Here is a 57,671-nt window from a genome sequence, read left to right on the forward strand (position 1 = left end):
ACTGAAAACTGAGACTGAAAACTTGAAACCTGAAACTTTAAACCTGAAACAAATCAAAACAAAAACAAATTGAAAAAACTAATCTTCCCTCTTCTCCTTCTGTTGAGTTTAACGGCTTATAAAAGTGTTGAACAGCCGGATTATATTGATGTACAGGAATTACGAAAATTGTATTCCGGCGGAGATGCTGCGAAATGGCCAAAAGCTGAATTACACGAAAGTATCGATAAAACAAAATTTCAGGATATTGGCGTTCTTCCCGCGGTTCCTTATCCTGATTATAATCCGTATTCTAAGGAAAAAGAAAGCTTGGGCAAGATATTATTTTTTGATCCAAGATTGTCAACGAGCGGACAAATTGCCTGTGCTTCGTGCCATAATCCTGAGTTGGGCTGGACAGATAATTTAACGCGTTCTTTTGGGCACAATCGTCAAACAGGGAAACGCAATTCCATGACGATTTTAAACTCGGCGTATGCGACGTCTTTATTTTGGGATGGCCGCGCTTCAAGTCTTGAAGATCAGGCGCAATTCCCGATTGGAGACCCACTTGAAATGAACGAAAAACTGACAATTGCCGTTGATAAAATCGCCAAAATTAAAGGGTATAATGAATTGTTTACAGCAGCTTTTGGAGATAAAAAAGTGAACCTGCAAAGAATTCAATATGCGATTGCCACTTTCGAAAGATCTATAAATAGCCCGAAAAGTAAATTTGATAACTTTATTAGCGGGAAATCTGAGGCTTATACGGACCAACAAGTAAAAGGTCTGCATTTGTTCAGAACCAAAGCGCAATGCATTAATTGCCACAATACGCCTTATTTCAGCGATAATCAGTTTCATAATGACGGACAAACTTTATTTGGAACTAAAAATGAAGATTTCGGACGTTACAATGTCACTAAAGATGTAAAAGATATTGGCAAATTCAGAACGCCAACGCTTCGTGAAGTTGCCAACACAAAACCCTGGATGCATCACGGGCATTTTCCTTCTTTATTAGATGTTGTAGAGTTATACAATTTAGGAAATCCATCACCGGTTCAGAAAAAATATCTGGGAACAGCAAGAGATTCGCTAATTCCTAAAGTAGATCCAATGCTTAAAAAATTAGATTTAAACAAAGAAGAAATCAGTGATTTATTAGCTTTTATAGAAACTTTGAGTACACCAACACGAAGGATTATGACGCCAGCATTACCTAAATAACGATCACATAAAACTGATTTGAAATTGCCCCAAAAATTCCAGATCTGTAAGGCCTGTTTCTTTATGAGACGGGCTTTTTTTATTTTAAGCTCATAAAAAATACTACAATAGAGTGCCTAAGACGTTTTACAAACAATAAATCTCATAGTATAACCTGTAAAAAATATGATTTTCTAAAAATACCTAAATTCTAGTTTGAAATCTATTTACTATGTTTAAAAAAAACTGCGTATTGATAACAGAATTTCTAATCATAATTTACTATCCTATTATTGAAGTATAAAATAGTTTGTCAATCATACTCTTTTAATCATTTCTTAAATTTGTTTGAAACGAAAAGAAGCTTTTTCTTCTTTATAAAAAATATCATCATGAAGTTATCACACATACAAATTCAGACCAACAATATCGAGCAAACAACAGCATTTTATCAAGATATATTAGAATTGCCAATTATAGAGAAACACTCTGATTCAGTTAGTATTCAGGCTGGAAATTCTATTTTAAAATTCGTCGAAAATCCTAATTTAAACTCTATCTATCATTTTGCTTTTAATATTCCTGAAAACAAGCTTAACGAAGCTATTGAATGGTGTAAAAGTAAAGTAGATTTAATTTTTATCGAAGATCAAAAAGTGATTACGAATTTTGAAAACTGGAATGCCAACGCAATTTATTTCTATGATAATAATGGCAACTTGTTAGAATTTATTGCCAGACACGATCTTAACAACAGTGAGACAGAAAAGTTCAATTCTAAAGCTATTCTAAATATCAGCGAAATAGGAATCGTGAATGAAAATCCACTTGAATTAGGAAAACAATTAATTGTAGAACATGACTTGAAATTCTTTTCTAAAAATAACAATACCGAACTTTTTGCTGCCGTTGGTGATGACGAAGGTTTATTAATTATGGTACAACCAAATAGAAACTGGTATCCAACTCAAACACCTTCTGAAAGCAATAAAACAGAAGTTAGAATCGAAAATAACGGAACTCTAATTGAATTATCTTTTTAAATATTCAAACCCGACAGGTTTTTAAAACCTGTCGGGTTTACTAGTACAAAAATATCCGACTCCTTTTTTTTAGAGTTTCTTTTAAAATTTTCTCTTCTTCTTAAATTGCGTATTATCTTTGTTAGTACATCATTAAATTATAATAAAAATGCCATTCGTTAGAATCAGTCTTCCTAAAAAACTATCCTTAGAAACAAAAAATACTATTTCAGAATCGATTCATCAATCTTTAATAGCCGAATTTCATATCCCTTCAGCTGATTATTTTCATGTGATTGAAGAATTAGAACCTCATCAGATAAAATATCCTGAAAGTTACCTTGGCATTTCACATTCTGAGGATATTATTTATGTGCAGATTACAGCAGGACAAGGAAGATCTTTAGAACAAAAAAAGCAATTGTATCATCAAATTGCGACCAGAATTGCTGCATCGACACAAATTTTAATCAATAATGTGATCATCGTTTTATTAGAAAATAATGGTTTGGAGAATTGGTCTTTTGGCAATGGAGAAATTCAGGAACCAACGCATTTAAAAAAGTAATTTTATCAAACAGAAAATCCCAATTCAAACAAATGAATTGGGATTTTCTATTTAAGTGAAATAATTTTAGAACTTCATCTTCTGGATTCTCACTGCATTTAGTATGGCTAATAATGCCACTCCAACATCAGCAAAAACAGCTTCCCACATTGTCGCGAGTCCGCCCGCGCCCAAAATCAGCACAAAAGCTTTTACTACGAAAGCCAACGTAATATTCTGCCACACAATTTTTTTAGTTTGTTTCCCAATATTTATTGCCATTGCAATTTTACTTGGTTTATCATCCTGAATTACAACATCGGCAGTTTCAATTGTCGCGTCGCTTCCTAAACCTCCCATTGCGATTCCTACGGTACTTAAAGCTATTACAGGAGCATCATTTACACCATCGCCCACAAAAGCTACGGTTTCGTTTTTAGATTTAATTTCGTTTAGTTTATTCACTTTATCTTCCGGAAGTAAATCGCCGAAAGCATTTATGATTCCAAGTTTATCAGCAACAAATTGCACAACATTCGCTTTATCACCACTTAACATGGTTACTTTAACGCCCAATGCTTTTAGTTTACTCACTGCTTCTTGTGCATCTTCTTTAATTTCATCTGCAATGGTTAGATATCCTGCAAATTTATTATCATAAGCAATTGCAATTGTAGTATAAACGACTTCATTAGGATTAAGATCGTACTTAATATTAAATTTATCCATTAATTTGAAATTCCCTACGTGCAGCTCTTTTCCGTTTATAATGGCTTTTAAACCATGTCCGGAAATTTCTTCTACATTTTTCAATTGTATTAAAACATCAATTTGACCCACATGATTATGAATTGCAGTTGCAACAGGATGTGTACTTTGGCTTTCCAGGACATTTACCAGTTTCAGAATCTCGTCTTTATCAAAACCTTCCTGAATAATGACTTCCTGAACTTTAAAAACACCTTCGGTCATGGTTCCTGTTTTATCCATAACCACATTCTGAATGGTTGAAATACTATCCAGAAAATTACTTCCTTTAAACAGGATTCCGTTTTTACTTGCAGCGCCAATTCCGCCAAAATATCCTAACGGAATACTAATCACCAAAGCACAAGGACATGAAATCACCAAGAAAACCAAAGCTCTGTACAACCAGTCACTAAAGACATAATTGTTTACAAAAAGCCAAGGTAATACACAAATCGCAATTGCCAGATAGACTACTATTGGCGTGTAGATTTTAGCAAATTTGCGTATAAACAATTCTGCCGGGGCTTTTTTAGTCGTGGCATTTTGTACCATTTCCAGAATCTTAGAAAGTTTACTGTCTTTGTACGCCGTAGTTACTTTTACTAAAGCAATCGTGCTGCCGTTAATCATTCCTGCCAGAACCGTTTCTCCTTTTATCTTGGTATTAGGTTTGCTTTCGCCCGTTAATGCAGCGGTATTAAACGAAGCAGTATCTGACAATAATTCACCATCTAAACCTAATTTTTCTCCGGCTTTAAGCTGAATGATAGATCCTATAGTAACATCAGCAGCTTTGACTTTCGTGGCAACGTTATTTTCTATAATATTCACCTCATCAGGACGCTGATCGAGTAAACTTTTAATATTCGATTTTGCTCTGCTGACAGCCAATCCCTGAAAGTTTTCTCCAATGGTATAAAATAACATAACCGCAACACCTTCAGGATATTCACCAATCGCAAAGGCTCCGATTGTAGCGATACACATCAGGAAAAATTCGGAGAAAACATCACCTTTCATAATGCTTTCGTATGCTTCTCTCAAAACCGGTAATCCCACAGGAAAATAAGCCACAATATACCAGGCGATCCTAACATAACCCGTAAACCAGGTTTGTGGAAAATAGTTGTCAAGCCCAATACCTATAAGCAATAAAATAAAGGAGATAATCGCCGGCAAAAACATTTTGAATAATCCGCCTTCGGCATTATGTTCGTGATCGTGTCCGTCTCCGTGATCATGTCCGTCATTTTCAGAATGAACAGGTTCGTCATGTGAACAACAGCAAGTAGATTGTTTTGGTTTCTTTTTTATTATTTTTTCTTCTGTATGTATATGTTCCATAAAAAAATTTGTTTCAGGTTTCAGGTTTTCTTTGTTTCAAGTTTGCCTGTAATAGTTGTGTTAACAGCCATTAAAACACTTTCTAAATTTACAACTTTTGTAGCAATTGCCTCTACACAAAATTTTATTTTGGTTTTATTTATTTCAGGTTTCAAATTTCAGATTTTTTAACTTGTGAACCTTTCTTTCTAAAAACCTGAAACAAAACAAACCTGAAACAAAATTTTTAGTGCCCATGCTCTCCCCCGCCTTTCATTGCCGAAAGCAGATAAAAAGCACCTTTTGTAACAATTTTTGCATCTGAATCAATCTTATCTACAAATTTTACTTCTGTAAATCCTAAATCTGTTGTTCCCGGGATAACTTCAATCGCTTTAAAATGAGTTTCTTTTTCATGGGTTTTTTCCTCATCTGATTTTTTTTCTGCGTGTTCTGCGTGTTCTTCTTCCTGAACAAAAACAAAATATTTATCTGCGTTTCGAACCACGGCATCTTTTGGCAACGCAGGAACGGTAGCATTTGTTATGTTGATGTTTGCCGAAACGTACATTCCGGGAATCAGTCCTTTTGCATCATCAGATTCAATTTTGGCATGAACAGCAACCGTTTTACTTTCGTTAGAAAATGATTTATTGATTCCGAATATTTTCCCTTTTATCGATTTGTTTGATTGGTTTGTCAATACAAAATCAATTACTTGTCCGATAGAGATTGAACCCAAGTCTTTCTCATATACATTTAAATCTAAGTGCATTTGCGTATTATCAACCACTTCAAACAATGTTACTCCGCTTTGTGCGAATGCTCCTTTGGCAATTTTTATATTCCCCACATAACCGCTAATTGGCGCTACAATTGGAACTAACGAAGTACTGCCTTTTGTACTTACATGCAAGGCATCTAATTTGTTTTTTGCGGCTTGCGCTCTGGCTCTTTCTGCTGCCAGTTTTGATTTTACTTCCTGAAAAACTTTTCTGGGATTTACATTTTCATCGCTTAACGTTTTCTGACGGTTGTATTCTAATTGCAAATATTCGATATTGGCTGTAGCCGAATGATAATCTTCCTGCATTTCGATGACTTCCAGGTTCTGGATCGTTGCTAAAACTTTTCCTTTGTTCACAAAAGTCCCTTCAAGAACAAATATATCCTTCACCGTTCCTCCTATTAAAGTCGAAACTTCGGCAGAATTTTGTGGCGGAACTGTCGTATAACCATTTGCTTTTATGACTTTGTTCAGGTTTCTGTTTTCAACAAATCCCGTTTCGATCCCAACTGTTTTGTATTGAGATTCGTTTAGAGCTACTTCTGTTTGTGATTTTTCTTCTTCTTGTGGTTCTTCTGTTTTCTTTTCATTGCAACTTACTAAGATAACCGCAAATAGTATAAAATAAAGAAAACGCACATTTTTTACCACAAAGTTCACAAAGAAAGAACGACGCAAAGTAATCAAAGAGTTTAAACTCTGTGACCTTTGTGAAAACTCCTTCGTGTTCTCTGCGGTTAAATTAAGTTCCTTTGTGGTTATATTTTCAAATATATTTTTCATTTTAATTGTTTTTGATGGTTGGGAATTGAAGTTCAATAGCACTTTGATTGTAATTATGAGTCGCCTCTGTATATTGTTTTTTAATATCAATTGCCTGATTCAAAAAACTGATGTACGACCAATAACTCATATCTCCATTCGCATAACTTTTTTGTGCCGTATTGATGATCTGATCAGCATATTGAAGTCCTTCTTTCTGGAAATAATCCAAAGCTTTCTGCTGTTTTTGAAAGTTATTTTGCAATTCCTGCTTTTGAAGATTCAGCGTTAGTTTATTTTTATCCAAAGCCAATTGCGATTGCGAAATACTAATTGCCGAAGCCTGTGCTTTTGCTGTATTTACACCACCAAACAACGGAATTTGCAATCCGGCAGTAAAGCCCTGAAACAAAGATTCAGTATTGATTGTCTGAGCAAAATATCCTAATCCTAATTTAGGCGTTCGCATGGCTTTATAGGTATTAGCTTCTTTTTGATAAACCGAAATTTGCTGCTGATAATAATCGTTCATTAAACCTTCTGCTTTCAAATTTCCTTCTTCTTTTAGAATCGAATATTGCAGGGATATTGTCTCATCAGGAATTATATTTTCATCTGTCTGGACAAAAAATTGCAGTTGTTTTTGGTAAATCGCCAAATCATATTCTAATTGTGCTTTTTGGGTTTCAATCTCTTTTACTTTTGCTTTGGCACTAATCACTTCAATATTCCCGCTTTCTCCGGTTTGAAAACGCAGTTCTGCATTCTTTAGGAATTTGGTATAAATAGTATTGAGTTCTGAGTTCAGTTTCTGAATCGAAATGCCATATAAATATTGGTAATACGCGAGTGTCACTGCTTTTTCTATTTCATAAGAAGATAACGCTTTTCGTTTTTCGGCCAGTTTTACTAACTCTTCCTGCAATTGACGATTGGCTTTTGTGATATTTCCTATTGGAAAAAACTGCTGAACAGAAACGTTATGATCAAAATCGACGCTATTAAATTGTCCGCCCTGATATTGCACCTGAAGCGGTTCCGGCTGAAATGCCATTTGCTTTAGAACCGTTTGCTTTTCTATTTCTTTATCAGCAATTTTTAAATCGATATTGTTTGATTTGGCAAGTTCGATTGCTTTTTCAAGACTGATTTTTTCTTGTGCTTGCGAAATTGTTACAGTCAATAGAAATGCAATTAACCACAATCCCGATAACCATCTTGAGGAAAACTTTTTTAATTGATTATTATATATTGGATGTTTCATTTTTATATTTTTTGTCTCTCGCAGATTAAGCAGATTAAGCAGATTTTTTTCGATTCTTTTGAATTAATCTGCCAGATCTGCAGAATCTGCGAGAGAAATTATTTTATGCCCAGTAATAAATTTTCTAATTATCTCATTTTCTAATTATCTCATTTCGGTTAAACTTCTTCTCTAACAGCAAATACAAAATAGGTAAAACGATCAACGTTAATAATGTTGCAGAGAATAAACCGCCAATAACTACAGTTGCCAAAGGTTTCTGTACCTCTGCTCCTCCGCTGGTTGATAATGCCATGGGTAAAAATCCTAAAGAAGCTACGGCTGCGGTCATTAAAACCGGACGTAATCTGGTTTTTGTTCCGATTAAAACTCTTTGCAGCGGATCCAGAATTCCTTCGGTTTTTAATTGATTGAAATACGATATCAATACGATTCCGTTTAGAACCGCGATTCCGAATAAAGCAATAAAACCAATTCCTGCCGAAATACTAAATGGCATTCCGCGCATCCAGAGTGCAAAAACACCACCAATTGCCGATAACGGAATTGCTGTAAAAATTAATCCTGCTTGTTTAAAGCTTTTAAAAGTAAAATAAAGCAGCACTAATATTAATCCTAAAGCGATTGGCAATGCGATCGAAAGTCGTTTCGTTGCTTCGATTAAATTCTCAAACTGTCCGCCGTAAGTCACAAAATAACCGGCAGGAAGTTTAAAGTTTTTATCTAATTTTTGTTGAATTTCCTCAACTACACTTTTTATATCACGTCCGCGAACATTTAATCCAACCGTAATTCTGCGTTTTCCATCTTCACGAACTACTTGTACGGGACCTTGCTCATAATCTACTGTTGCGACTTGCGAAAGTGGCACTTGCTGACCATTTGGCAACGGAATAAACAAATTGCTTACGTCTGTAATATCAGCGCGATTGTCCTGGTTCATTCTCACTACAACATCAAATCTCTTGCTTTCGTCGTAGATTTTTCCGGCACTTTCTCCCGCAAATGACGAACGGATAATTCTATTGATATCTGAAATATTCAATCCGTACAAAGCAATTTTATTATAATCGTATTTAATAGTAATTTGAGGCAATCCGGTTACTTTATCGGCTTTTAAATCTCCAATTCCTTCAATGCTTTTAATTTTCGAAATTAACTCGGTTGCTTTTGCATCTAAAATTTCTAAGTCATCACCAAAAATTTTGATCGCAATATCGCTTCGGCTTCCGGTCATTAATTCGTTAAAACGCATTTGTATGGGTTGCGAAATCTCAATATTGGCTCCGGGAATTACTTCCATTTCTTCTTTCATGGCATTGGCCAATTCTTCCCAATTGTGATATTTTCGTCCCCATTCTTTTTTATCTTTCAAAACAATAATCAAATCACCACTTTCAATAGGCATAGGATCTGTAGGGATTTCTCCACTTCCTATTTTGGTTACGATAGTTTTTATCTCGGGAAATTTCGCTTTTAAAATCTGTTCATATTTTGTGGTTGTTTCTACCATTTGGGTAAGTGAACTTCCGGTCATAATGGTAGCATTTATGGCTAAATCTCCTTCTTCAATTGTTGGGATAAACTCTCCTCCCATATTATTAAAAACGATTAATCCCAGCGCAAATAAACCAAGTGATATCCCCAGAACGATCTTTTTAAACTGTAATGCTTTTTCTAATAAAGGTGTATAAAGTGATTCTAACCAAGCCATCATTCTGTCACTAAAGTTTTTTTTGTGCTCCGTATTTTTGGATAAAAATAAAGCACTCATCATGGGTACATAAGTCAGCGAAAGGATAAATGCTCCGGCTACGGCAAAACCAACGGTCATGGCCATGGGTTTGAACATTTTTCCTTCGGTACCAACCAAAGCTAAAATTGGCAGATAAACAATCAGGATAATAATTTCTCCAAAAGCCGCACTATTCCTGATTTTCGAAGCCGAATTGTAGACTTCGGCATCCATTTCGCTTTGCGATAATTCTTTTTTTCGTTTAAGCTGCTGTAAATGATGCATTGTAGCTTCGACGATAATTACGGCTCCATCGACAATGATTCCAAAGTCGATTGCGCCTAAACTCATTAAATTTCCGCTTACACCAAAGGCATTCATTAATATAACAGCAAAAAGCATCGCTAACGGAATTACTGAGGCAACGATTAATCCTGCCCGAAGATTCCCAAGGAATAAAATCAGGACAAAAATCACGATTAAAGCGCCTTCTAATAAATTTTTCGTAACCGTTCCGATCGCATTATCGACTAGTTTCCCTCTATCAATAAAAGCTTCGGCGACAACGCCTTCGGGTAAACTTTTATTAATCTGAACCATTCTTTCTTTGATTCTTTCAACCACTGCGCTGGAGTTTTCTCCTTTAAGCATCAAAACCATTCCAGAAACAATTTCACCTTTTCCGTCTTTGGTTGATGCTCCGTAACGCAAGGCAACTCCTTCACGGACTTCGGCGACATCACGGACTAAAACGGGAGAACCATTTCGGTTTTTCACCACTACATTTCCTAAGTCGTTGGTTCCTTTTGCCATTCCGACACCTCGAATAAAATAGGCCAATTGATCTTTTTCGATATATGCACCTCCCGTATTTTGATTGTTTTTTTCCAGCGCATCAAAAATCTCCGTAATCGTAACGCCCAGACTATTCAGGGTATTTGGGTTTACGGCAATTTCGTATTGTTTCAGTTTTCCGCCCCAAGTACTTACATCTGCAACACCTTTAACGCCTTGCAATTGCGGAATAATAATCCAATCCTGAATGGTTCTTAATTTTATGGCGTCATATTTTTTTTCATAGCCTTTTTGGGCATAAACATCATATTGGTAAATTTCTCCTAAACCTGTAGTAATCGGTGCTAATTCAGGCGATCCGGCATAAGCAGGAATGTTTTCTTCGGCTTGTTTTAGGCGTTGAAATATTTGTTCCCTAGCCCAGTAAATATCTACGTCGTCCTCAAAAACAACGGTAACGACTGATAAGCCGAAACGGGAAATACTGCGAAGTTCTATAATATCAGGAACGGTTTTTACAGCTTGTTCCAGCGGATAGGTTATTAATTGCTCGACTTCCTGACTGGCCAAAGTGGGCGCTGTCGTAATAATTTGTACCTGATTATTGGTAATATCCGGCAAGGCATCAAGTGGTAATTGTTTGAGCGAATAGCTTCCCCAAGCTATTAATACAAGGGTAAGTAATAGTATAACGAACTTATTCTTTATACTAAACTGTATGATTTTATCTAACATTTTAATGGTATAATGACGTGAGAAATTAGACAAAGTTTGTCTATTACTTCTGTGGAAAATCCACAACTCTCTAACCTGAACTTAATCAGGAATCATTATGCTATTTGAGGGGGCTGCCAAATGCTTCCGTAGAAATTTGAAGCAAAAACAGAATTATAGTTTGGTAATGGTATTGAAATAATAGTATATGCTGCAGGAAAATCAAAACTTAAAGAGGTTTGATAACTTAAAACCTGTGCTCCACAGCAATTACAGGTGCAAAACGGAGAACATAAATCATTATCCTTATCGTGAGAATGGTTTGTTTCTAATGAAAACTGAGCTGTTTTATGAACAGCACTATCTACTTCCATATCTGCACAAGGCATATTTGAAAGTGCCATTAAATAAACCGACAATATGATGGTTATCCATTTCACGAAACAAAAATAGTATTTATTTCTAATACAAAATCTAAATAATTGAAAATGATGTAAATGAAAAAGATAAACTTCTTTCTGATTTTGATAAAATATATTTTATTCGAAAATGTATTTTCTTAAAAAAAAAGTATAACTGGTAAGAAAATTTAGTTAACTTTAACAATAATTAACACATAAATTCAGTTCCTCGTTGTAAGCCAAAATCTCTAATTGATTCTAATACAAAAGCTTAAACAATAATTGCTTTCAGCATACATTAGTCCCTATTTATTTTACGCATTTCTATTAATTAACCATTATAAACACGAAAGTCAATGAAATATAATACACTACTATCAGCCTTTTTTTTATTTTTTTGCATGCAGATTTTTGGACAGGTTTACACTGAAAAAATCGTAGGAGCAAAAAATCAGGAATTAAAAGACAGTCTTAAAGTCGAGGAATATCCATATGCTTTACCCATTTGGGGACAAAAAGTAGCTCAAAAAGGATATAAATTACCTTATTCTGCAGGACTCTCAGTAAATTATTTCTGGCAGGACTCTGAAATAAACATCAAGAATCTGCAAGTTGGTTTTAATAACGGGCCATTATATAATCTGGACGAAATTGTACGTTTTGATAAATCTTCTGTCGAGGTTGGAGCGATTACTATCCGACCAGATATTTGGCTTCTTCCGTTTTTAAATGTATATGGAATTTTTGGAAAAGCAAAACCCACAACTAAGATAAATGCGGGAATCTGGATTCCTGACGCTGATAATAACTGGTCTCAAGTTGCCAGTTTTAGTACTAAAGCTAATTTTGATGCCACTACTTTTGGTTTTGGATTAACACCTACAATTGGTATTGGCGGAGGCTGGCTGGCACTGGATATGAATATGTCCTGGAGTGATGTTAGTGCCCTGGATAAACCTGCTTTCTCGTATATTTTTGGTCCAAGATTAGGTAAAACGTTCAAACTGCGTAAACCTGAACGAAATATTGCAGTCTGGGTTGGTGGTTTTCGAGTTCATATTGAAGGAAACACGCAGGGAAACATCGCTTTGTCTGATGTTTTGAATCTGGATAACGCTCAGGAAAAAGTAGATAACGGATTGACAAAAGTGTCTGAAAACCAAACAAAAGTAGATAACTGGTGGGACGGATTAACGGCTTCTCAGCAAAAAAATCCTGCCAATATTGCGAAACATAATACCGCAAACAGAGCTTTAGAATCTGCTGGAACTTTTTTAACAACTCTTGACGGCGCTTTGAGTACTGCAGGATCATCAACGGTACAATATTCATTACAAAAATCACCTAAAGATATGTGGAACTTTATTGTTGGGTCTCAATTTCAATACAGCAAACATATCATGTTTAGAGTTGAGGCTGGATTTTTGGGCTCTCGTACACAATATTTAGCCGGACTGCAATATCGTTTTGGACTTTAATTCTCATGATATGAAAAAAGGTTTATTATTACTTATCGCATTATTTTGCATGTCTCCGGCACGGTCACAAGTTTTAATTTCCTTAATTTTTGGAGACAAACTAAATTCTCCTTTTCTTGAATTTGGTCTTGATGGCGGGGTAAATTTCTCTACTATTTCAGGTCTTGAATCTTCAGGAACGAATGTAGGTTTTAATCTGGGTTTTTATTTTGATATTCGTTCTAAAAAAAATCCTGCCTGGATGATTAATACTGGAGTAATTGTAAAATCTCCTATGGGTGCGCACGGAATCCCGGTTTATTCTCTAAACGATACGAATCTGGATAATACATTTGCGGGAGGAAGTGTAAATCGTGAAATACGTTATTTTAATGTGCCTATTTTAATTAAGTATCAGTTTAAGAATAATATTTATCTTAAAACCGGACCTCAGTTGGGTTTGCTTGCTAAAGCTTTTGATGAATTCAAGCAAGAATACGATAAGGATGATGTTATTTATAAAAAGAATATCCGCGATCAAATTCGTGTTATAGATGCCGGAGTTGCTCTTGGCGTGGGGTATCATATGAATGTTGGGAACGGATTGAATGTAACGGTTCAATATTATTACGGACTGGTTCCTGTCATGAAAGGTGACGGACCTGATGTATATAACAGATCGTTGTATGTAACGGCTGGTTTACCTATTGGAAAAGGGAAAGCTGCACAAAGAAGAGCCCAAAAAGAAGCAGAATTAAACAAAGTGATTCTTCCTGAAGATGAAGAACCCAAAAAATAAATCTTAAGTATTGATCTCACTAATGAACGTTAAAATCTCTTCATTTGTTAAAACAAAATCAGGATCAGCATTCAAAATTGCGTTGTTGGGCATAAAAGGCATATCTGCAGAAAGAGGATTTTGAACTGCAATTTTTCCTCCTGCTGTTTTAATAGCTTTCAACCCATATGTTCCATCTGTATTGGAACCTGATAATAAAATGCCTACTAGAGAATTCCCGTAAATTTCTGCTGCAGACTCAAATGAAACATCTATACTAGGACGGCTATAATTAATTTTTTCTGAGGTATCTAAAGAAAGTGTCTCGTTTTTCTCGAATAACAAATGATAATTAGACGGAGCTATATATATAAATCCTGCCAAAAGTGGTGCTTTATCTTCTACGGTTTTAACTTCGATATTCGATTTTAATACAATAAGCTCTTCCAGTGTCTGATCATCTGTGCTTTTGCGATGCAATACAATTACAATGGCAAAACCTTTTACATTTTGCAAATCAGGAAGGATTTGCATTAAAGCATTAAGGCTTCCAGCAGATCCTCCTATAATAAGTACTTTACAGTTTGATATTGTTACTTTATTTTCCTCCATATTTTCTCTTTACCCAACTGTTTGTATTTATGCATTCCAATAGAATATTTTATGGTTTCTTTAGTTCCAAGTGCTAAGAAACCTAAAAGTGCTAAACTTTCATCGAATAAATTAATAACTCTTTTTTGAAGGTTATTATCAAAATATATTAAAACATTACGGCATAATATCATATCAAACTCATTGAATGATGTATCTGAAACTAAATTATGCTGTGAGAAAACCATTTTTTCAGCCAGTTCATCGTTAAATTTGGCAATGCCATAATTGGCAATATAATAACTTGAAAAATCTTCGAGTCCGCCTGCATCACGATAATTTTCTGAATATTCTTTCATCATTCGCAAAGGAAAAATTCCTTTTTTGGCTGTTTCTAAAACGGTTGTATTGATATCTGTTGCATAAATTAAGGATTTATGCAGCAAACCGGCTTCTTTAAGCATAATAGCCATAGAATAGACTTCTTCGCCAGTAGAACATCCTGCATGCCACAATCTGATAAAGGGTTTTGTGCCTAATAAGGGCAAAATTTCATTTCTAACGATATTATAAAACGAAGGATCGCGAAACATTTCCGTGACATTTACGGTAATCTCATCGACCATTCTTTTATAATATTCCTGATCATAACGAACTTTAGAAAGAAATTCATGAAAATGAGTAAATCCATCTAAATGCATTACTCTGTTTACACGTCTTTTTAATGAAGCACGGGAGTAACTGCTAAAGTCAAAGCCATAATATTCATATACATCATTAATAAGTGTTTCTAATTCGATATCCTCAATCATAATCTCATCAAATTTTGCTCAAAATAGCAAGTAATTTATCTACATCTACCGGTTTTGAGATATACGCATCTGCTCCGGCTTCCAGACATTTTTCTTTATCGCCTATCATTGCCTGCGCAGTTACGGCAACAATAAAAGCTGATCTCCTGTCAGGAAGTGCCTTAATTATCGGAATTGCATCATAACCATCCATTTCCGGCATCATCATATCGATCAAAATAGCATCGACATGCTCGTTTGTACTTAATATTTTCAAAGCTTCCTCAGCACTTAAACAAGACAAACAATCATAGGATTTTGCACGCAGAGTGTGTTCTAAAGCAAAAATATTCCTAGAATCATCATCAATAATTAAGAGTCTTTTTTTATTCATTTCGTCCACCTTTTATTTTTTTTACGCCACGAATTCCACGAATTTGCACGCATTATTTTTTTAATGTTTGTGTAACTTATTTTTTGCCAAAGATTAAAAAGATTAAAAATAATTTTCAATTAATCAACAACAACTTCTCTACTCTTTATTCTTTCTTCTTTCCTCTATATTCTATATTCTCTACTCTTTCCTCTAAATCTTATCATACAACCACACGCGCAATAACGAAAGTAACTGATCTATATCTACTGGTTTTGTAATATAATCAGATGCTCCGGCTTTGATGCATTTTTCTCTGTCGCCTGTCATTGCTTTTGCTGTAACTGCGATTAATGGCAAACTTAAAAACTTAGGCATGCTTCGTATTTTTTCAGCTGTTTCATAACCGTCCATATTTGGCATCATCATATCCAGTAAAACAATATCAGTATCAGGATGTTCGCCTAAAATTTTAATAGCCTCTTTACCATCAAAAGCGGTAATGACATTCATTTTAAAGACTTCGAGTGCTTTTGTCAAAGAATAAATATTACGAACATCGTCATCTACAATCAATACCTTTTTTTCGTGCAGGATATTATTTAGTAAATTTAGCTTTTTATGTCCTTCTTTTTTGTCTTTTCCATCTTTTTTATCTTCTACTAAATGAAGGAAAAGTGAAACCTCATCCAACATTCTTTGATATGAATGCGCTGTTTTTACAATAATTGAATCGGCATATTTTTTAATTTTAACCTCTTCTTTCATCGATAAACTTTTTCCTGTAAAAACGATTACCGGAAGGTTTTCTAATCCAGGACTTTTCTTTACTCCATCTAAAATTTGGTAAGCGTGTTTGTCCGGAATTCCCATATCAAGAATAACACAATCTACTTCTGTTTTATTCAATGCCTCTAATCCTTGCGAAACTTCACTTTTTATTTCAGAATTAATGTTATAGGTTTCCAGGAAATAAGCTAGTGCTTTAGCATGTTTTGGATTGTCCTCGATGATAAGCACTTTTTGTGCATCTTTATTAATAATGTGTTCAATTCTTAAAAACACATCCGGAATTTTATCAAAAGCAACTGGTTTATCTAAGAAATCAACTGCCCCTTTTAGTAAACTTTCCTGTTTTAATTTATGCGATGACATAATATGAACCGGAATATGTTTGGTCGCTGAATGATTTTTTAATTCTTCTAAAACTTCCCAGCCACTTTTTATCGGTAATTCAATATCTAATAAAACACCAACTGGATTATATAGCAATGCAAAGTTCAGCGCATAATCGCCACGTACAGAAACAACACCTTTATATCCTTTTTTTCTGGTGAAAGTCAAAAGTGATTTTGCAAAGTTAATATCGTCTTCTACAATCAAAATTACTTTATCACTCTCTTCAATTGAATCTCTGTCATCTTCAATTTCAGCAGGAATAGTCTCGCTTATATATTTTTTCTTAACCGGTGCTTTTTCTTCTTCAGGTACCTCAGTAAATTCTGTTGGAGGAATTTTCTCTACATTTATCTTATTTATTGCAGACCCAAAAACCGGAAGGCATAAAGTAAAAGTACTACCTTCATTTTCTTTACTGTGCAGGATTATTTCACCACGAAGCAGTTTTGCCAGCTCTCTACTAATTGATAATCCTAATCCTGTTCCGCCATATTTACGTTTAGTAGAGCCATCGGCTTGTTGAAAAGCTTCAAAAATTAAAGGCTGTTTCTCTAATGGAATTCCTATTCCGGTATCTTTTACAATAAAGCAGATCACTTTATCATCATCAGTATTTATTTTTATTTCGATACTAACTGTTCCTTTTTCTGTAAATTTAATAGCATTAGAAATCAGGTTTTTCAAAATTTGTTCTAAACGCATTTTGTCTGTTTTAATGACAATTGGCGCATCTTTAGAAATAATTTCAAACTTAATTCCTTTTTCTTTCGCAACCTGATTAAACAAGTTCCATAAAGTATCCGTGATTTCTTTGGTTGAAACATCTAAAAATTCAAGTTCCATTTTACCGGCTTCGATTTTAGACAAATCCAATATTTCATCGATCAAGCCCAATAAACTGTTTCCTGAACTCTGAATTACTTTTGCAAACTCAATTTCTTCGGCAACCATGCTTTTGTTATTATTTTCAGAAAGCAATCGGCTCAAAAGTAAGATTGAGTTTAGAGGCGTTCTTAATTCGTGCGACATATTCGCTAAAAATTCTGATTTATAACGTGTTGTAAGCTCTAATGCTTCTGATTTTTTCTGGATTTCATTGTTTTTTTCTTCCAGTAAAACACTTCTTTCAGACAATTCTTCATTAGTTTGTTCCAATTCTTCCTGCTGTACTCTTAGTTCTTCTTCAGATGCTTGTAATTTCTCTGTTTGAGCTTCCAGTTCAGCATTAATAGCTTCTAATTCGCTGTGTTGCACCTGAAGTTCTTCAGACTGGGATTTGGTTTCTTCTAACAATTCCATCACTCTTTTTCTATTTTGAGTTGATTTAATTGCGATTCCAATATTATTAGAAACTGTATTTAAAAATTCTAACTGTAGATCTGAGAATCCGTAAATACTTGCCAATTCAATAGCACCTTCTATTTTGGTATCTAATAAAGGTACTGCTACTATATGAGTGGGTTTAATTTGCCCTAATGCATAATTTATATGAATATCATCCGGTGACAACGTTTTTAATTCCAGCAGTTTTCCTGAAATAATAGCCTGCCCTATTAAACCTTCACCTTTTTGAATACGTTCACGGTTTTTACTTGGTATGTAACTATATCCTCCTGCAACAAAAAGTTCGTTATCTTCAAGAACATATAAAACTCCAGCGCTGCTGTTAGTGTATTGACAAACAAATTCAATAACATCTTTAGATAATTTGTGCAGCGTTTTATCTCCCAGCATTACATTATTAAGATTGGCAACACCGGTTTGCATCCATTCTTTTTGCGATAATAAATCAAAAGAAGTTTTTAGGGAAATTCCCATATTATTCAGAGATTCTCCCACACTGCCTAATGCATCAGCTTTTGTATCGTCTACGCGAATGTCATAATTACCGCTCGAGATGTTACTTGCGATAGTACTAATTGCCTCAATTCTTTGGGCTGTTTCTTTATCTTTTCTCTCTAATTCGTTTTGAAGTAAGGCACGCTCATTAAAATCTTTTAAAATCCGAATTAAAAATACAATCGAAATCAAAAAAGCGACTATAAAAGCAACAATAATCAAAATGATACTATACATCCCGTATCTTTCTGAGTTTTGGTTGCGTTCTTTTAGTAGATTTTGTTCTGTATTTTCTACTATTTTAATTTGAGCACGCAAGTCGTTCATCATACTTCTCCCTTCATTGAGATCAAATGTTACGTTGCTTTTTCCTAATCGTTTTTTTACAATCTGATTATTCAAATATTTAAAAAAATTACTTCTTTGAGGTTTTAATTCTTTTAATTGCTTTTGTTGCAGCACATTATCAACAGTAAGTTCTTCTACTTTATCAAAATACGAGTTTGATTTTATCTCCGCATCATTATATCGCTGCACAAATTGCTCATCGCCGGTAATCAAATATCCCCGCATACTGGTTTGTGCCTCTGTAATTATAGCGGAACCTTCGTTCAGGTTATAAATTACATCCTGAGTATGATTTACCCAAAAATTGCTGCTTAACAAGTTTTTTATACTTAGATAAGAAGCTGTAGAACTGATCATTAAAACCAGTAATGACACGCTAGAACTTATTAGTAAATTTCTTCTAAAATTGCTCTTCATACTTTTAAATTATAATTATTCGTATTTTAAAGGGAGTATAATAATAAAACTGGCACCATGGCCAACCTGACTTTTTGCGGTGATTAATCCGTTGTGTTTTTCGATAATTTTTTTAGCGATTGCTAATCCAATTCCGGTTCCTTCATAAGATTGACGATCGTTTAAACTTTGAAAAATAATGAATATTCGATCAAGGTAAATTTCATCAAAACCTATTCCGTTATCTTTTACCGTGATTCTGCAAAATTTACCATCACGTGAAGCTGAACTCTCAAAAGATTTTTCTGAAATTAATTCAGAAGTAATTTCGATTAAAGGATGTTGAGAATTTCCGGAGAACTTTAGTGCATTTCCTATCAAATTCTGAAAAACCTGCCTTAGCTGACTCGGGATACTATCTATCGTAGGAAGTTCACTTGTTTTTATAGTAGCATTTTTTCTTTCGATCAGGTAATCAAAATCCGAAAGTACTTCTTGTAATACAACATTTAAGTCTGTAGATTCTGGTTTTACCTGAGATGATAATCTCGAATAGGCTAACAAATCGGTAATTAAAGTCTGCATTCTTTCAGCTGATTTAATCGTACGATCTACATAATCGATTGCTTTGGCATCATCAGCGAGATAAAGCTCTTTAATGATTTTTATAAAAATCTGTATTTTCCGGATGGGTTCATTTAAATCATGCGAAACGACCCAGGAAAATTGTTGCAGTTCGTGATTTTTCATCTCTAATTCTTCGTTTTTCGAAACCAGTTCTTTGGTTCTTTCAGCGATTTTAATTTCGAGATTATCCTGTGCTTCTTTTCTGATTTTTATCTCTTTAGAAAGCAGCTCTTTTATGCCTTTTAATTCATTTTGCTGCTCGTAAATTTTAATGAAAGTTTTTACTTTTAATATCAGCAAATCTGTATCTACAGGTTTGGTAATATATTCTACAGCACCGGTTTCATATCCTTTAAAAATATATTTTTTCTCAATATTTAATGCTGATAAAAATATAACCGGAATGTCTTTTGTTCGTTTATTGCCTGAAAGTATTTTGACTACTTCAAAACCGTCAAGTCCCGGCATTTGAACGTCCATGATAATAAGACAGTAACTTGTTTTCAGGATTTTCTTCAGGGCTTCTTCTCCAGACTCAGCAGTATCTACTTCAATATTATGCAGCTCTAATGTTTTTTTAAGGGCAATAATATTTGCCTTTATATCGTCTACGATTAATACCATACTGTTGTGGGGGAGTAAAAGTGTTATGTATAAAACTTGTTTTTTTAGTTTGAAATCTTTTTAGAGAATGATATTTAATACTATCTGATCCTAATATTAGTGTCATTGGCAAAACTTTCAAATTTATAAAAAAAAAGAAGAAACCACTTTTATAGGATATGAAATTAGTTACATAATTCCCATGTTGAATCCCCGCTATAAATGATAATTCTATAAGTTTTATTGAGACAATTTTAGATTTATTTCAGTTAATGTTTTCAGCATACAATCCTTATTTTTAAACTAATGATTAACTCTAAAGTAAGTATTATGAAAACGATAAAAACATTTCCGGAGCAAAAGCAAAATCTTCCGGGTAACGAACATCAAATGAATCCTGAGCCTGAAATCATTAGAGAAAATTATGTTGGAAGCGGAAAACTATTGGGCAAAGTTGCCTTTATAACCGGCGGAGACAGCGGTATTGGCCGTAGTGTTGCTGTACATTTTGCGAGAGAAGGTGCTAATATTGCCATTGTTTACCTTAAAGAAGATAAAGATGCGAAAGATACCAAAGCACTTATTGAGAAAGAAGGCAGGGAATGCCTAATTATAAGCGGAGATCTAAAGGATGAGAAATTCTGTAAAAGTGCCGTAAAAAAATGTTATACCACATTTAAAAAAATAAATATTATAGTTAATAATGCAGCTGTACAATTTCCTCAAACTGAATTCGAAAGCATTACTACTGCACAGCTTCATAAAACATTTGAAACTAATATTTATCCGTATTTTTATATTACAAAAGCAGCGTTGCCATTTCTTACAGAAGGTGATACTATTATTAACACAAGTTCTGTCACAGCATATCGCGGCAGTGAGCATCTGGCTGATTATGCCAGCACAAAAGGCGCAATCGTAAGCTTTACCAGATCATTATCTACAATGCTTGCCAAAAAGAAAATAAGAGTAAATGGCGTTGCCCCCGGTCCTATCTGGACACCATTGATCGTTGCCAGTTTTGATAATTTATCTGATTTTGGAAAAGATAATCCGATGGAAAGAGCCGGTCAACCCTCAGAAGTTGCTCCTGCTTATGTATTCCTGGCGTGTCAGGACAGCAGTTATATCACCGGACAATTTATTCATATTAATGGAGGCGAAATGATTGGCGGATAAGTTTTTTTTAGAGTTACTAAGGTTCTGAGGTACTAAGTTGCTAAGTTTTTTCATCTTACTAACTCTTAAAATAAACTCCTACAATTAAAAAGACAACTTTGCTCCTGAATAACCATCTGAATTATGCGATTTAAAAAAAAACTTAGTCACTTAGTCACTCAGTCACTTAGAAACTAAAAACTAAAAAAATGAATTTAATCGATGCTGTTGGGCTTTTTGCCGGAACTTGTGTTACGATATCTGTAATTCCGCAAATTATAAAAGTTTGGAAAACAAAAAAGGTAAAGCAAATTTCGCTTAAAACCTTTGGTATCCTTACTTTTGGAATACTGGTCTGGATTATCTACGGCATCTTAAAAGAAGATTTGCCCATTATACTCACCAACAGTGTTTCATTATGTCTGAACTTAATCATGGTTTATTTTATTATTTATTATGAAAAGGAATGAGTTTCTTAAAAAGGCACTAAGTTACTAAGGTTCTAAGAGGCTAAGGTACTGAAGGATTGTGTTTAAAAAATCCTTTTTTAAATATATTGAATAAAAAAAACAGCTCGGTAAAAGCTGTTTTTTTCGTAAATGCAGAAGTGATATATAATGCTTATTAGCTAGCTAGTTTTTGATTGTATGGCTTATATGATAAATGGTATTTTTCTTTAAAAATACGTGGCAAATAGTGTCGACCGGCTAATCCTGCAGCATTGATTACATCCGAAATATTGATATTCGAAATTCTTTTTATTTCATTAATTTGCTTTGTGGCCAAATTCAAAATAGGTTCAAATGTTTTAATGTAGTTATAACTATGTTGAGCTATCTCCATATCTACAATTTCTTCTAATATTACTTTTTTAAGTAAATTTCTAACGATTCCTTGTTGCGGAAGCGCTTTAAGTTCCTGCCATTTCTCGACAATTTTTAAATTCTCTGCTCCTGTATACACATAGTTTCCGGATTGGTTCATGAATCTTGTCTTTAACTGAGAGATCATTTCAAAATTCTCATCTTCTGTGCTTATAACCGTTGGTACTCCAATTAAGGAGAACTGAATGCGTTTGTGACTTTCAAAATAAAGTACACTATTTATAACCGAAGTATTACTCAAAACCCCCGTTTGATTGTTTTTAAGACTCTTTTTCTCCCCATTTGCACCAAAACTATGTGATAGTTTTCCGTTTTCGCAATACACGAAAAATATTGGCGCTGATTGAAAAGATTCCATACTCAGACTTACATCCTGATTTAATACAAGGTCAAAATTCAAATGCGACATTCTGTTATCCAAACAAACTCCGCTGATAGTTCCTTTTGCCCATTTAGATTTTATGATCAAATTGTATTCGTTATTATTGGTGATCAATTCACCATCAAAACTATCTTTAAGATCATTAAAAATAGTATCAAATCGTCCTGTATTTAAGTATAGTTTTTTCATATTGGTCTGGTTTAATAAAACTGGTTTGTATTTATTTACGTACAAATATTAGTTTTGGTTTTTTATCTTATTTTGATAATTCAAATTTCAGAAATATTGTCAATCAAATCTTTATACAATTTCAGTCAGATATTTCATAATTATTACAACAGTCTTTTTTATAAAAAATGAGATTTTAATGACGAATTGTAAGCTATGAATTATTAAGTGTTTTTGATATCATGTAATTTTCTATAAGAACATCATCATTACCTGCAATCTTGTTTCTATACTCTTTCCTCTATAATCTTGCTTCTATCATCTTTTCTCTATATTCTTTCCTCTATATTCTTTCCTCTATATTCTTTCTTCTTATAAAAAAAAGCAGCTGCCCCAGATAAATCTGAAACAACTGCTCCCCAGCAAAATAAAAAATACTTATCTATGTAAGTTCGTTTATGTCGGCATTTTTAGAATAATTTGCCTTCGGTATATCTTTAAAAAATTCAGCTTCTTCCAGGTCTGCTGTTGGGCCGTATCCTATTAAATGGGTTCCTTTTTTTTGATCCTTTGTTTCTATTATATATAAAATCGACATATCATCAGGATCACTCATACCTTCGTATCGATGATGGGCTACAATAAAAATCTCATCCGGCTTATAGGCATATTTTGACTCTGAATCGATTAGGCAACCATTTTCAAACAAATAATTAGTCATATACCCTTCGTCCTGATATTTCTTTATATAGTCGGTTTCGTGTTTTTGTTCCTTTTTCATGATTTTATTAAATTAAAGATTTTTTACAATCTATTATATATTCAAATTTCATCAATAGTAACAGATAAAATTAACTCAATTGATTTAAAAATTAGCTCATTCAAAAATTCAAAATAAAATCAATAAATATTTCACTAATTTTAACAATTATTCTGAAAGCGTGATATAATAATTCTATCAATTGAATTAGCTTTATTGTTTTAAACCAAAACGAAATACCTTTTTAATGAGTACTACAAATCAAGATTTTCTTGCTAATGGAGGCGAAATGGGCACTTTAATGCGTGCCAAAGACTGGAATAAATCCCCAATTGGTCCTGTTGAAACCTGGCCACAAAGTTTGCGTACAACATTAGGAATTCTTTTAAACTCAAAATTTCCAATGTTTTTGTTTTGGGGTCCGGAACATATTTGTTTTTACAATGATGCTTATCGTCCCAGCTTGGGAAACGACGGGAAACATCCGTTAATATTAGGAGAAAAAGGTTCTGATTTCTGGCCTGAAATCTGGGATTTTATAAAACCACTAATCGATCAGGTTCTTACACAAGGTGAAGCAACCTGGCATGAAAACCAACTATTGCCCATTTACAGAAACGGAAAAATGGAAGATGTTTACTGGACATTTAGTTATAGTCCCGTAAATAATGATCAGGGAAAAATAGATGGTGTACTCGTTATCTGTAATGAAACTACAGATAATGTATCTATACTTAAAAATTTAGAAAACAGTAATGAACGCTACTTAAATAATATTTTACAAACTCCAAATGCTATGTGCATTTTTAGAGGCAAGGATTATGTTGTTGAAATTGCAAACGAACTAATGCTCGAAATTTGGGAGCGAAATATAGATCAGGTTATAAACAAACCCATTTTTGAAGCGTTGCCGGAAGTTACAGGTCAGGGTCTTGAAGAAATTTTACTAAAGGTTTATACTACCGGAGAACGATTTACAGCTTACGAACTTCCGGTTAAAATAAACCGTAAAGGCAAAGTCGAAAACACTTTTATCAATGTAGTTTATGAAGCATTAAAAGAACCTGACGGTACGATTTCAGGAATTGTTGCAATTGCAAATGATGTTACGATACAAGTTGTTGCGAGAACAGCTGTTGAAGAAAGTGATAAACGATTCAGGCATAGCGTAAAGCAGCTTCCGTTGGGAATAGCAATTCTTAAAGGCGCTGATTTAGTTATCGAAATGGCCAATTCTACTTACCTTCAAATAATTGATAAAACTGAAGATGAGATCCTTAATAAACCTGTTTTTTCCTCTGTTCCTGAGGCTAAAGACAGAGTTTTGCCTTTGCTATTAAAGGTTTATGAAGATGGAGTTCCGTATTATACAGATGAATTAGAGGTAACTTTAAACCGATACGGCAAACAGGAACTTTGTTATTTTAATTTAGTTTTCCATCCTTTAAAAGATGAAAACGATAGTATTGAAGGTGTTATTATTGTATCACATGAAGTTACAGAAGCTGTAAAAGCAAGACATCTTTTAACCGAAAGCGAAAAAGCATTTAGAAAATTGGTCACAGATTCTCCTATTGCGATGGCAATTTTTAGAGGGAAAGATCATATTATCGAAATGGCCAATAATGCCATGAGAAAAACCATTTGGCAAAAAAAGAAAAGCGAAACCATTGGAAAACCAATTCTGGAGGTATTTCCGGAATTACTGGAACAAAAATATCCGGAATTACTGGATCAGGTGGTTCAGAATAAAAAAATTGTTCGTGAAAATGAATCACTGGCTTATGTGAATATCAAAGGCGAACTCAAAAAATTTTATCTGGATTATCAATACACTCCGCTTCTTGAAAAAGACGGAGAAGCTTCAGGGGTTATGGTTACAGTAAATGATGTAACTGCAAAAGTAGAAGCCCGCAAAAAAGTAGAAGATGCAGAAGAACGTGCACGCTTAGCTTCAGAAATTGCCCAGATTGCAACTTGGGACTTAAATGTTCCTACTCAGGAATTGATTTATTCTGAAAATCTGGCTATTGTTTTTGGATATGAAAAAACAACAAAACTTACACGCGCACAAATTCAGGGTCAGATACATCCTGATGACAAACCAATATTAGAAGAAGCATATCACAGGGCACTTAGAACTAGTATTTACAAATATGAATCGCGTTTTATTAAACCGGATACTTCTATTGTCTGGATCAGGGCGCATGGCAAGATATTTTTTGACGAAAATAAACATCCTATAAAAATGCTTGGGACGGTCATGGATATTACAGATGAAAAAAATAACCAGGAAACCTTGATAAAAAGCGAAGAAAAATTCAGGCTTCTTGCTGATTCTATGCCACAGCATATCTGGACGAGTGACCCAATGGGAAATCTTAATTATTTTAACCAGTCTGTTTTTACTTACTCCGGAATAACGCAAAAAGATGTCGATAAATATGGATGGCTTCAAATCGTGCATCCTGATGATCGCGAAGATAATGTAAATGCCTGGATGGAATCTATAAAAACTGGAAATGACTTTTTGATAGAACATCGTTTTCGCCGTTATGATGGCGAATACAGGTGGCAATTAAGTCGTGCAATTGCACAAAAAAATACCGAAGGAAAGATAGAAATGTGGGTTGGTACAAGTACTGATATTCAGGACCAGAAGAATTTTACAAATCAACTCGAAAAAGAAGTTTCTGAACGTACTGAAGAACTGGAGAGCAAAAATAGGGACCTGATCAATATGAATATCGAGCTGCAGTCTTTTGCCTATATTTCAAGTCATGATTTGCAGGAACCTCTTAGAAAAATCCAGACTTTTGCAAGCCGATTGTCCGATTTGGATGAACAGAATATTTCGCCGAAAGCCAAAACATATTTAAGCCGAATTGAAGTTTCAGCCAAAAGAATGCAGACTTTAATTCAGGATCTTTTAGCCTATTCAAGAACAAATTCAGCCGATAGAGTTTTTGTAAAATCAAATCTTGATGATATTGCCGAGGAGGTAAAAAGTGATTTTTCTGAACGTATTGAAGAAAAAAATGCCCAGATTCATTTTGACCCTTTAGGCGAAGCAACTATTATTCCGTTTCAGTTTAGACAGTTATTACATAATTTGATTGGAAACGCGCTAAAATTCGCTAAAAATGGCGTTACACCTGTTATCGAAGTAAAAGCAAATTTAGTAAAAGGCTATGAAATAAAAGAAACTGTTGATTTTCCTGATAAATTATATTATCATCTTCAAATTTCTGATAACGGAATTGGCTTTGATCCAGAATACAATGAGCGTATTTTTGAAGTATTCCAACGTTTAAATACAGAAAGTGAATTTGCAGGAACCGGAATTGGACTGGCAATTGTAAAAAAGATTGTAGAAAACCATAAAGGAATCATTACTGCCAGTGGCATAAAAGACAAAGGCGCTACTTTTGATATTTACATTCCGGATTTGTAACAGGTGAATTATGACTTATAGACAAAGTTCTTATCGGTTGGACTAAATTTTTTCCAATCGATTTCAAGTGCATGATCAATAGATTTTATAATATCCTTCATTAAAATTGGCTTTGTGATAAACAAATTCGCACCTAAAGTGCGGCATTTTTCTATTATACTTGGCTCGTTTGATGTAGAAAAAATAATCACAGGAATATCATTTTGTACCTCAGAATTTCGAAGTTCTGTCAGAACATCAAACCCATTTTTGCCGGGCATATTCAAATCTAAAAAAACTACATGAGGTGTTGGCGGTGGATTGTAAATTGCATTCAATAACTTTTCACCTCCGGTATATGTCTGAAGTCTTATTTTTTTAGGCAATGATTCTACTGCATCAGCAAAAATGCTCAAATCATCTTCATCATCATCAGTATAAAAAATAGTAAAATCAGTCATATGGTATTTTATAAATTAGGTTTTTTTTCCTGCTCCAAAGATAACCAAATTAATAGATAAAATCAATTGGTTTTTTTAATATGCCTAAAAATATTAATAATTGAAATCTCATAATTTAAAAATTTAATTATGTAAGCTCAAAAAGTATAAAAATGGCAACTTTACTATTAATAGAATTCTCGTAATATCCTTGATTTTTAATCATCATTAAATGAGAATTTTATAAAAAATATTCTATAAATTTTTAAAATATAAAGCCATGGGAGATCATAAAGACCTTACAAACGAATTTGCTGTAGATAAAATAAAAGATCTTGCAGAAAACATAAAAACGTGCATGTTTTGTACTTATAATGAATACAGACTTCAGTCACGTCCAATGTCTGTTCAGAAAATAGATGATTTGGGCCAGCTTTGGTTTTTATCAGACAGAAACAGCAGTCAAAATGCTGAGATTAGTCTTAATCCGCAAGTTGAATTATTCTTCTCTGAACCACACGATAAATTCCTGACTTTACACGGGACTGCAAGTATCTCGTATGACAGGGAAAAAATAAAAGAATTATGGGATCCAATTGTCAAAGTCTGGATGCCGGGAGGTGAAGATGATCCAAATTTGAGTGTGATAAAAGTGGTTCCGGAAGATGGATATTACTGGAATAATAAAAACGGAAAAATGGTCGCTATTGCAAAAATGGCCGCTGCTTTTGTAAGTGGTAAAACCATGGATGACGGTATTGAAGGAAACTTGAAATTATAGTTTTTTATTAAAAAGATTTTACCACAAAGTTTACTATAATTAACGCAAGGTTGCAAAGAAATAAATCTTTGCAACCTTGCGTTTTTTTTTGCTTGAATGCAGCGTTAGTTTTGTCATCTCGACGAAGGAGATATCACACTAGATGATAAAATATTGTAGAATATCAGATGCGATTTCTCCTTCGTCGAAATGACAAACTGAGTTAAAATTCTTTAAATAATTTACGTTTTTTTGACCTAACTACAACGTTACTTTTGTCATCTCGACGAAGGAGATATCACACTAGTAATTCAAAAAAAGCATGTTTTTATAATAAATAAACTTAAAAGTCAAGAAACTCAAAAGTTGGATTTGATTCTTTAATAAGTTCAATTTTCTTATCTCTTCTCCATTTTTTCACTCTTTTTCTCTTGCAATTGCATCATGAATCCAGATGAATTTTTCGTAGTAAACCAAGAATTCAATGTTGTATTTTGCTGCAAAAGTATTGGCTTTTGTTTCAATATTTTCTTTGTGCTTTTGCAATCTTAATTTTAAATTATTGGTTTTTCCTATATAAAAAGTTAATCGATATTTGTTTGTTAAAATATAAATATAATAAGAATGAAAGCCTTTTGGGAATTTATCACGATTAAATTTTAATACAAATATACTTACAACAATTGTATACTTTATTTTAAAATTGATTCTTTTTTTTATAGTTATTTCGCAATAATTAGGAGTCTTATTTTGTCATCTCGACGAAGGAGAGATCGCACTAGATTATAAAAATTGTGGAATATTGGATGTGATTTTCCTTCGTCGAAATGACAAACCAAAGTTAAAACCCTTAAAATAATTTACTTTTTTACATCGAATACAACGCTAGTTTTGTCATCTATACGAAGGAGAGATCGCACTAGATGATAAAAATATTGTAGAATATTGGATGCGATTTCTCCTTCGTCGAAATGACAAGATTGGGTAAAAACTTAAAGTATTTGCAATTTTTAATGTAAAAATTTAACGCCAGTTTTGTCATCTCAACGAAAGAGAAATTACACGCGGGATTCGGCAAAGATTGTCGATTTTCATTGTGGAATTTCTTCTTCGTCGAAATGACAAACGGAGTTAAAATTAAAAATTTCGCAAAACATGTCATTCCAACATATGTTTTAACTCTAAAGCATTCAGAATCCCTGCTTCGCTTGCTGTATTATTAAAATACACAAATGCTGATTTTGAAGTTATTGCATTCTTTATATAAAGTAATTCTTCAGGTGAATAACTCGAGTAAAACATCTTGGGAGTTCCGTGAAGTCTAATGAAAATCAAGGGGAAATCTGTAAAAATAGTGCTCGGTAATTGCGGATGACTAACGCTGCAGAACGTAATATTGTTAGTTCTGAATGCATCCCAAACTTCTTCGTTCCACCAGCTTTCATGACGAAATTCTATGACATTTTTAAATTTTAAATCCAGATTAGCAATGATTAAATCGAGTTTTTCAGGGCTAAAATGATAACTTGGGGGAAACTGAAACAATATACAGCCCAATTTCTCTCTTAAACCCGTTTTACACACGTTATAAAATTCCGAAATTAGATTTTCGCAATCCACAAATTTTTTAAAATGAGTGATTTCTTTGGGTGCTTTTACAGAAAAAATAAAACTTTCGGGTGTTTTTTTATACCAGTTTTCAAAAATTCTTACGATCGGAAACTTATAAAAGCTTCCGTTGAACTCATACGTGCTAAAGTACTGGCAATAAAACTCAAACCACTTAGAAGATGACAGGTTGTCAGGGTAGAAAATCCCTTTCCAAAATCTATTATTGTAACTCGAGCAGCCTATTAAAATTTGATTTTTCATATGTGTAACTTTTGACAATTGGTACAAAAAAAACTGCTGCGATTTCTCTTTCCTGTGTTCTTCTTGTAAATGGGAAGATTACAGCGAAGACATGTCGTTTTGCTGTAAGCGAGCCAATGTTGTTTTAGTTCAAATTTTTTCTTCCAATAAAGAAATTCAAAACTATAAATAGAACATTCAGAAATGAGTTCATATAATTTTTCAGATGGTATTTTTCCAATCAGCGATTCGGGATGAATTCTGCATCTGTATAAAACTTCATTTTTTATAATATTCCCCACTCCTGAAAATATATTCTGGTCTAAAATGGCATCGCAAATCATTTCATTGGGAGTTTTATCAAGGCTGTCTTTTGCTTTTTTGGGATCCCACATTTCGCTCATCACATCCTCATTCCATTTATAATAATCATTAATATCGCCTTCGAGGATTTTTACAGAACAGGTATAAAAATTAAGTTCCCCATTAGAAAAAACCATGCTTAATCTTGGCTTGGTTTCTTTGCGCTCATTAATGCGATAGGTTCCAAACATGAGCAAATGAATCTTGACGGTAAAACCATCAAAACAAATTAAGAAATGTTTTCCCCAGGTTTTAAATTCACGAATGGTTTTGTTTTTAAGACGCGGAATGTCTATAGCACTATTTCCGGAAGCAGCAATTACTTTTTGCCCTTCAAATTGCTGTACTTCTTCTTTTAAAATTAATATCGACGGTCCTTCTGGCATACTATACTATTTTTATTCTTAAGCTAAAAAAAGTGCAACATAAGCTGCACTTTTTTTATTTGTATATTTTATAAATTAATCTGCTTCTGCAGCTTCAAGATTTACGGCATTTACAGCAACTTCAGTCAATTTTTTATCGGCTCCTTTTTCTTCGTCAAGAGTTTCCTCTAATAGTGCTGCAGCTTCTGTTAAACCTAAAGTTTCTGCAAATTGTCTCAAGGTACCATAAGTGGCAATTTCGTAATGTTCGATTTTTTGGCTTGCGGCAATAATTCCGGCATCGCGTACTACTCCAACTTCAGTTTCTTCAAGAATTCCTTTTCCTTCTTCAATTAAGCCTTCCATTGCATCGCATTTTTTTGCCGATGCCTTTTTACCTATAAGTTCAAAAACTTTCTCTAAACGCTCGATTTGACCCTCTGTTTCGGTTAGATGATTGTTTATCGCATCGATCAGTTCCGGAGAGGTTGCATTTTTTGCCATTAAGGGCAGTGCTTTTGTCAAAGCTTTCTCTGCCCAATAAATGTCTTTCAGCCCATCTTCAAACAATTCTGTTAGTCCGGATGCGGCATTTGATTTTGGTTTTGTAACTCCTTTTTTTACTTCTTGTTTAGGAGTTGTTTCTTTTGTACTATCTGTAGTTTTCATGGTAATAGTTTTTTGATAATTAATACAGGATAAAATTACTATCTTGATTATCAGGTGAGTTATATCATTATTCGTATAAATTTCATTCTAAGCACCTGTATATTATGCAACTAGAATTTAGAATTCTATAAAAGATTTTTTTCTATTGGAGATAGCTTTGTAGTATCGAAATTTAAATACATTATAATGGAAACTTACACAGACTATACATACGAAGAAGCAGAAATTTATTTTCAACAAAAATACCAAAGAGGTCATCTTGATATCGACACTGCAATGTTAATTGACAATGCGATCGATACGCTTCTTAAAAGAGACAATATTGCCAGAAATGAAAATATCCCAAATGAGGAACAAGTGGTAAATGAAGACGATTATATCACGAATACCGATGAGGAATTTGAAATCATTGATGTTGATAATCTTGACGAAGAGGAACATATCGAAGACGAAGATCATTTTGATGATGACGATTTAGAACGAAATGACAATTAATGCTTCTCACTATCTGAGTTAAAAATTAAAATACCGTTATGAGTCATGACGGTTTTTTTATGCCCGGAAATCAATATTTAAGCCAAGTTTTAAATTAATATAATCATCTGTTAATTATACAATTACGCTTTAAAATTCTATAATGCAATTGGTTCATTTCGTGATTAGATTTGTATAATAACTATTAAAACTAATTATCATGAATACTACAGATCAAAAAGACAGCATGATTAAAGGAAACAGAGTTTCTGGAAATCAGAATCAAGATACGACCGATAAAAACAATCTTATGAATGAGGAATTGTATGATATCGATGATATGAAAGAAAGCGATAATGACAATAGAGAAATCGCAGAACGTGGTTATACTGTTAGAAATGGTTTTGATCCTAATAAACCAAATCCGGACGAACTTACTGATGATGAAGACGACTTAACAGATGATTTTCATAGTGAGAATGATCTAAAGTCCAACAGCGATGATTTGTATGAGGAAGAGTTAGACATGAACGGCAAAAATGTCGATGATGTAGACGACGAACTCGACAATCCGTCTGATATTCTGGATATCGAGGACGACTTTAATGAAACCGAAGATGATCTGGAAGATATCGATGATGAAGAGGAAGAAGACGAATATATCGAAGACGATGTTCAGGAAGAAGAAGATGTAGAATATCCGGATAATGATCCTAGGAAATTTTAAGAAAGACTGAAGAAAGAAGAAAGAATAAAGATGAAAGAATAAAGAGTAAAGAATTAAAGAATAAAGGTTCAAAGCAGCTTGCAGCTTTGAACCTTTTTTTATGAATTTAAAAATCATTTCCTAATCTTTCTTTGAACCTTTTTTTAAACCTTTTTAAAATTAATCTCCAATAATTTCAAGAACTGGGATATCGTCCATTTTTTCGAGGCGTTCTGCGAGTCCTGCTCTTGCTTCTTTTAGTTCTTCTTCGGCTTTTATGAGGTCTTCTAGTAATTTGTCTTTTCCTGTGGTTACTTTTTCTATTTTACGCATGATTTCATAGATTTCGCCTTCTGCTTCCATTACTTTTAGTCTTTTGTAATATGTCAGGGTTTCGGTCATATGCGCCAATGCGATCATAGCAGTTAGAAACGGATGATTATTGGTGACATTAACATCTTTAATTTTTCCGTGTTCCAATTCTACTTTTAAGGCAAAAGCAAATTCTTCCATATTAAAAGCCTCGTATTTGCTTTCAGGATTTAGATATGCTTTTATAGATTCGACATTATTCATGGTCGAAAGATCTACATCTGTTTCTTTTTTATCGCTTAAATCTTTAAAAACCACGTTTCCTATGGCTCTTGCTTCAGCAACTGTTGGGTCATTATCCGGATTTTCGAAATCACGTGTCGACCAGTCCCAATTTTCAGGATGAACAGGTTTTATATATTTTTCACAGAAATCTGTTACATCGTTTTTTAAGCTCACCATTGCATCTTCTCTCTTGATGTAAACATCCTGATAAGCACCGCTTTTAGTTCCCATAATCTATTTTTTTTAATTTTAATTATAAATGCAAACGACACATCTACCTGGATATATGTGTCGTTTTTGTTGTTATTTTATTTACTGAGTGTGTTCTAAATACTTTTTCTTCCGCTAATTAGAGATATAACGAATAAGACTAAGAATATGAAGAATAAAACTTTAGCGATACTTGCGGCTCCGGCGGCAATTCCTCCAAAACCAAATATTCCGGCAATGATAGCAAGAATAATAAAAATGACTGTATAACGTAACATAAGCTTGTGATTTTAGTTAATAATGATTGTTGTTTGTTACTCAAATTTCATACTTTTTAAAGAGATGTATTAACTCTAAACATTATATTGTTAGCACTATAAAACCTTATTATGATAAATTGATCTGATAGTTCTGAATTAATTCTGAAAATGCAATTTCGCTATGCGAAAAATGCTCTTTGGTGCTTCGGCATTTTTTTGCCCTGTCAAAATACTGCTGGATCGAACCATCTTCATAAGTCGAAACCAATAAAGGATGTACGTAATAATTCTTGCATACATTTCTAGTATTTCCAAGTGCTTCTGCAGTGGTATCAAAAGCGGTCAAAATATTTTTTTTAATTTCTTTTTCATCGGTCGTTGTTCCTATTTCCATCAGGGTTTCAAAAAACACAATCGATGCTGCCCAGGTTCTAAAATCTTTGGCACTAAAATATTCTCCTGAAATTTCATGTAAATATTCGTTTACCATATGACTGTCCAACACTTTTCGTTCGCCATTTTTATCATAATATTTAAAAACTTCCCAACCCGGAATTTCCTCGCAGCGGCTTACCAATTTTACCAGTTGTTTGTTTCTGGTTGTAATGGTGTGCTTTACTCCTTTTTTTCCCGTAAATTCAAATTTCAGAGAATTTTTGTTGATATTGATATGGCGTTTTCTCAAAGTCGAAAGTCCGTAAGACTTATTGTCTTTGGCATATTTTTCGTTCCCAATCCTGATATGGGTTTCTTCCATTAGCCTAATTACAAGAGCGACTACTTTTTCTTTAGACCATTCTTTATTTTCCAGGTCTTCGTCGACTTTTTTTCGAATCAAAGGTAATTTTGTTCCAAACTCTGCTATTTTATAGAATTTTGTCTGATTTCTGATCAAATTCCATTTAGGATGATATCTGTATTGTTTTCTGTTTTTATCGTCTAAACCTACCGCTTGTAAATGTCCGTTTGGTAAATCTGATATCTGAACGTTTACCCAAGCCGGCGGAAGCACCAAACTGCTAATGCGTTTCAATTCGCTTTTTCGTTTTATGCAGCGTCCGTTTTTTTTATAAACAAAACCATCCTCACATTTACATCTTTCTATTGGCAGCCTTTGATTATTGATATAAACTAAATCTAATTTTTCGATCACCAAATGAGGCGTTTTGATCAATTGATTCATTAGTTTTTCGGTTTTTGCTGCTGCATTCATGATAGTTTGTTTATTATATGCCACTCCCGATAACTATCGGGATAGAGATTTAAAAAAGATATTTCCGATATATTCTATTGATCTCCTTTGTGGCATTTTTTATTTTTAAATTCAACTTTAGTTATTGCTATTAGATTTTTCTCTCGCATTAGCAATTTTCTCTCGCAGATTATGCAGATTAAGCAGATTTTCTTTTTTAATCTTTATATTTTATATCCTTGTTTTCACATAAAAATCTATGTTTTTATGTGTTTACGTTTGCGCGAGGATTCTAGTTATTGCGTAATGAATCGATAAGATTTTTTTTACTCATATACGAACGTCCAGAGATTCCAACTTTTCGTGCCTGTTGGTACAATTCTTCCTTTGTCCATTCATTATATGGTTTTGCATTTCCGCCTTTTTCGCCTGCATCAGGCGTATTGGCAATTCGGGCTGCTTTTTCTTTACTATATCCTATTTCTAAAAGAGCTTGATATTGCTTTTCGTTTTTAATTCTTGCATCTGGCATGACTGAAAAATTTTGAGGTTAGTGATTCAGAAATTTATTAAATCAAAGTTCCTCAAAAAGTAAGAATTGGTCGTTATACAATTTTTTGATTTATTTTCATAATTAACTCTATGTTAATAGATTTCTTAAGAATAAGATTTTAACCATGCTTTTTAGGAGCTATTCCTGCTTTCTTCCAAATCTTTTCCTTGCTAAAGAAGCAAGAAAAAGGATTTTCCCTCCAATCAGGGCTAAAAATCAAAATTTATAAGAAAAAAGCCATGTTTAAATGATGTTTTTACTACATTTGCGGTTCTTAAATCTTCACATTAAAAATTAATAAACTTTGCCTTTGTAGCATGATAACAGTATTAGATGATTATAATGCTGAATCTTAGCAACAAAGGTTTTATATTCACTAATAATGTAAGATATGAGTACAAACACCCTTTCAAAAGAAGCCGAAACAAGGCTAATGAATTTCTTCAACACCACAATCGACCCAAAAGGAATGGCCAAAGCATTAAGACAAGTAAATTATGTACTTGCCCTAAGTGTTATGAGACAACACGAAACGCCACAAAACGAATTAGCCAGCTTAGAAAGCAGTTTTTACTGGCTCAACGAATTAGCCGAAATTTTAAATCCTTATCTAGATGTAGAATAAGTTTTATGATTTTATAATAAACAAAAAACCTCGAATTTTTTAAGTTCGAGGTTTTTTTATAGATTAATTTTCTGAGATTTCTTGTTTTGCCAGAATAGCATTATTCACTTTTGTAATGAATTTTTCTTTTATCAAATTAAACTCATGATCTTTTTCTGATGCATATAAATACAATAGCAATCTGGCATTACTATCTAAAGCATTACTAATATCAGGGAAACTACTATTGATAAATTGCGTACTATGCGAACTATACGTATTATAAGATCTTTCTATAAATAATTCCTGAGATTTTAGGGTCCAGTCTTCTATATTAATAAGTTCTATTTCGTTTTGATAATCGCTTAAAGCTTTGCTTATTATTTTATCAATTTTAATCTTTACATTTTTAAAATCTATATTAATCATCCCTCGTTAATTTAGTTTATTGTAGTTATGTAAGAATCTATTTTTTTAAAAACCATCTCATTAACAAACAGTTATAAATGATGTAAAAATGTACCCCGCAATTCCGGAAATTTTTTCCGTGACCGCAAAGTACATCAAAAATAAAAAAAACAATGTTTCTATGATAACTTTCTTAAACTATAGTATTTATGTTTTTTTTATGCTCGTGCGTGCGGAATAACAATAAGTATTCGAAACCTTTAAAAATGGGCTGAAAGCCCTATAAGAAATAGCGTAGTGCAAAACACTACGAATTAAATCAAAATTGGAAATTGCACTGAAAGGGCAAAAGAAAAAGGTGTTTTCCAGAAGAACATCATGTAAAATATGGTAAATACACTTTTTGAAATTAGGCTTCTGCCCTTACAGGGCTAAAAATTATAATCGTTTTTCATTCATAGTGCTTCGCACCATGCTATTGCTAAGGCTCTTTCAGAGCAATAGGTTTGTAAAGCATGCTGGTGCGAGCGTCCCGCTCGTACGCACAAAAATGAACAAAATCTAAAATGTAAATCTATTTTAGGATTAAATAATTATGTCAGCTTTTTTCAGCATATACAAGAGTGCGTTCACGAGCGAGACGCTCGCGCGAGCCTGTGACGAAATAGAAATATATGACTTATTTTTTCTTTATAACCTTTCCTAATTTTGTTGGAATTTCAATACTTAATGGTGCATCTTTATTATCTAATTTATGACCATTAACTACAAGGGATTTTATATTATTCATTATAGTAAAATCTCCAGGGCGTCCCCGGGAGAAAATAGTATCTATTTCATTAATAATATTGGTTATATTATAATGAATACTATCATCGATAATCAATCGTATATCATAATTTATTGGTCCTACTAAGACAACATTCGGTCTAAGTATTCTTTGATTAAATTTTAAATGTATTAAATCACAATCTTTAACCTCAAAATCAGAATATTGATTAATTAAATTTTTAAAATTGGAGTTTTTCACATACTTCTCAAATACTATTTTTTTTGGGCATATTGATGAGTTCCATTCTCTTAAGTAAATATCATAGAAAGATTTATCTACTTTAGTATATTCGACTCTTTTACAATTTAAAAGAATAATGAAAAGTGATAAACTAATAAACTTCAATGTATCCATAATAATTACTTTAGATATTAGTTAGAAATTGCTTTTTTATTTCTTTATGAACTTTGCTATTTTGGTTGAAACCCTTATGTTATTTTTAGCATCTTTATTGTCTAATTTATGACCATTGATTATCATTGAGTAGATTCTATTATCAATATAATATTTTTTCCCTAGTGCAAATGTAAAATGCGTAGTATCCAATTTACTTTTGATATCAGTTATTTCATATTCCAGACTATCATCAATAATTAATTTTATATCATAATTGATTTGACCTGAGTAGAGGTTGAAAGGGGTAAATATCCTTTGATTAAATTTAGAATTTGTTCTATCACATCCTTCAATATTAAAGCTAGAATCTTTTTGAATCAATTTTTTAAAGTTTGATTTTTTTACATATTTCTCCAAAACTATTTTTTTAGGACATATAGACGAATTCCATTCTCTTAAATATATTCCATCAAACGAATAATCATTTTTATAGTACTCATTACAACTTGTAAATAAATAAAATAAACTTATTACACTAATAAACCTCAATGTATCCATAATAATTACTTTTAAATGATTCACTAGAAATATAGGTTTTATCTTTTCATAACCTTTCCTAGTTTTGTTGGAATATCAATATTAAGAGCTGCTTTTGTATTATCTAATTTTTGACCGTTTACGACTAGTGATTTGATATTGTTCATTATCATCCATGTACCAGGTCCTGAATTTACTGAAACTGTATCTATTCCATCTTTAATGTCAGTTATTTTATATACAATACTATCATCAATAATCAATTTTATATCATAATTTATTTGACTGATATAAGAAACATTAGGCTTTAATATTCTTTGATTAAATTGTGATTCTGTTAATTCACAACCTCTAATTTCAAAATTGGAATCCCTTTCGATGATATTTTTAAAATTGGAATTTTTTACATACTTTTCAAATATGATCTTTTGTGGACATATAGACGAATTCCATTGTCTAAGATAAATTCCTTGAAATGATTCATCACTTTTCCTATATTCAGTTTTATAACAATTCGTGAATAAAAAAATAAAACTTATTGAAATAATGTATCTCAATGTATCCATATTAGTTACTTTAAAAGATTCGATAGAAATACGTCTTTATTTTTTCTTTATAACCTTTCCTAATTTTGTTGGAATTTTAATATTTAGCGGTGTTTTTTTGTTGTCTAACTCATAATTATTAACAATTAAAGAATTAATACAATTCATTATTACCCATTTTTTTGGACCAGTCCTTTCTGGAATTGTATCTAATTTATTTTGAATATTTGTTATTTTGAATTCCAGACTATCATCTATAATTAATCTTATATCATAATTTATTTGCCCAGTGTAAGAAACAACAGGCGAAAATATTCTTTGGTTAAATTGTGATTCAGTTTTTTCACAGCCTTTAATTTCAAAATCAGAATTTCTTTCAATTAATTTTTTAAAATTGGAGTTTTTTACATATTTCTCAAATAACATTTTTTTAGGGCAGATTGGCGAATTCCATTGCTTAAGATAGATTGAAAAAAACGACTCATCATATTTTTCATATTCATTTCTATAACAACTTGTTGTAAAAAAAATAACAAACAATAAACTATAAAATCTCAATGTATCCATAATAATTACTTTTAAATGATTCAATAGAAATATAGGTTTTATCTTTTCTTTATAACCTTCCCAAGTTTTGTTGGAATATCAACATTGAGAGGTGCTTTTGTATTATCTAATTTTTGACCGTTTACGACTAGTGATTTGATATTGTTCATTATTACCCATTTCTTTCTACCTATATCGGAAATGGTATCTATCTTATCTTGAATGTCTGTTATTTTATATTCAAGACTGTCATCAATAATTAATTTTATATCATAATTTAATTGTCCATTAATAGGAAGATATGGTGTTAATACCATTTGGTCGTTATATGGTGATGTTGGTATGATTTTATTAAATTTATCATATTTTGGTAAACAGTTAATATTTATATCAAAACCAGAAGTACTATCAATTAGTTTTTTAAAATTTGAATTTTTCACATATTTTTTGTAGACTACCTTTTGAGGGCAAATTATTGAATTCCATCCTCGCAAATAGATTGAAAAAAAAGAGTCTTCGTATTTTGTATATTCGTCACTATAACAACTTGTGAATAAACAAATAAACCCTATTAAACTAATACACTTCAATGTATCCATAATAATTACTTTTAAAAAGATTCTATATAAAATACTTCTTTATTTTTTCTTTATAATCTTTCCTATTTTTGTTGGAATATAAATACTAACTTTTCTTGGAATATGAATAACAGATTGTTTAACTATTGAATTATCTAATTGATGTTCATTAATATTTAATGATTTTATACTATTCATAATAGTATAATCTCCAGGTCGCCCACCTAAGAAAACAGTATCGATTTTACTTTGTATTTCTGTTATTTTATATTCAATACTGTCATCAATAATTAGTCTAATATCATAATCAACTTTTCCAATATAATTTTTATTAGGAAATATTATTCTTTGATTATTATTAGCAGATTCATCATCACAATTAATGGTAAAGTCAGAATCACTTTTAATTTTATTTTTAAAATTTGAATTCTTAACATATCGCTCATAGACAATTTTTTTAGGACATTTTGATGAATTCCACTTTTCTAAAACAATATAATAAAAAGACTCATCGCTTTTTTCATAAGTAATTTGTCTGCAATTAATTAAAAAAAAACTTATGACAATAGCACTAATAAACTTCAATGTATCCATAATAATTACTTTTAAAAGATTCGATAGAAATACGTCTTTATTTTTTCTTTATAACCTTCCCAAGTTTTGTTGGAATATTAAAACTAAGAGGTGTTTTAGAATTATCTAATTTATGCCCGTTAATGACAAGCGATTTTATATTATTCATTATTATCCATTTTCCTGGACCCGACCTTCCTGAAACTGTATCTATTCCATCTTTTATATCAGTTATTCTATACACAAGACTATCATCAATGACTAATTTGATATCGTAGTTTATTTGACCTATATAAGTAACATTAGGAGAAATTATTCTTTGGTTTAGTGAAGCATAAATAGAATCACAATTCCTAATATCAAAGTCTGAATCACTACTAAGTAATTTCTTAAAATCTGTATTTTTCATATATTTCTCCAAAACAACTTTTTTAGGACATACAGAAGTTTTCCAATCTCGCATATAAATGCTGTGAAATGATTCGTCACTTATCATATACTCAGTTTTATAACAATTCGTGAATAAAAAAACAAAACTTATTAAACTAATAAACCTCAATGTATCCATAATAATTACTTTTAAATGATTCTATACTAATTCGTTCTTTTCTATAAATAAGAGGTTTTTTTTCACGATTTTCTTCTTCTTTTTCATCAAGTTGTGTTATTGGATTATATCCCCAAGTATAAATACTAAAACCTACATACTTGCTTTCTCCTACATCAATAAAACTCAAACCTCCTTCATACACCACCCAATGTACGTTTGTTGTTAAGGCTTTCAGGTCATAATTTACTTTGTTACTAATCATGTCACTATCGATCATCATTAAAATAGTATGTCCTTGTTTGTACTTTCTATCTATGATTTTAAGGTTCATAATATCAAAATCACCAATAGCATCGTTTAATTTTCCGGATAATCCTTTTTTGTTTGAAATTTGAAGCATTCCTAAATCAATCGCTTCAGCAGAGGTAAATCCGGCAACTTCTTTACACATTCTGGTCAGCATTTCTGGCCAGTTTGCCCCTTTTAGCATATCAATTTCGTCATTTTCAAATCCGTTATACACAAACTGGCTGTTCAAACTTTCCTTACTTCGGGTTGTGGCAAGTACGATCCAGTCTATTTCGGCCATTTCTAAGGCAATATAATTATCATAACTGGTTCTGACTTCATACATACTTAAAGCTTTTTCATGAGGTTTTATAACATAATCAGCTATTGCATACTCTCCTGTTCTAAACAATTCTTTTGACAGTTTCTCATAAGCTTTTGCATCTCTTTTTATCATGGCATAATACAATGCCGCCATGCCGCAAAGCGAGGTTTGTGCCTGATTGATTTTCCAGGGATCCTTGACACGATTCTTTATTTGTTCATGCACTTTCATTCTGTCAAACCATCTAAACCTGTTGTGTTTCCAGACTTTAAGTTCTCCTTCGTTTTCGGGATCTTTTATGTAGGCACGCATATGTATAATACGTCCGCACATGTCTTTTTCGTTTAGCGTAAACTTTAGCGTATCGCCAGTTACGTCAAGCTTTTTCTCGATCCATCTATTCTCAGACAAACTATGGTATTTATACTTCCATTTTATTACCGTTTTATCTGCGGGAGTTTCCTCTGTAAAGGCTACTACTTTAAATTCATATGTTTTGCCATACAACATACCCAGTTGGGTTTCTGTGCCTGAATTGTCATTTGCAGAACCCCAATCCAGGGCTGTTATTAATTCTATGGTTTTTACTTTGGTTTGTTTTTTCTCTTCTGTAGGAAAATAATAAACAGGCGCTATATCAACTCTGGAAACTTGCCAGTATTTTACGAGATCATACGTATAACCATAATTTTGAATCGCAGGCGAAAGTACCACAACGGTCTGCATATTGCCTTCGCCATTAGCTTCAAATGTTTCTGAATAATATACTACATAAGCATCGCTGAATTTATATATTCTTATAGCAATATCTTCCTGACCTTTACTGTAAAAACGAATTTCTCCTTTTTCCATTCGGTCAGTATAGTGTCCAATGGGTTTTGTCATATTGTGCCAGAATACATCATCACTTTCCTGCGATGTAAAACCAAAAGTAAGAAAACCTCCTTCAATATCAGTGGTTGGTAAACCATTTGCCCATATATGTCTGTAATAATTAGTATTAACCCACAGTAATTCTCGCTCTTCTCCGAACATAAATAGCTTAGCTGATGTCATAATTTTATCGTTTATAGAATCACAGTTCAATAAAATTACTCGGAAGATTATTTTACAATGAGACCTAAACGTCATTAAACTATCAGATTAAGACAAATCTTTAAAAATTAACAGTTTTAGGATAAAATCTAATACAAATAAGAGATGTTTTAATAAATACAAACAACGATATGAGGGAAATATTTTCTTTTTTAGTCAAAAAAGCGTCTCGCCCACTCGTGTAAAAAAGGGCAAGAATCTAAGATGCAAATCTATTTTTAGGATTAAGTGTAAACTATCATTGAAAATGCTAATTTCATTTATCCCTTCAATATTTTTCCGTCTAATTAAATCTTGGGGATTTTTGAATTCAGGTTCTGTTTTTTTTAAATCCAAATATTTCAATATTTTCTTCATCAAAATCATATTCTGATAAATTATTAATAGTTATCCAATCAGCTTTTTCATTTATAAATATTATCTCAAATTTATCTTTTTGGTAATAACCTTTTTGACAAGGTTTATTTTTACAAGGAGTACTGCTTTCTAAAAAAGGTTCAATTTTATCTGGCTTTCCAAGTATACTTTCAACCTCAATTATATTTTACCAGCAATACTTTTAAGATCAATTGCAACTTCTATTTTTCTTTGTTTTTCTACTTTTGCTTGATTACAAGAAATTAATGTCACAACTATTAATGACAATATAAGATTCTTCATATGTATATTTTTTGATTAGATAAAACAAATATTATATTTAAATAATAAGATTAGTTACGGAAAACCATATTGATAAAAATTAATTATACCCATTACTAAAATCTTGAGCATTATTAATATTTAAATAATACTAATCGCATTTTACCTTTTTTAATTCTCCAGATTTAATGTCCAGTTCAAGACAGCTTTTCTTTATTAAAACCATCTTATTATTTACGACTTTATATTCGGCATTCATCTGGCTTGCTCCGGCGCAACATTGATTGTATTCATGAATTCTTTTGTTTTTAGTGTCGAACTCTAATGAAGTGCCGCTAAAACTGCTTTCAAAATATTTCTCTGTCTTTGGGTTGTATAAAAAATACAAACTGGTCGTATTAGGTCCTGCAGTACCTCCTTCAAAAACAGAAAAATCTTCGATTCCGTCAAAATTATAATCGTCCGTACTTATATTGTTTAAACCCCAAAGCTGGCATTCCAGATCTATTTGCTGAAGCAATTTATCAGTCTTTTTCTCCAGAATTTTAACGCCAGTTACTCTTGCATAAAAATCGCCTTTAGATTTTGAAACGACCAACTTAAAATATTTGCCTTTTAGAGAAACTGCCTGTAAAATTTCTCTATTTTTCCATTCGATATTATCTCCATAATCAATATCAAATACTTTTGTCAGACTAATTTTAAGTTCTTTTTTGGTATTCAGGTCTGTCCAGGTTCCTTCTAGCTTCTTGCTTTTAGAATTGAAGTTTTCAAAAACCATTTTACCCGTTTTCTTGTCTGCTTTATCTTTTTCGAAAAAGGTTAGTATTTTATTTTTTAGTGTACCGCTTATTTCGATTGGCGTATCATAATTTGAATAAGTATAAATACCCCTCCCGGAACCATCAGAATCTAAATCGGTCACAAATTCAATAGGATATTTATCTATAAATCCAGTATAGGTTGTTTGGGCTGCTAAATGAATTGAAGCTAAGAATAATAATGCTATCAAAATTTTCTGTTGCATTGTAAAGTTTGAGAGAGCATTCATAAAATATTTGGGTTCGGTTATATGTTTGTTATTTTTTTACAATTACAATATTCTTTAAGCTTAATGCTTTTTATTCTATCTTATTTCAAGATCCAATATCATCAATAGAATCTTCCAACACAGTTTGTGATTTGATTAATTTCAAACCAAATCTTATCATATATATTATGGCTACTGTGAGAAAAAAAACTATTATCACGAAAGTTATCAGATACCATAAATCTTTATTCGTCGATGCTTTTATATAGTTTATCACTGCCTGTAACAAAGTTCCATATGTCACAATGAATAATATCCCTCCAATAAAAATCACAAACAAACCTATAATCTTTTTTAGTACTATCATGAAACCGAAGTATTATCAATTTTATCAATTATCCATTTTTTATTTAGTTTTTTAATATAAATCCTCACACCAATTCCGCAATGTCTGCCACAAGAAAAACCACCCTCTAAGACTCCAAATTTTCTTTCTTTATCAAATTGGATTCCTGTAAAATAAACTGCACCCGAAAAAACAAAATCATATTTTTTTCTCCAAAACTCACGTCGATCTTTTGGAAACTCAGACATGTCTTTAAGTTTAAATTTTCCTTTAAGCGAAATATTTTTAAATTCTACAATAAAGGTAGAATCTCCTTCTATCTTTGGATAAAAAACTTCCGTAACTTTAAAATGCTGTCCTAAATATTCTTTTAAATCCTTCCTATTTCTTTCTATTTTAGGATTGAATGCTACAATTAATTTTGAAGTATCTTTTTCAATTGCTTCCTGATTAAGTTTCCACCGTACTATTTCTTGTTCTTGTTTTTCAGTTCCCTTTGTAGAGTCAACACCAATATAATTACCCTCTTTATCATAAATAAATTCACCATAAATGGGAGGTGGAACAAGAACTGTTCTGTAATCAATACAAATAGAATCAATCAAATCTGGAAAAATTTCTGTCATTACATTTTTTTCAAATTCCAGATCGCTAATATTTTTTTGACAACTCATAAAGAGAAGTGTCATATAAAGTAAAGGCAATTGCAATGCTTTTATCATAATCTTAATTAATAATTCGTTCAAAAAGCGATTTTCTTGTGCTAATATAAAACTATTTATATTACAAAATAACTTACAATTAAATCCAATATCCAAATCATATAACATTATCGAAAAATACTGTAAGACATTCTTGACACAATCTGAATAATTTTACATTATAACATTTAAACTATAAAATCATGAAAAAAATACTATTAGCCGGAAAAGCAATTTTAGGAGCAGGATTATTAATCATTTCCCTTAACTCTTGTAAAAATGAAACAAAACAAGAAGATCCAAAAGAAGTTGCTGAAGATAGTAATGAAGCCAAATTTGACTCTATAGATGATAAAAAAGATGATTCGGAATTTTTAGTTGATATCGCCGAAGTGAATCTTGCTGAAATCGAAATTGGAAAATTGGCTCAAATAAAAAGTACCAATCCTGAGGTTAAGAAATTTGGAAAAATGCTTGTTGATGAGCATACCAAATCGGCTTCTGAAGTAAGTGCTTTGGCTAAAGCTAAAAACTTCACTTTACCTACTTCGCTTACCGAAGATGGTCAGGAGGAATATAAAAAACTGAATGAGAAATCAGGTCTTGACTTTGATAAAAAGTTCGCTGATATGATGATCGACGGTCACCAAAAAGCGATTGATAAATTGCAAAAAGCTACAGAAGATGCAAAAGACCAAGATGTTAAACTTTGGGCATCTAATAATATAGCACCGCTAACAGCTCATTTGGAGCATGCAAAATTGCTAAAACAAGACTTAGATAAAAAATAAATTTAATTGGTTATTATTTATTTTTCAAAAACCCCTTAAGAGTTGAATTGCTTAAGGGGTTTGTTGTTTTTTTGAGGTACAAAGGTTCTGAGGTGCAAAGGGACTAAGGTTTTCAATTAAAATGTAGACGCACTGCTGTGCGTCTCTACGGAAAAACCTTTGTCCCTTTGCACCTTTGGTATCTATAAACCTATTGTTCCGGCAATCATTTTTCCTTTATAAAAAACTCCTTCTCTTTTTGGCAAACGTGCTACGGCTTCGGCAGAACAGCTTGCTTTTACTAAAATAAAATTTGCTTCATTGTCTACTGCGGGCCAAACTCTTGTTCCGGAATCGTTAAGAGGCAGTATTTCATCTTTTGTTGCAATGTGCAAAGCGCGGCTTAAATTATATTCATCTGTCCATCCATAAAGCTGGGCACATAATTTTGCTTTTTCGAGCATATCACAAGTACCAAAAGGCTGCCAGTGATCGACAATGCTATCTGTTCCGGTCATTAGTTTTACGCCATATTTTTTTAAAGTCGGGATTGGCATTATAGTTTTCCCAATCGGGATTGTAGAGACTACTCCTATTCCCAGATTTCCCATTTGCTCTGCTATTTTTTCAACGTCTTTAGGGTCCATTTTTGCAAGGGCAAAACCATGGCTTATATAAGTTTTGCCTTGTAGCTGCTTATTTTCTTCTGTCTTTTTAATGATATATTCAATTGCAGCTTTACCTGATGGCGGCGATTCATGCAAATGTATATCGATTCCTTTATTTGTGTCTAAAGCAATCTGAAACATCGTATCAAGAGATTTCTCCATATTACCATCAACATTTGTTGGGTCAAGTCCGCCAATAAAATCAATTCCCATACTTGCTGCTTCGCGTAATAAAGGTTCTGATTGGGAATATAAAATTCCGTGTTGCGGAAAAGCCACAATTTCCCATCCAAAACTATCTTTATTTTTATCTAAAGCTGCCTGTAAATGTTCCAGACTTTTTAACCCGCTCACCGGATCAATATTACATTGGCAACGGGCAAAATAACTCCCCTGACTTTGCATTAGTTTAATTGCTTCTTCGGCTTTGTGCTGAGAATCCGGTAGTAATTGCGGAATTAATTTTTGCTCCAGCGTAATCATATCTTTTACCGTATATCCTTTTCTTGGTGCTGCATTCCAGGTTCCGCTGCCATAATAGGTTTTATCAATATGAATGTGCATATCGCGTAATCCGGGAAGCATCAAAAGTCCTTTGGCATCAATAGTTTTCAATTTTACAGCAGGCTTTCCTGAAGTGATGCTTTTAATCTTACCATCTAAAATATGTATGTTGTATAAAGCTGTTTTGGTTGCAATGACTTCGTTCTTTTCGTTGTATTCAAAACCGTCCTCTAATCGCACATTAATTAAAATATATTCTTTTAATGCAGTCGCTTTATCATCTGATAATACTTGCGCAACAGCATTACCACCAATTCCTGAAAATAAAGCTGCACCGGTTGCTGCAGCTCCTAATCCTAAGAACTTTTTTCGGCTTATTGTATTGTCTTCCATAAATTATATTTTACTTGCTTTGAGTTTGTTGTAGCTTTTTACAATAACACTCTTCTAAAATTAGAAGGTATTGCATTGCAAAAATCGTTATAAACTAAAACCTATAACGGTAATATTACGGATAAGGATGGTAAAAATTATAACTTTCTTTAAAATCGCCCGGAGTTTTACCGGCATATTTTTTAAATACTTTTGTAAAATAACCATTATCATTAAACCCAAGCTGATAGGCAATCTCTTTTATAGATAAATCTGTACTGGTCAGCAATCGTTTTGCTTCCAGAATGGTTCTCTCTTTGATGACATCGCCCGCAGGCATTTTTAAATATCTCTGAGAAAGGATATTAAGATAATTAGGCGTAATATTTAATTTATCAGCATAAAAATTTACTGATGACTCGTGGTTAAAATGTTCATCTATAAATGCAGTAAAATTTTTAATTATTTTCTCCGGTTTGGTAGCAGAATCGTGTTCCGGAAATTGCAGTAAATAATCCTTTTGCAATAGTTTCAGGAGCAAATGCAAACGCAATAAAAGGATTTCTCTGGTTAGTATATCATTACCTGACAATAGAAATTCTATTTCATGCAAATGATTTTTGAATTCCATAAAATCCTGTTTGGTTAAAGAAAGACAAGACGGAACATTTTGTCCAAAAAAAGGAAATTGTCCCAGATTCTGGAAAATAGTAACTACTTCCGGCGAAAGCATCAATTGAAAACCTGTTGTATCAACATCAAGAAACCAGTTATGCACCTGACCGGAACTGATAAAATAAACCTGATAATTGTTTACTTTATATTGCGTAAAATCGACATGGTGAATTCCTGAGCCTTTTTCGACAAAAAAAACCATATAAAAATCATGTTTATGTGGTTGTTCGAATTCATTTCTGCCTTTTACGCTATGCCGAAACAAAGTAATACCCAAAGTTTCTTCTCCAAGTATATTGCCAACAGATAAAATGGGAATCGAATGTTTTTGCAAGGGGAAAAGTGCTTTAATGTTCTCCTTTCAAAATTATAGAATTAAATGATATAAGTTTTAACCAAAAGTATTTTTTCTACTTTACTAAGCTTTCAAAAATAAAAAAGGCCGGACTTGAAGTAAGCCAGACCTTTTTAAAATAGTACTATTTATAGTGAAGAAACAGCAGTAATTTTTACAATTATCTCATTTTCTAATTGACTAATTATCTAATTATCTAATTACTTACCAAAACTATTATATTCTTCATCTGTAACGCTTTCCAGCCATATTCCGGTTCCTTTATCGATTTCTGTAATGATCGATATATGCGAAAATTTACTAAACGGTGTTGCGCCATACCAATGTTCTATACCAGGCAAAATGGTCACAACCTCATCTTTATGAAGTAATCGTATAGAAGAACCTTTTTCCTGAAAATAACCTATTCCGTCTGTTGCGATAAATAATTGTAATGTTGCATTTACGTGCCATTTGCATCTTGATCCCGGCTCAAAAGAAACTTCTTTAATAACCGTATTATCAGGATGAATGTTGCTGGTTTGTTTTTTATATGAAACATTACCAGTCATATAAGTGTTCGGGATTTTTCCCTCTTCAATAACAGAAGTATAAAGTGTTGACATAAAAATTATTTTTTGAGATTGATTTTTTATTTAAAAATGACCTGAGAAAAAAACCGTACTTAATTTATCAGATCGACAAACAACACCTTTACTTTAATTATTTAAAGCTATTGTATTGCTCATCTGTTACTGGTTCAAGCCAGTCTACAATACCTTTTTCAGTATTGGTACTAATTGCGATATGGGTAAATTCGTTATCAGGTGAAGCTCCGTGCCAGTGTTTTATCTCGGGCTGAATGTTTACCACATCGCCTTCCTGAAGTAACTGAATGGGTTTTCCTTCTTCCTGATAAAATCCTGTTCCTTGTGTTACGATCAAAATTTGTCCTCCCGGATGTGTATGCCAATTGTTTCTTGCACCAGCCTCGAAAACGACATTACCAACCGCAGTATTTAAAATTGGATCGTTAGGAACCAGCATTTTTACCCACGCTTTTCCTGTAAAGTAATCTGAAGAAGCTAAATCACCTTTAGGGAAAATGGTTTCTTTTAATTGATTTTGAGTTGCTTTCATAATTATTTGTTTTAATATCAGTGCCGGAAACTAAATTAGAAAGCTGGAATGCGCTTTATAGAAGTTATATTTAGTCAGCAAAAAACCTATAGGGATTAATACTAATTATTTGAAGGCAAAATTACTTTACGAATTGCAATCAGAAATAACAATAATCAAACAAAAAATTAAGAATATGAAACAATTTACATTCTTAACGATTTCGGAATCGTTCCTGTAAGTCTTTTAAAGTAATTATTAAAATAGCTTGGATATTCAAATCCAAGGGAATATCCAATATCAGATATACTCCAATCCGTATGTTGCAATAATGCTTTTGCTTCACCAATAATCCTTTCGGTAATATGTGCAGTTGTAGATTTTCCTGTTATTTCTTTTACTGAACGATTTAAGTGATTAACATGTACAGCAAGGCTTTGCGCATAATCCTGAGGCGTTTTTAATGCCAATGGTTCATTTTTTGTCTCTATAGGAAATTGTCTTTCTAATAGTTCCAGAAACAATGACGTAATTCTTGAAGAAGCATTTTTGTGTTTAAAGAAATTTTCTGAAGGCTGCATTTTCATCGATTCATGCAAAATCAAATTGATATAATTGCGTATTAAATCATCTTTAAAAACATAATCAGTATCTTGTTCTTCGATCATTTTTTTAAACAATGAATCGATAAAAACCTTTTGTTCAGCTGATAATGAAAAAATAGGTGTTCCGCCAATTTTAAACAAAGGCGATTCATGAAGGCTTTCAGAACGATCGTTTACTTTTAGAAATTCTTCGGTAAATACGCAGGCATATCCTTCGTAGACGGGTGAAATAATTTCCCATGAATAAGGAATATGAGGATTACCAAAGAATAATATAGTGCCATTGGTTTCTATACCTCTGTCTGCGTAGTGAATTAAACTCTCGCTTGTATTGATACAAATCTTATAAAAATCCCTGCGATTATAGGTCGGGATTTTACTCACATCACCATTAACCTCATATACTTTAAAACCTTTTAGCTTTAAATCGTTTATACCAAGTTCCGAAGCCTGAAATTCTAATTGATCCTTCATAATGCAAAGTTATGAAAATCAAATATAAAAAATAGTTTCAAGTTTTAGATTTTTTTGTTTCAAGTTTCAACGTTTCAGGTTTCAGGTTTCAGGTTTGAAATGAGAAAGTTGGAATATGGAATTTTACCGCAAAGTGCGCAAAGATTTTATTATGTAAGGTTTAAAAAACACAATCTATTATAAAATCTTTGCGCACTTTGAGGTAAAAATTTTGCGCACTTTGTGGTAAAATTTTTATCCTCAAAACTTTAATTCAGCTTTAAGCTATTTCCGACGCGTAAACCTTTGGCAGAAGCCGATAAAATTACTTCGACTGCGTTTTCATCTTTCTGAACAATTATCTGTGCATATCCGTTAAACAATTTTCGTTTCCAGGGTTCTGATGGCGTTACAACTTTAATAATTCCGGGATCTGTATTCATCACATCCCAATCTTTTACTTTTTGCAAAGGCGAAGCTCTAATAGTAATAAAATTGGCTCCTTCTTTTAAAACAGCTTTGTCAAGATGGTATTTTTGAGGATCATCTGTGCTTGCATTAATTAAATTTCCGTTTACAAAAACAGATTCGTTTACACCAATTTTTTTATAATAGAAATCAACGATATTGGATTGTAAGTTGTTTTTTAACTCAAATTTTCCTCTGTAAATATATCCCGACGCCTGATTTTTATAATCTCTATCTTTAAAAGCGGTTGTCCAGCCACTGTTTTCTTCTAAAGCTGATTGATTTACATTGTCAACAAATGCCTGCTTTTTTTCTTCAAAATTAGTAATGGGTACAAGATTTATATCATCGATAAACTGATCTTTTTCTAATGATGTTGGATCTCCATTTCCTACGCCTAAAATCTTTCCGCCTTTGATAGAAAATGTAATTTCGTTATTAGCTGTAGGAACGTGCAAACCATTTTTATCTGTAACCTCAACAGTTATCACAGCAACAGTAGCTTTTGATGGGTTTTCTTTATCTACAGAAAGTTTTATCGCTTCAGGACTTCCCGTTGTTTTTTGAACTTCTGTCAGGATTTTTTTTCCGTTTTTATATCCAATTGCTTCAAGAGTTCCGGGTTCATATTTCACTTTCCATTCTAAATGACCATATTGCTCTATTTTCTTTTTTCCTAAACTCTTTTTATTCAGGAAAAGTTCTACTTCATCACAATTAGAATACACCCAGACATCGATTTCTTTTCCTTCCATGCCACTCCAGTTCCAATGTGGCAGAAGATGCAAAACAGGTTCATTTTGCCACCATGATTTTAAATAAAAAACATTGTCTTTAGGGAAACCGCAAACATCCATCATTCCAAAATAAGACGTAACCGATGGCCAACCATAAGGCGTTGGTTCTCCGCGATAATCGAAACCTGTCCAGATAAACATTCCCGCCAAATACGGACGTGACGCATAAAATTTCCAGCCTTCTTCGATACTATAAAAAGTTGGTCTTGGCTTTTTGTCATAAGCACTTTGATAATGTTTGGTGTCATCTGTAAAATAGATTCCCCGTGTTGCAAAAGTAGAACCTTCCTCTGTTCCCATTCCGGATTGGTTTTTAAAAGCATTTCTATGCGCATCGATATCGCCATTACCCATATAATTATAGCCCATAATTTCGACAACAGATGATATTCCGCTTTTAAAACCGCTGCTTATCCCAACCGTTACAGGTCTTGTAGGATCTATACTTTTACTAAATTCCTGCATAATATTGGTAATTCGTTCGCCAACAATTCCGCCTTCAATATTCCATTCTTCATTTCCTACAGACCAGCAAAATATACTGGGATGATTGCGATCACGTTCGATTAATCGTTTTAAATCATTAAGATGATAATCGTTAATGCCCATTAAACGGGTTTCATCAATTACCAGCATTCCTAACTTATCACAAGCATCGAGCAATTCCGGAGTTGGCGGATTATGTGAACAACGATACGCGTTTGAACCCATTTCCTTGAGTTTTTTTATGCGGTAGTATTGCAATTCATCCGGTAAAGCAGTTCCTATTCCCGCATGATCCTGATGATTGTTTGTGCCTTTTAGCTTTATAGATTTTCCGTTAAGAAAAAAACCATTTTCGGCATCGAATTTTATGGTTCTTATCCCAAAATTTGTTTCATAACTGTCTATAATTTTGCCTTCTTGTTTTATTTGAGTTCGTAAACGGTATAAATTTGGATTATCAAGATCCCACAATAAAGGGTTGTTTACTTTTATTTTTGAAGTGTATTTTGCTGTTTTATAAAAATCCGGTGCAAATGCATTTTCTACAGTATTCGAAATATCTTTTCCTGAAGCATCAAAAATGGTTTGTACTATTTCAATCTTTCCTTTATAATTTCCTTTATTTTCTATTGTAACCTCGGCAGTAACTTCTGCTGTGTCATTTTTAATTTCAGAAGTTACATAAGTTCCGTTTTGTATCACATACAGCGGATTCGTTTTCTGAAGATAAACATGTCTGTAAATCCCCGCACCTTCATAAAACCAGCCTTCTTCCATCGAAGCATCAGCGCGAACAACGATCGTATTTTCTCCACCGTAATTTACATATGCCGTTACATCATATTCAAAACCATTATAACCGCTTTCTTCTGTTCCGAGGAAATGACCATTAAAAAACACTTTAGAATTTCTAAAAACTCCATCAAATTTTAAGGAAATAATTTTTCCCTGATCGCTTTCTGCAATCGTAATTTTTTTTAGGTACCAGCCAATACTTTTTTCAGGAAAACCTTTTCCGGCTGCTTTAAATCCGTGACTAAAACTTGCCTTTTCGCTAAAAGATTGTTCAACAGCCCAATCGTGCGGAAGATCCAGTTTTCTCCAGGCACGATCATCAAATCCCGGTGCTGCAGGACCATCGCCAAAACCAGTTTTTGCCAAATAAGAAAAATAACCTTCGGCATAGCCAAAATCCTTTTGGGTATCATACAAATGACCCAACGAAAAACGCCAGTCTTTGTCTATTGAAATCAGTTCCCTATCTGATTTGTTTTGGGCAAATGAGGCCATTGATATCAAAAAAATAAAACACAACAGGATTTCTTTAAGAGAAATAGTTTTCATAAAAATGTGGTTAACAAAAATGGTTAGCAAGTAACGATAAAAATATTGTTTTTATCCGGGTTAAAATAATAGTATTTTATCAAATTATGATCGTTTATACTTTCATAACAATCATTAAAAATTGATGGATAAAAAATTTAGAATCATTCTACGGGCTTTACTGTGTTAAATTATTCTCTTTTAATGTAATTTTATCTTTAATTCAACTAAAAAGTACAATCATGAGTGTTATTAAAGACGAAAACACACTTCTTAACACTATTAAGCGCATTGATCAAAAAATTGACAAACTAAATGATCAAAAAATAATTGCTTTTTTTGAATCACTTGGCTTAACAGAAAGAGAAGACATCCCACCGGCAGCAGATTTCTTAAAATGGGAAACCATACTTGTTGTCGTGCCCAACAGACATATATCGCATGAATTAAAATATTATAAGTATTCGATTGCACGGCTTTCGTTTGTTACAAATCCGAATGCAAAAGAAATACATATTTTTGATTTTAAGGAATGGAATAATATCACTCGAAATAAAACACAATTTCAGGTTAGAGAATTGCTAAAGAATAATTTTGGAGGTGTGAGAAATCATGAAGAAAGATTAAATTAAGTTTTTATACTATAACAGACTTAAATAAACTTACATGAAATGGATTACCAGAGAAAGACCTAAAATTGACCGGATTGCAAGTCCTTGGCTAATTAAGAAATTTGTTGACTCTGAAGCTGAATTCATATATGTTCCTTTTGATGAAGTCTTAGATAAAGCGCAGGAATTAGGCGCGATTCCTTTTGATATTCCAGATGTTGAATTTACACATTATAATGACGAATGTACTTTTGACTACATTATAAAGAAATATCAAATTACTGATCCTGCGGTTTTAATAATTTCCAAAATTGTTCGAGGCGCTGATACAGACAGGCACGATCTTGCAAAAGAAGCAGCCGGACTTTGGGCAATTTCAGCGGGACTTTCTCATAATATCACAGATGATACTGAGTTACTAAAAAAAGGAATGCTTATCTATGAAGCGCTTTATAGCTGGGCTACACACCTTTACAAGCAAAAACATTTACAAAATAGTCCCTTTGAAAATTTGCTTCATGAGGTTTATAATAAATTTCTAAAAAAAAAAAATCAAATAAAAAAACACCTTCATGGGTTCAGGACTTAAAAGAGATCATTCAGGATCAAATAGATGCTCAATTTAGTTTTGACCTGAAAAAAATATCCAGCAACTTAGAACTTAATCCGTCCTATTTATCGCGTGAATTTTCTAAATATTTTGAAGATTTAAACTTTGGTGAATATGTTCGTAAACTACGTATTGAAAAAGCCATAAACCTTATTCAGAATTCCAATTATACTCTTACCGAAATTGCCTATATGACGGGATTTTCAGATCAAAGTCACTTTACGAGAATCTTCAAATTACATACAGGAAAAAATCCTTCTTCATATAGAAAAAATGCTTTAAAAAGTAACTTAGATACAAAAGGTAAATAGGATTCTATTACTAATGATAACGGGAGAATAGTTTTGTCTTTTCTAAAACAAACTATCATGACTTCCTTGAAACACTTTTTTTCTATTGTTTTATTTTTATTAATTTCAACTGCATTTGCGCAAACTGCTTATCCTAAAATTACGGGGTATTTTGGTATTCTGCATCCAATTGTGACTGTTAGTAATGAACAGACAAACTTAAATTTCAGAGATTATTATGCCGTTGGTTTCCCAACCGGAATCAACATCTGGAAAAGCTCCAAAATAGGTTTTTCTTTTGAAATTGTTCCAAATATCAAAGCAGAAGACGGACACGATAAAGTAACCAATATATTATTTCATCCGGGTATTTTGGTCGCTTTAGGAAACGGTTATACTTTTGCCGGAAGAGCAGCGTTTGAAAGCAGCGGAAGATACGGCATAACTCCTGTTATTAATAAAACGATTCTAAAAAATGAAAATTGCAGCTATTTTGCTGCGATTCCGCTTCCTGTGAGATTTGGAAATGATCACCCTGCCACTTTTACCGTAGGTTTTCAATTTGGAATTGCTTTCTAGAAAATATTATTTCAATATATTACCTCACAAAGAACCTTAAATTACTTTAAGAAACAATGAATCATTTATTTTAAAATTTCGAAAATACGGACAAACTTTCGCTCTAATGTTTTTCTCTTTCGCTCTTCTTTCCATCTGGAATAGAAAATGATAATAAGCAGAAACAAACTAACAATTGTTGTGGCTCTTCTAAGTCCTCTTCCAAAAAAAAGAAAGAATACATTAATTACAATCAAAAATACTACGGGAGAAAATCGTGTCCAGAGTAACTGAAATTTACTGTTGGGTTCAACGATGTAACTTACTTTAACTATATTATTGACATTCTTGTAGTTTCCTCTTATAATAAAATAAGTTGGCGATGTTCTTGAGTTTATAGTTAATCGGAAACTTTTCTCATCAAAAAGTCCATAAAAAGGCTTTGTTCCTCCAAAAAGAGGAAATATTCTAAAAAGACTTAAGTTTACTTTTAGAGAACCAATTTCTGTGTTGTTTTCTAATCTTCTGCGAAATTCAGATAAACTGAGTTTTGATTCCATTTAAGTAATTATTTCGGGCAAACTATATTCTTTTAATAAGTTCTTTGACTCTCGCAAAAACATAATTTGCTTTTTCATCAAAAACTACCATATCAAAATCGCTGCTTCCTTCTATAAAATGACCTTCTTTTTTAGTGTCTGAATATACTTTTTCAAAATAGGCATCACGTTTTTTTAGCCAGTCCAGTTGTTCTTTTTTTAGTTTGGATTGCTCTTTAGAACTCAATTTTAATTTTAAATTCTTGTATGATACATTCAATAAACTATCAGATTGATTGTAATACTCAATCGAACAATCTTTCATACCACTTCCACCGTCTAAGCAACGATGATAAGTGTTTTTTAATTTATTAATTGTTTCTATAGTCTGTGCATTACAATTGAATGAAAACACAAGAACAAATAATAGTATCGATTTTTGTATCATAATTAATTTGATTTTTTGTTATTGACGGCTTAATTTCACAATAGCAATATAATCAAACTTTTATAAGTTACAAATTTTACTGCGCCGGCAACAAACTTTTCAGCATTTCATTCAATGCATTTCCGTGAATATTTTTCGCCAGAATAATTCCGTTTTTGTCTATCAAAAAATTCAATGGAACAGATTGAAGCATATAATCGCCAATAACCGGAGATTGCCAGTATTTTAAATCGCTCACTTGTGTCCAAGGTAACTTTTGTTTTGCTATTGCTGCTAACCAAAGTGGTTTTTTAGTATCCATAGAAACGCTATAGATAGAAAATTTACCAGCGTAGGTATTGTATAATTTTATTAATTCCGGATGTTCTTTAGTACAAGGTCCGCACCACGAGGCCCAAAAATCAACCAAAACTATTTCTCCCCTTAAAGATGATAATACAACGTTATTTCCTTTTGGATCCGGAAGATCAATTTCAGGCGCAATATCGCCAACATCAGTTCCTACAACCTGAGCTTTTGTATTTGTTATTACACAACATAAGAATCCTAAAATAAGTAAAGTTTTTTTCATAGTTTGATTACGTTTATTTAGATAAAATTGAGGCTATCC

Annotated in this window: 60 protein-coding genes; 17 read left to right on the forward strand and 43 right to left on the reverse strand. The window is 32.6% G+C overall.

Annotation, left to right across the window (positions count from 1 at the left end):
- Positions 1-69: 69 nt before the first annotated feature.
- The 3 genes from BXU01_RS01305 to BXU01_RS01315 all read left to right on the forward strand — a co-directional run bounded on the left by BXU01_RS01305 (position 70) and on the right by BXU01_RS01315 (position 2,781).
- Positions 70-1,212 carry a cytochrome-c peroxidase gene (locus BXU01_RS01305; protein WP_083691356.1) on the forward strand — a complete coding sequence of 381 codons (1,143 nt, stop codon included), beginning with the start codon at positions 70-72 and terminating at the stop codon, positions 1,210-1,212.
- A 371-nt stretch (positions 1,213-1,583) separates the two neighbouring features.
- A complete protein-coding gene (locus BXU01_RS01310) occupies positions 1,584-2,234 on the forward strand; it encodes a VOC family protein (RefSeq protein ID WP_083691357.1) in 651 nt (216 codons plus the stop codon).
- 148 nt (positions 2,235-2,382) lie between these two features.
- Positions 2,383-2,781 (forward strand): tautomerase family protein, encoded by a 399-nt coding sequence (locus BXU01_RS01315; protein WP_083691358.1) that lies wholly within the window; start codon positions 2,383-2,385, stop codon positions 2,779-2,781.
- Between the two features lie 66 nt (positions 2,782-2,847).
- On the opposite strand, the gene BXU01_RS01320 is transcribed toward BXU01_RS01315, so the two are convergent.
- From BXU01_RS01320 to BXU01_RS01345, 6 genes are all read right to left on the reverse strand, one after another.
- A complete protein-coding gene (locus BXU01_RS01320) occupies positions 2,848-4,854 on the reverse strand; it encodes a heavy metal translocating P-type ATPase (RefSeq protein ID WP_083691359.1) in 2,007 nt (668 codons plus the stop codon).
- Positions 4,855-4,874: 20 nt separating this feature from the next.
- Positions 4,875-5,009, reverse strand: coding sequence for a hypothetical protein (locus BXU01_RS23800; RefSeq protein WP_255373683.1), 135 nt, complete (start codon positions 5,007-5,009; stop codon positions 4,875-4,877).
- A gap of 71 nt (positions 5,010-5,080) precedes the next feature.
- The gene (locus tag BXU01_RS01330; RefSeq protein ID WP_083691361.1) at positions 5,081-6,403 is read right to left on the reverse strand and encodes an efflux RND transporter periplasmic adaptor subunit; all 1,323 of its coding nucleotides are present in this window, start codon (positions 6,401-6,403) and stop codon (positions 5,081-5,083) included.
- A 1-nt stretch (position 6,404) separates the two neighbouring features.
- Positions 6,405-7,646, reverse strand: coding sequence for a TolC family protein (locus BXU01_RS01335; protein WP_083691362.1), 1,242 nt, complete (start codon positions 7,644-7,646; stop codon positions 6,405-6,407).
- A gap of 133 nt (positions 7,647-7,779) precedes the next feature.
- Positions 7,780-10,911, reverse strand: coding sequence for an efflux RND transporter permease subunit (locus BXU01_RS01340; protein WP_083691363.1), 3,132 nt, complete (start codon positions 10,909-10,911; stop codon positions 7,780-7,782).
- A gap of 95 nt (positions 10,912-11,006) precedes the next feature.
- Positions 11,007-11,330, reverse strand: a complete 324-nt coding sequence (locus tag BXU01_RS01345) for a DUF6660 family protein (RefSeq protein ID WP_255373684.1) — start codon at positions 11,328-11,330, stop codon at positions 11,007-11,009.
- Between the two features lie 317 nt (positions 11,331-11,647).
- Between BXU01_RS01345 and BXU01_RS01350 the strand changes: the two genes are divergently transcribed.
- Entirely contained in the window at positions 11,648-12,769 is a 1,122-nt protein-coding gene (locus tag BXU01_RS01350; protein ID WP_083691364.1) for a hypothetical protein, read from the forward strand.
- Between the two features lie 10 nt (positions 12,770-12,779).
- On the forward strand, positions 12,780-13,547 hold the full coding sequence (locus BXU01_RS01355; protein WP_083691365.1) for a porin family protein: 768 nt from the start codon (positions 12,780-12,782) through the stop codon (positions 13,545-13,547).
- 3 nt (positions 13,548-13,550) lie between these two features.
- On the opposite strand, the gene BXU01_RS01360 is transcribed toward BXU01_RS01355, so the two are convergent.
- The 5 genes from BXU01_RS01360 to BXU01_RS01380 form a co-directional block, all read right to left on the reverse strand.
- The gene (locus tag BXU01_RS01360; protein WP_083691366.1) at positions 13,551-14,138 is read right to left on the reverse strand and encodes a chemotaxis protein CheB; all 588 of its coding nucleotides are present in this window, start codon (positions 14,136-14,138) and stop codon (positions 13,551-13,553) included.
- Positions 14,120-14,929 (reverse strand): protein-glutamate O-methyltransferase CheR, encoded by an 810-nt coding sequence (locus tag BXU01_RS01365; protein ID WP_083691367.1) that lies wholly within the window; start codon positions 14,927-14,929, stop codon positions 14,120-14,122. The genes BXU01_RS01360 and BXU01_RS01365 overlap by 19 nt, the downstream gene beginning before the upstream one ends.
- A gap of 7 nt (positions 14,930-14,936) precedes the next feature.
- Complete coding sequence (locus BXU01_RS01370) at positions 14,937-15,302, reverse strand: response regulator (RefSeq protein WP_083691368.1); 366 nt, start codon at positions 15,300-15,302, stop codon at positions 14,937-14,939.
- A 192-nt stretch (positions 15,303-15,494) separates the two neighbouring features.
- Entirely contained in the window at positions 15,495-19,064 is a 3,570-nt protein-coding gene (locus BXU01_RS01375; protein ID WP_083691369.1) for a response regulator, read from the reverse strand.
- Between the two features lie 15 nt (positions 19,065-19,079).
- Positions 19,080-20,294, reverse strand: a complete 1,215-nt coding sequence (locus tag BXU01_RS01380) for a response regulator (protein ID WP_083691370.1) — start codon at positions 20,292-20,294, stop codon at positions 19,080-19,082.
- A 309-nt stretch (positions 20,295-20,603) separates the two neighbouring features.
- Between BXU01_RS01380 and BXU01_RS01385 the strand changes: the two genes are divergently transcribed.
- Both BXU01_RS01385 and BXU01_RS01390 read left to right on the forward strand, forming a co-directional pair.
- On the forward strand, positions 20,604-21,452 hold the full coding sequence (locus tag BXU01_RS01385) for an SDR family oxidoreductase (RefSeq protein WP_083691371.1): 849 nt from the start codon (positions 20,604-20,606) through the stop codon (positions 21,450-21,452).
- A 188-nt stretch (positions 21,453-21,640) separates the two neighbouring features.
- A complete protein-coding gene (locus tag BXU01_RS01390) occupies positions 21,641-21,901 on the forward strand; it encodes a SemiSWEET family sugar transporter (protein WP_083691372.1) in 261 nt (86 codons plus the stop codon).
- Between the two features lie 154 nt (positions 21,902-22,055).
- Here BXU01_RS01390 and BXU01_RS01395 read toward each other — a convergent pair whose 3' ends face one another.
- Entirely contained in the window at positions 22,056-22,886 is an 831-nt protein-coding gene (locus BXU01_RS01395) for a hypothetical protein (protein WP_083691858.1), read from the reverse strand.
- Between the two features lie 421 nt (positions 22,887-23,307).
- A complete protein-coding gene (locus BXU01_RS01400) occupies positions 23,308-23,646 on the reverse strand; it encodes a hypothetical protein (RefSeq protein WP_083691373.1) in 339 nt (112 codons plus the stop codon).
- A gap of 226 nt (positions 23,647-23,872) precedes the next feature.
- Here BXU01_RS01400 and BXU01_RS01405 point away from each other — a divergent pair, with 226 nt between their 5' ends.
- Entirely contained in the window at positions 23,873-27,079 is a 3,207-nt protein-coding gene (locus tag BXU01_RS01405) for a PAS domain-containing protein (RefSeq protein WP_083691374.1), read from the forward strand.
- 8 nt (positions 27,080-27,087) lie between these two features.
- Here the strand turns inward: BXU01_RS01405 and BXU01_RS01410 are convergent, their stop codons facing one another.
- Complete coding sequence (locus BXU01_RS01410; RefSeq protein ID WP_083691375.1) at positions 27,088-27,519, reverse strand: response regulator; 432 nt, start codon at positions 27,517-27,519, stop codon at positions 27,088-27,090.
- 259 nt (positions 27,520-27,778) lie between these two features.
- On the opposite strand from BXU01_RS01410, the gene BXU01_RS01415 reads away from it, so the two are divergent.
- The gene (locus tag BXU01_RS01415) at positions 27,779-28,279 is read left to right on the forward strand and encodes a pyridoxamine 5'-phosphate oxidase family protein (RefSeq protein ID WP_055097833.1); all 501 of its coding nucleotides are present in this window, start codon (positions 27,779-27,781) and stop codon (positions 28,277-28,279) included.
- A 396-nt stretch (positions 28,280-28,675) separates the two neighbouring features.
- On the opposite strand, the gene BXU01_RS01420 is transcribed toward BXU01_RS01415, so the two are convergent.
- The 4 genes from BXU01_RS01420 to BXU01_RS01435 form a co-directional block, all read right to left on the reverse strand.
- Positions 28,676-28,984 (reverse strand): GIY-YIG nuclease family protein, encoded by a 309-nt coding sequence (locus BXU01_RS01420; protein WP_369819524.1) that lies wholly within the window; start codon positions 28,982-28,984, stop codon positions 28,676-28,678.
- Positions 28,985-29,416: 432 nt separating this feature from the next.
- Complete coding sequence (locus BXU01_RS01425) at positions 29,417-30,130, reverse strand: DUF72 domain-containing protein (protein ID WP_083691376.1); 714 nt, start codon at positions 30,128-30,130, stop codon at positions 29,417-29,419.
- A complete protein-coding gene (locus BXU01_RS01430) occupies positions 30,127-30,858 on the reverse strand; it encodes a DNA-formamidopyrimidine glycosylase family protein (RefSeq protein WP_083691377.1) in 732 nt (243 codons plus the stop codon). Before BXU01_RS01430 ends, BXU01_RS01425 begins: the two co-directional genes overlap by 4 nt.
- Positions 30,859-30,933: 75 nt before the next feature.
- A complete protein-coding gene (locus BXU01_RS01435; RefSeq protein ID WP_083691378.1) occupies positions 30,934-31,506 on the reverse strand; it encodes a ferritin-like domain-containing protein in 573 nt (190 codons plus the stop codon).
- 186 nt (positions 31,507-31,692) lie between these two features.
- On the opposite strand from BXU01_RS01435, the gene BXU01_RS01440 reads away from it, so the two are divergent.
- Both BXU01_RS01440 and BXU01_RS23595 read left to right on the forward strand, forming a co-directional pair.
- Complete coding sequence (locus BXU01_RS01440) at positions 31,693-32,001, forward strand: hypothetical protein (protein WP_083691379.1); 309 nt, start codon at positions 31,693-31,695, stop codon at positions 31,999-32,001.
- 199 nt (positions 32,002-32,200) lie between these two features.
- Positions 32,201-32,707, forward strand: a complete 507-nt coding sequence (locus BXU01_RS23595) for a hypothetical protein (RefSeq protein ID WP_165689749.1) — start codon at positions 32,201-32,203, stop codon at positions 32,705-32,707.
- 159 nt (positions 32,708-32,866) lie between these two features.
- Here BXU01_RS23595 and BXU01_RS01450 read toward each other — a convergent pair whose 3' ends face one another.
- The 4 genes from BXU01_RS01450 to BXU01_RS01465 form a co-directional block, all read right to left on the reverse strand.
- Positions 32,867-33,514, reverse strand: a complete 648-nt coding sequence (locus tag BXU01_RS01450; protein WP_083691380.1) for a DUF5661 family protein — start codon at positions 33,512-33,514, stop codon at positions 32,867-32,869.
- Between the two features lie 95 nt (positions 33,515-33,609).
- Positions 33,610-33,771, reverse strand: a complete 162-nt coding sequence (locus BXU01_RS01455) for a DUF1328 family protein (RefSeq protein WP_083691381.1) — start codon at positions 33,769-33,771, stop codon at positions 33,610-33,612.
- Between the two features lie 109 nt (positions 33,772-33,880).
- Complete coding sequence (locus tag BXU01_RS01460; RefSeq protein WP_055097843.1) at positions 33,881-34,966, reverse strand: DNA topoisomerase IB; 1,086 nt, start codon at positions 34,964-34,966, stop codon at positions 33,881-33,883.
- Between the two features lie 271 nt (positions 34,967-35,237).
- Positions 35,238-35,477: a hypothetical protein gene (locus BXU01_RS01465; RefSeq protein ID WP_055097844.1), complete on the reverse strand. Its 240-nt coding sequence runs from the start codon at positions 35,475-35,477 to the stop codon at positions 35,238-35,240.
- Between the two features lie 412 nt (positions 35,478-35,889).
- Here BXU01_RS01465 and BXU01_RS01470 point away from each other — a divergent pair, with 412 nt between their 5' ends.
- Positions 35,890-36,123, forward strand: coding sequence for a hypothetical protein (locus tag BXU01_RS01470; RefSeq protein ID WP_083691382.1), 234 nt, complete (start codon positions 35,890-35,892; stop codon positions 36,121-36,123).
- 63 nt (positions 36,124-36,186) lie between these two features.
- Here the strand turns inward: BXU01_RS01470 and BXU01_RS01475 are convergent, their stop codons facing one another.
- The 12 genes from BXU01_RS01475 to BXU01_RS01535 all read right to left on the reverse strand — a co-directional run bounded on the left by BXU01_RS01475 (position 36,187) and on the right by BXU01_RS01535 (position 45,476).
- A complete protein-coding gene (locus tag BXU01_RS01475; RefSeq protein WP_083691383.1) occupies positions 36,187-36,531 on the reverse strand; it encodes a hypothetical protein in 345 nt (114 codons plus the stop codon).
- Between the two features lie 658 nt (positions 36,532-37,189).
- Entirely contained in the window at positions 37,190-37,696 is a 507-nt protein-coding gene (locus BXU01_RS01480) for a hypothetical protein (RefSeq protein ID WP_083691384.1), read from the reverse strand.
- Positions 37,697-37,732: 36 nt separating this feature from the next.
- A complete protein-coding gene (locus BXU01_RS01485) occupies positions 37,733-38,236 on the reverse strand; it encodes a hypothetical protein (RefSeq protein ID WP_083691385.1) in 504 nt (167 codons plus the stop codon).
- A 38-nt stretch (positions 38,237-38,274) separates the two neighbouring features.
- Entirely contained in the window at positions 38,275-38,781 is a 507-nt protein-coding gene (locus BXU01_RS01490; protein WP_055097853.1) for a hypothetical protein, read from the reverse strand.
- A 36-nt stretch (positions 38,782-38,817) separates the two neighbouring features.
- Complete coding sequence (locus BXU01_RS01495) at positions 38,818-39,327, reverse strand: hypothetical protein (RefSeq protein ID WP_055097854.1); 510 nt, start codon at positions 39,325-39,327, stop codon at positions 38,818-38,820.
- 38 nt (positions 39,328-39,365) lie between these two features.
- A complete protein-coding gene (locus BXU01_RS01500) occupies positions 39,366-39,905 on the reverse strand; it encodes a hypothetical protein (protein ID WP_055097855.1) in 540 nt (179 codons plus the stop codon).
- A 39-nt stretch (positions 39,906-39,944) separates the two neighbouring features.
- On the reverse strand, positions 39,945-40,478 hold the full coding sequence (locus tag BXU01_RS01505) for a hypothetical protein (RefSeq protein ID WP_083691386.1): 534 nt from the start codon (positions 40,476-40,478) through the stop codon (positions 39,945-39,947).
- Positions 40,479-40,515: 37 nt separating this feature from the next.
- Positions 40,516-40,953: a hypothetical protein gene (locus BXU01_RS01510; protein ID WP_083691387.1), complete on the reverse strand. Its 438-nt coding sequence runs from the start codon at positions 40,951-40,953 to the stop codon at positions 40,516-40,518.
- 49 nt (positions 40,954-41,002) lie between these two features.
- Positions 41,003-42,676 (reverse strand): type VI secretion system tube protein TssD, encoded by a 1,674-nt coding sequence (gene tssD / locus BXU01_RS01515; protein ID WP_123773906.1) that lies wholly within the window; start codon positions 42,674-42,676, stop codon positions 41,003-41,005.
- 576 nt (positions 42,677-43,252) lie between these two features.
- Positions 43,253-43,375, reverse strand: coding sequence for a hypothetical protein (locus BXU01_RS23805; RefSeq protein WP_255373686.1), 123 nt, complete (start codon positions 43,373-43,375; stop codon positions 43,253-43,255).
- 130 nt (positions 43,376-43,505) lie between these two features.
- On the reverse strand, positions 43,506-44,381 hold the full coding sequence (locus BXU01_RS01525; RefSeq protein WP_083691390.1) for a hypothetical protein: 876 nt from the start codon (positions 44,379-44,381) through the stop codon (positions 43,506-43,508).
- Positions 44,382-44,747: 366 nt separating this feature from the next.
- Entirely contained in the window at positions 44,748-45,476 is a 729-nt protein-coding gene (locus BXU01_RS01535) for a hypothetical protein (protein ID WP_123773908.1), read from the reverse strand.
- A 158-nt stretch (positions 45,477-45,634) separates the two neighbouring features.
- On the opposite strand from BXU01_RS01535, the gene BXU01_RS01540 reads away from it, so the two are divergent.
- Positions 45,635-46,222, forward strand: coding sequence for a DUF4142 domain-containing protein (locus BXU01_RS01540; RefSeq protein ID WP_055097860.1), 588 nt, complete (start codon positions 45,635-45,637; stop codon positions 46,220-46,222).
- Positions 46,223-46,404: 182 nt separating this feature from the next.
- Here BXU01_RS01540 and BXU01_RS01545 read toward each other — a convergent pair whose 3' ends face one another.
- From BXU01_RS01545 to galA, 6 genes are all read right to left on the reverse strand, one after another.
- Entirely contained in the window at positions 46,405-47,766 is a 1,362-nt protein-coding gene (locus tag BXU01_RS01545; protein ID WP_083691393.1) for an amidohydrolase, read from the reverse strand.
- Positions 47,767-47,881: 115 nt separating this feature from the next.
- Positions 47,882-48,754, reverse strand: coding sequence for an AraC family transcriptional regulator (locus BXU01_RS01550; RefSeq protein WP_123773910.1), 873 nt, complete (start codon positions 48,752-48,754; stop codon positions 47,882-47,884).
- Between the two features lie 221 nt (positions 48,755-48,975).
- A complete protein-coding gene (locus BXU01_RS01555) occupies positions 48,976-49,380 on the reverse strand; it encodes a cupin domain-containing protein (RefSeq protein ID WP_083691395.1) in 405 nt (134 codons plus the stop codon).
- Positions 49,381-49,477: 97 nt separating this feature from the next.
- Positions 49,478-49,894, reverse strand: coding sequence for a cupin domain-containing protein (locus BXU01_RS01560; protein ID WP_083691396.1), 417 nt, complete (start codon positions 49,892-49,894; stop codon positions 49,478-49,480).
- A gap of 185 nt (positions 49,895-50,079) precedes the next feature.
- Positions 50,080-50,952, reverse strand: a complete 873-nt coding sequence (locus BXU01_RS01565) for an AraC family transcriptional regulator (RefSeq protein WP_055097865.1) — start codon at positions 50,950-50,952, stop codon at positions 50,080-50,082.
- A 248-nt stretch (positions 50,953-51,200) separates the two neighbouring features.
- Positions 51,201-54,026 (reverse strand): beta-galactosidase GalA, encoded by a 2,826-nt coding sequence (gene galA, locus BXU01_RS01570; protein ID WP_083691397.1) that lies wholly within the window; start codon positions 54,024-54,026, stop codon positions 51,201-51,203.
- A 221-nt stretch (positions 54,027-54,247) separates the two neighbouring features.
- On the opposite strand from galA, the gene BXU01_RS01575 reads away from it, so the two are divergent.
- From BXU01_RS01575 to BXU01_RS01585, 4 genes are read left to right on the forward strand one after another with little or no spacing between them, the layout of a single operon-like run.
- Positions 54,248-54,637, forward strand: coding sequence for a hypothetical protein (locus tag BXU01_RS01575; protein WP_083691398.1), 390 nt, complete (start codon positions 54,248-54,250; stop codon positions 54,635-54,637).
- A 34-nt stretch (positions 54,638-54,671) separates the two neighbouring features.
- Positions 54,672-55,205 carry a chromate resistance protein ChrB domain-containing protein gene (locus BXU01_RS23810; RefSeq protein WP_255373687.1) on the forward strand — a complete coding sequence of 178 codons (534 nt, stop codon included), beginning with the start codon at positions 54,672-54,674 and terminating at the stop codon, positions 55,203-55,205.
- A gap of 53 nt (positions 55,206-55,258) precedes the next feature.
- Complete coding sequence (locus BXU01_RS23815) at positions 55,259-55,537, forward strand: AraC family transcriptional regulator (protein ID WP_255373701.1); 279 nt, start codon at positions 55,259-55,261, stop codon at positions 55,535-55,537.
- Between the two features lie 57 nt (positions 55,538-55,594).
- Positions 55,595-56,095 carry a hypothetical protein gene (locus BXU01_RS01585; protein ID WP_083691399.1) on the forward strand — a complete coding sequence of 167 codons (501 nt, stop codon included), beginning with the start codon at positions 55,595-55,597 and terminating at the stop codon, positions 56,093-56,095.
- Between the two features lie 65 nt (positions 56,096-56,160).
- Here the strand turns inward: BXU01_RS01585 and BXU01_RS01590 are convergent, their stop codons facing one another.
- From BXU01_RS01590 to BXU01_RS01600, 3 genes are all read right to left on the reverse strand, one after another.
- A complete protein-coding gene (locus tag BXU01_RS01590; RefSeq protein WP_083691400.1) occupies positions 56,161-56,634 on the reverse strand; it encodes a hypothetical protein in 474 nt (157 codons plus the stop codon).
- A gap of 22 nt (positions 56,635-56,656) precedes the next feature.
- The gene (locus BXU01_RS01595; RefSeq protein WP_083691401.1) at positions 56,657-57,061 is read right to left on the reverse strand and encodes a lysozyme inhibitor LprI family protein; all 405 of its coding nucleotides are present in this window, start codon (positions 57,059-57,061) and stop codon (positions 56,657-56,659) included.
- Between the two features lie 76 nt (positions 57,062-57,137).
- A complete protein-coding gene (locus BXU01_RS01600; RefSeq protein ID WP_083691402.1) occupies positions 57,138-57,632 on the reverse strand; it encodes a TlpA disulfide reductase family protein in 495 nt (164 codons plus the stop codon).
- Between the last annotated feature and the right edge of the window lie 39 nt (positions 57,633-57,671).

This window comes from [Flexibacter] sp. ATCC 35103 (genome assembly GCF_001975985.1).
GTDB lineage: Bacteria > Bacteroidota > Bacteroidia > Flavobacteriales > Flavobacteriaceae > Flavobacterium.

Bases quoted from the DNA above. Each gene is read 5' to 3' on its own strand.
- BXU01_RS01500 (WP_055097855.1), bottom strand. From the start codon at position 39,905: ATGGATACATTGAAGTGTATTAGTTTAATAGGGTTTATTTGTTTATTC.
- BXU01_RS01400 (WP_083691373.1), bottom strand. From the start codon at position 23,646: ATGAAAAAGGAACAAAAACACGAAACCGACTATATAAAGAAATATCAG.
- BXU01_RS01480 (WP_083691384.1), bottom strand. From the start codon at position 37,696: ATGGATACATTGAAGTTTATTAGTTTATCACTTTTCATTATTCTTTTA.
- BXU01_RS01315 (WP_083691358.1), top strand. From the start codon at position 2,383: ATGCCATTCGTTAGAATCAGTCTTCCTAAAAAACTATCCTTAGAAACA.
- BXU01_RS01310 (WP_083691357.1), top strand. From the start codon at position 1,584: ATGAAGTTATCACACATACAAATTCAGACCAACAATATCGAGCAAACA.
- BXU01_RS01475 (WP_083691383.1), bottom strand. From the start codon at position 36,531: ATGATTAATATAGATTTTAAAAATGTAAAGATTAAAATTGATAAAATA.
- BXU01_RS01460 (WP_055097843.1), bottom strand. From the start codon at position 34,966: ATGAATGCAGCAGCAAAAACCGAAAAACTAATGAATCAATTGATCAAA.
- BXU01_RS01395 (WP_083691858.1), bottom strand. From the start codon at position 22,886: ATGAAAAAACTATACTTAAATACAGGACGATTTGATACTATTTTTAAT.
- BXU01_RS01425 (WP_083691376.1), bottom strand. From the start codon at position 30,130: ATGAAAAATCAAATTTTAATAGGCTGCTCGAGTTACAATAATAGATTT.
- BXU01_RS01380 (WP_083691370.1), bottom strand. From the start codon at position 20,294: ATGGTATTAATCGTAGACGATATAAAGGCAAATATTATTGCCCTTAAA.
- BXU01_RS23595 (WP_165689749.1), top strand. From the start codon at position 32,201: ATGAATACTACAGATCAAAAAGACAGCATGATTAAAGGAAACAGAGTT.
- BXU01_RS01505 (WP_083691386.1), bottom strand. From the start codon at position 40,478: ATGGATACATTGAAGTTTATTAGTGCTATTGTCATAAGTTTTTTTTTA.
- BXU01_RS01355 (WP_083691365.1), top strand. From the start codon at position 12,780: ATGAAAAAAGGTTTATTATTACTTATCGCATTATTTTGCATGTCTCCG.
- BXU01_RS01575 (WP_083691398.1), top strand. From the start codon at position 54,248: ATGAGTGTTATTAAAGACGAAAACACACTTCTTAACACTATTAAGCGC.
- BXU01_RS01375 (WP_083691369.1), bottom strand. From the start codon at position 19,064: ATGAAGAGCAATTTTAGAAGAAATTTACTAATAAGTTCTAGCGTGTCA.
- BXU01_RS01590 (WP_083691400.1), bottom strand. From the start codon at position 56,634: ATGGAATCAAAACTCAGTTTATCTGAATTTCGCAGAAGATTAGAAAAC.
- BXU01_RS01545 (WP_083691393.1), bottom strand. From the start codon at position 47,766: ATGGAAGACAATACAATAAGCCGAAAAAAGTTCTTAGGATTAGGAGCT.
- BXU01_RS01560 (WP_083691396.1), bottom strand. From the start codon at position 49,894: ATGAAAGCAACTCAAAATCAATTAAAAGAAACCATTTTCCCTAAAGGT.
- BXU01_RS01595 (WP_083691401.1), bottom strand. From the start codon at position 57,061: ATGATACAAAAATCGATACTATTATTTGTTCTTGTGTTTTCATTCAAT.
- BXU01_RS01330 (WP_083691361.1), bottom strand. From the start codon at position 6,403: ATGAAAAATATATTTGAAAATATAACCACAAAGGAACTTAATTTAACC.
- BXU01_RS01340 (WP_083691363.1), bottom strand. From the start codon at position 10,911: ATGTTAGATAAAATCATACAGTTTAGTATAAAGAATAAGTTCGTTATA.
- BXU01_RS01540 (WP_055097860.1), top strand. From the start codon at position 45,635: ATGAAAAAAATACTATTAGCCGGAAAAGCAATTTTAGGAGCAGGATTA.
- BXU01_RS01600 (WP_083691402.1), bottom strand. From the start codon at position 57,632: ATGAAAAAAACTTTACTTATTTTAGGATTCTTATGTTGTGTAATAACA.
- BXU01_RS01365 (WP_083691367.1), bottom strand. From the start codon at position 14,929: ATGATTGAGGATATCGAATTAGAAACACTTATTAATGATGTATATGAA.
- BXU01_RS01405 (WP_083691374.1), top strand. From the start codon at position 23,873: ATGAGTACTACAAATCAAGATTTTCTTGCTAATGGAGGCGAAATGGGC.
- BXU01_RS01495 (WP_055097854.1), bottom strand. From the start codon at position 39,327: ATGGATACATTGAGATTTTATAGTTTATTGTTTGTTATTTTTTTTACA.
- BXU01_RS01490 (WP_055097853.1), bottom strand. From the start codon at position 38,781: ATGGATACATTGAGATACATTATTTCAATAAGTTTTATTTTTTTATTC.
- BXU01_RS01450 (WP_083691380.1), bottom strand. From the start codon at position 33,514: ATGGGAACTAAAAGCGGTGCTTATCAGGATGTTTACATCAAGAGAGAA.
- BXU01_RS01360 (WP_083691366.1), bottom strand. From the start codon at position 14,138: ATGGAGGAAAATAAAGTAACAATATCAAACTGTAAAGTACTTATTATA.
- BXU01_RS01435 (WP_083691378.1), bottom strand. From the start codon at position 31,506: ATGAAAACTACAGATAGTACAAAAGAAACAACTCCTAAACAAGAAGTA.
- BXU01_RS01385 (WP_083691371.1), top strand. From the start codon at position 20,604: ATGAAAACGATAAAAACATTTCCGGAGCAAAAGCAAAATCTTCCGGGT.
- BXU01_RS01335 (WP_083691362.1), bottom strand. From the start codon at position 7,646: ATGAAACATCCAATATATAATAATCAATTAAAAAAGTTTTCCTCAAGA.
- BXU01_RS01320 (WP_083691359.1), bottom strand. From the start codon at position 4,854: ATGGAACATATACATACAGAAGAAAAAATAATAAAAAAGAAACCAAAA.
- BXU01_RS01470 (WP_083691382.1), top strand. From the start codon at position 35,890: ATGAGTACAAACACCCTTTCAAAAGAAGCCGAAACAAGGCTAATGAAT.
- BXU01_RS01510 (WP_083691387.1), bottom strand. From the start codon at position 40,953: ATGATAAGTGACGAATCATTTCACAGCATTTATATGCGAGATTGGAAA.
- BXU01_RS01390 (WP_083691372.1), top strand. From the start codon at position 21,641: ATGAATTTAATCGATGCTGTTGGGCTTTTTGCCGGAACTTGTGTTACG.
- BXU01_RS23805 (WP_255373686.1), bottom strand. From the start codon at position 43,375: ATGAAGAATCTTATATTGTCATTAATAGTTGTGACATTAATTTCTTGT.
- galA (WP_083691397.1), bottom strand. From the start codon at position 54,026: ATGAAAACTATTTCTCTTAAAGAAATCCTGTTGTGTTTTATTTTTTTG.
- BXU01_RS01525 (WP_083691390.1), bottom strand. From the start codon at position 44,381: ATGCAACAGAAAATTTTGATAGCATTATTATTCTTAGCTTCAATTCAT.
- BXU01_RS01350 (WP_083691364.1), top strand. From the start codon at position 11,648: ATGAAATATAATACACTACTATCAGCCTTTTTTTTATTTTTTTGCATG.
- BXU01_RS01440 (WP_083691379.1), top strand. From the start codon at position 31,693: ATGGAAACTTACACAGACTATACATACGAAGAAGCAGAAATTTATTTT.
- BXU01_RS01565 (WP_055097865.1), bottom strand. From the start codon at position 50,952: ATGAAGGATCAATTAGAATTTCAGGCTTCGGAACTTGGTATAAACGAT.
- BXU01_RS01370 (WP_083691368.1), bottom strand. From the start codon at position 15,302: ATGAATAAAAAAAGACTCTTAATTATTGATGATGATTCTAGGAATATT.
- BXU01_RS01555 (WP_083691395.1), bottom strand. From the start codon at position 49,380: ATGTCAACACTTTATACTTCTGTTATTGAAGAGGGAAAAATCCCGAAC.
- BXU01_RS01415 (WP_055097833.1), top strand. From the start codon at position 27,779: ATGGGAGATCATAAAGACCTTACAAACGAATTTGCTGTAGATAAAATA.
- BXU01_RS01485 (WP_083691385.1), bottom strand. From the start codon at position 38,236: ATGGATACATTGAGGTTTATTAGTGTAATAAGTTTATTTTATTTATTT.
- BXU01_RS23810 (WP_255373687.1), top strand. From the start codon at position 54,672: ATGAAATGGATTACCAGAGAAAGACCTAAAATTGACCGGATTGCAAGT.
- BXU01_RS01585 (WP_083691399.1), top strand. From the start codon at position 55,595: ATGACTTCCTTGAAACACTTTTTTTCTATTGTTTTATTTTTATTAATT.
- tssD (WP_123773906.1), bottom strand. From the start codon at position 42,676: ATGACATCAGCTAAGCTATTTATGTTCGGAGAAGAGCGAGAATTACTG.
- BXU01_RS01455 (WP_083691381.1), bottom strand. From the start codon at position 33,771: ATGTTACGTTATACAGTCATTTTTATTATTCTTGCTATCATTGCCGGA.
- BXU01_RS01410 (WP_083691375.1), bottom strand. From the start codon at position 27,519: ATGACTGATTTTACTATTTTTTATACTGATGATGATGAAGATGATTTG.
- BXU01_RS01430 (WP_083691377.1), bottom strand. From the start codon at position 30,858: ATGCCAGAAGGACCGTCGATATTAATTTTAAAAGAAGAAGTACAGCAA.
- BXU01_RS01465 (WP_055097844.1), bottom strand. From the start codon at position 35,477: ATGCCAGATGCAAGAATTAAAAACGAAAAGCAATATCAAGCTCTTTTA.